This window comes from Lyngbya sp. PCC 8106, assembly GCF_000169095.1.
Taxonomy (GTDB): domain Bacteria; phylum Cyanobacteriota; class Cyanobacteriia; order Cyanobacteriales; family Microcoleaceae; genus Capilliphycus.
The window spans coordinates 1-57671 of record NZ_AAVU01000004.1; the positions used below are offsets into that span (position 1 = coordinate 1).

45 protein-coding genes and 1 rRNA gene are annotated in these 57671 nt (G+C 38.8%); 31 read left to right on the forward strand and 15 right to left on the reverse strand.

All coding sequences use genetic code 11. The annotated features are described in order from the left end of the window. Positions 1 to 241 precede the first annotated feature (241 nt). The 4 genes from carB (at position 242) to L8106_RS03680 (ending at position 6896) form a co-directional block, all read left to right on the forward strand. Positions 242 to 3481 carry a carbamoyl-phosphate synthase large subunit gene (carB, locus tag L8106_RS03665; protein ID WP_009782849.1) on the forward strand — a complete coding sequence of 1080 codons (3240 nt, stop codon included), beginning with the start codon at positions 242 to 244 and terminating at the stop codon, positions 3479 to 3481. 203 nt (positions 3482 to 3684) lie between these two features. After that, positions 3685 to 5028 carry an AAA family ATPase gene (locus L8106_RS03670; protein WP_009782850.1) on the forward strand — a complete coding sequence of 448 codons (1344 nt, stop codon included), beginning with the start codon at positions 3685 to 3687 and terminating at the stop codon, positions 5026 to 5028. Continuing rightward, positions 5028 to 5951, forward strand: coding sequence for a DUF4435 domain-containing protein (locus L8106_RS03675; RefSeq protein ID WP_009782851.1), 924 nt, complete (start codon positions 5028 to 5030; stop codon positions 5949 to 5951). Before L8106_RS03670 ends, L8106_RS03675 begins: the two co-directional genes overlap by 1 nt. A gap of 225 nt (positions 5952 to 6176) precedes the next feature. Continuing rightward, entirely contained in the window at positions 6177 to 6896 is a 720-nt protein-coding gene (locus L8106_RS03680) for a 4'-phosphopantetheinyl transferase superfamily protein (protein ID WP_009782852.1), read from the forward strand. A 20-nt stretch (positions 6897 to 6916) separates the two neighbouring features. Here the strand turns inward: L8106_RS03680 and L8106_RS03685 are convergent, their stop codons facing one another. Then, positions 6917 to 9151 carry a polysaccharide biosynthesis tyrosine autokinase gene (locus L8106_RS03685; protein WP_009782853.1) on the reverse strand — a complete coding sequence of 745 codons (2235 nt, stop codon included), beginning with the start codon at positions 9149 to 9151 and terminating at the stop codon, positions 6917 to 6919. 51 nt (positions 9152 to 9202) lie between these two features. Further along, the gene (locus tag L8106_RS03690) at positions 9203 to 10678 is read right to left on the reverse strand and encodes an SLBB domain-containing protein (protein WP_009782854.1); all 1476 of its coding nucleotides are present in this window, start codon (positions 10676 to 10678) and stop codon (positions 9203 to 9205) included. A gap of 269 nt (positions 10679 to 10947) precedes the next feature. Here L8106_RS03690 and L8106_RS03695 point away from each other — a divergent pair, with 269 nt between their 5' ends. Beyond that, a complete protein-coding gene (locus tag L8106_RS03695) occupies positions 10948 to 12330 on the forward strand; it encodes an O-antigen ligase (RefSeq protein ID WP_009782855.1) in 1383 nt (460 codons plus the stop codon). On the opposite strand, the gene L8106_RS03700 is transcribed toward L8106_RS03695, so the two are convergent. After that, positions 12300 to 12734 carry an alpha-1,2-fucosyltransferase gene (locus L8106_RS03700; protein WP_083798366.1) on the reverse strand — a complete coding sequence of 145 codons (435 nt, stop codon included), beginning with the start codon at positions 12732 to 12734 and terminating at the stop codon, positions 12300 to 12302. The genes L8106_RS03695 and L8106_RS03700 overlap by 31 nt on opposite strands. 3 nt (positions 12735 to 12737) lie before the next feature. Continuing rightward, positions 12738 to 13217, reverse strand: a complete 480-nt coding sequence (locus L8106_RS03705; RefSeq protein ID WP_009782857.1) for a hypothetical protein — start codon at positions 13215 to 13217, stop codon at positions 12738 to 12740. Positions 13218 to 13362: 145 nt separating this feature from the next. On the opposite strand from L8106_RS03705, the gene L8106_RS03710 reads away from it, so the two are divergent. The 11 genes from L8106_RS03710 (at position 13363) to L8106_RS03760 (ending at position 25608) form a co-directional block, all read left to right on the forward strand. Continuing rightward, positions 13363 to 14901, forward strand: coding sequence for a lipopolysaccharide biosynthesis protein (locus tag L8106_RS03710; RefSeq protein WP_009782858.1), 1539 nt, complete (start codon positions 13363 to 13365; stop codon positions 14899 to 14901). Between the two features lie 3 nt (positions 14902 to 14904). Beyond that, complete coding sequence (locus L8106_RS03715) at positions 14905 to 15747, forward strand: sulfotransferase (RefSeq protein ID WP_009782859.1); 843 nt, start codon at positions 14905 to 14907, stop codon at positions 15745 to 15747. A 40-nt stretch (positions 15748 to 15787) separates the two neighbouring features. Beyond that, complete coding sequence (locus L8106_RS03720) at positions 15788 to 17032, forward strand: glycosyltransferase (RefSeq protein WP_009782860.1); 1245 nt, start codon at positions 15788 to 15790, stop codon at positions 17030 to 17032. 63 nt (positions 17033 to 17095) lie between these two features. Beyond that, complete coding sequence (locus L8106_RS03725) at positions 17096 to 18013, forward strand: methyltransferase FkbM (protein WP_009782861.1); 918 nt, start codon at positions 17096 to 17098, stop codon at positions 18011 to 18013. A gap of 36 nt (positions 18014 to 18049) precedes the next feature. Next, the gene (locus L8106_RS03730; RefSeq protein ID WP_198012892.1) at positions 18050 to 18775 is read left to right on the forward strand and encodes a CatB-related O-acetyltransferase; all 726 of its coding nucleotides are present in this window, start codon (positions 18050 to 18052) and stop codon (positions 18773 to 18775) included. Beyond that, entirely contained in the window at positions 18772 to 20001 is a 1230-nt protein-coding gene (locus tag L8106_RS03735; RefSeq protein WP_009782863.1) for a glycosyltransferase family 4 protein, read from the forward strand. The genes L8106_RS03730 and L8106_RS03735 overlap by 4 nt, the downstream gene beginning before the upstream one ends. A gap of 74 nt (positions 20002 to 20075) precedes the next feature. Further along, positions 20076 to 20675, forward strand: coding sequence for a methyltransferase domain-containing protein (locus tag L8106_RS03740; RefSeq protein ID WP_039895504.1), 600 nt, complete (start codon positions 20076 to 20078; stop codon positions 20673 to 20675). Between the two features lie 60 nt (positions 20676 to 20735). Further along, on the forward strand, positions 20736 to 21995 hold the full coding sequence (locus tag L8106_RS03745; RefSeq protein ID WP_009782865.1) for a glycosyltransferase: 1260 nt from the start codon (positions 20736 to 20738) through the stop codon (positions 21993 to 21995). Between the two features lie 18 nt (positions 21996 to 22013). After that, positions 22014 to 23141 (forward strand): glycosyltransferase family 4 protein, encoded by a 1128-nt coding sequence (locus L8106_RS03750; RefSeq protein WP_009782866.1) that lies wholly within the window; start codon positions 22014 to 22016, stop codon positions 23139 to 23141. A 104-nt stretch (positions 23142 to 23245) separates the two neighbouring features. Continuing rightward, entirely contained in the window at positions 23246 to 24352 is a 1107-nt protein-coding gene (locus tag L8106_RS03755) for a glycosyltransferase family 4 protein (protein WP_009782867.1), read from the forward strand. Positions 24353 to 24468: 116 nt separating this feature from the next. Next, on the forward strand, positions 24469 to 25608 hold the full coding sequence (locus L8106_RS03760; protein ID WP_009782868.1) for a glycosyltransferase family 1 protein: 1140 nt from the start codon (positions 24469 to 24471) through the stop codon (positions 25606 to 25608). 96 nt (positions 25609 to 25704) lie between these two features. Here L8106_RS03760 and L8106_RS03765 read toward each other — a convergent pair whose 3' ends face one another. Further along, the gene (locus L8106_RS03765; protein WP_009782869.1) at positions 25705 to 25920 is read right to left on the reverse strand and encodes a hypothetical protein; all 216 of its coding nucleotides are present in this window, start codon (positions 25918 to 25920) and stop codon (positions 25705 to 25707) included. Positions 25921 to 25923: 3 nt separating this feature from the next. Beyond that, positions 25924 to 27789, reverse strand: a complete 1866-nt coding sequence (locus tag L8106_RS03770) for a S8 family peptidase (protein WP_009782870.1) — start codon at positions 27787 to 27789, stop codon at positions 25924 to 25926. A gap of 128 nt (positions 27790 to 27917) precedes the next feature. Here L8106_RS03770 and L8106_RS03775 point away from each other — a divergent pair, with 128 nt between their 5' ends. Continuing rightward, positions 27918 to 28352, forward strand: coding sequence for a hypothetical protein (locus L8106_RS03775; protein WP_009782871.1), 435 nt, complete (start codon positions 27918 to 27920; stop codon positions 28350 to 28352). Between the two features lie 63 nt (positions 28353 to 28415). On the opposite strand, the gene rrf is transcribed toward L8106_RS03775, so the two are convergent. Further along, a 5S ribosomal RNA gene (rrf, locus tag L8106_RS03780) occupies positions 28416 to 28532 on the reverse strand. 428 nt (positions 28533 to 28960) lie between these two features. Continuing rightward, positions 28961 to 29698 carry a winged helix-turn-helix domain-containing protein gene (locus L8106_RS29325; RefSeq protein WP_009782872.1) on the reverse strand — a complete coding sequence of 246 codons (738 nt, stop codon included), beginning with the start codon at positions 29696 to 29698 and terminating at the stop codon, positions 28961 to 28963. Between the two features lie 429 nt (positions 29699 to 30127). On the opposite strand from L8106_RS29325, the gene L8106_RS03790 reads away from it, so the two are divergent. Beyond that, the gene (locus L8106_RS03790; RefSeq protein ID WP_009782873.1) at positions 30128 to 30892 is read left to right on the forward strand and encodes a class II aldolase/adducin family protein; all 765 of its coding nucleotides are present in this window, start codon (positions 30128 to 30130) and stop codon (positions 30890 to 30892) included. Here the strand turns inward: L8106_RS03790 and L8106_RS03795 are convergent. The 5 genes from L8106_RS03795 to L8106_RS03815 form a co-directional block, all read right to left on the reverse strand. Further along, the gene (locus L8106_RS03795) at positions 30834 to 32168 is read right to left on the reverse strand and encodes an O-antigen ligase (RefSeq protein ID WP_009782874.1); all 1335 of its coding nucleotides are present in this window, start codon (positions 32166 to 32168) and stop codon (positions 30834 to 30836) included. The genes L8106_RS03790 and L8106_RS03795 overlap by 59 nt on opposite strands. 220 nt (positions 32169 to 32388) lie before the next feature. After that, the gene (locus L8106_RS03800; protein ID WP_009782876.1) at positions 32389 to 33237 is read right to left on the reverse strand and encodes a YaaW family protein; all 849 of its coding nucleotides are present in this window, start codon (positions 33235 to 33237) and stop codon (positions 32389 to 32391) included. 90 nt (positions 33238 to 33327) lie between these two features. Then, entirely contained in the window at positions 33328 to 34287 is a 960-nt protein-coding gene (locus L8106_RS03805) for a GDP-mannose 4,6-dehydratase (protein ID WP_009782877.1), read from the reverse strand. A gap of 76 nt (positions 34288 to 34363) precedes the next feature. Continuing rightward, positions 34364 to 35086, reverse strand: coding sequence for a Uma2 family endonuclease (locus tag L8106_RS03810; RefSeq protein WP_009782878.1), 723 nt, complete (start codon positions 35084 to 35086; stop codon positions 34364 to 34366). 40 nt (positions 35087 to 35126) lie between these two features. Then, positions 35127 to 38612: a glycosyltransferase gene (locus L8106_RS03815; RefSeq protein WP_009782879.1), complete on the reverse strand. Its 3486-nt coding sequence runs from the start codon at positions 38610 to 38612 to the stop codon at positions 35127 to 35129. Positions 38613 to 38733: 121 nt separating this feature from the next. Here L8106_RS03815 and L8106_RS03820 point away from each other — a divergent pair, with 121 nt between their 5' ends. From L8106_RS03820 to L8106_RS03845, 6 genes are all read left to right on the forward strand, one after another. Further along, positions 38734 to 38976, forward strand: a complete 243-nt coding sequence (locus L8106_RS03820) for a hypothetical protein (protein ID WP_009782880.1) — start codon at positions 38734 to 38736, stop codon at positions 38974 to 38976. A gap of 6 nt (positions 38977 to 38982) precedes the next feature. Further along, on the forward strand, positions 38983 to 40782 hold the full coding sequence (locus L8106_RS03825; RefSeq protein WP_009782881.1) for a tetratricopeptide repeat protein: 1800 nt from the start codon (positions 38983 to 38985) through the stop codon (positions 40780 to 40782). A 40-nt stretch (positions 40783 to 40822) separates the two neighbouring features. Then, entirely contained in the window at positions 40823 to 42658 is a 1836-nt protein-coding gene (locus tag L8106_RS03830) for a tetratricopeptide repeat protein (RefSeq protein WP_009782882.1), read from the forward strand. A 69-nt stretch (positions 42659 to 42727) separates the two neighbouring features. Next, positions 42728 to 44566: a tetratricopeptide repeat-containing sulfotransferase family protein gene (locus tag L8106_RS03835; RefSeq protein ID WP_009782883.1), complete on the forward strand. Its 1839-nt coding sequence runs from the start codon at positions 42728 to 42730 to the stop codon at positions 44564 to 44566. A 456-nt stretch (positions 44567 to 45022) separates the two neighbouring features. After that, positions 45023 to 45367, forward strand: a complete 345-nt coding sequence (locus tag L8106_RS03840; protein WP_009782884.1) for a hypothetical protein — start codon at positions 45023 to 45025, stop codon at positions 45365 to 45367. A 75-nt stretch (positions 45368 to 45442) separates the two neighbouring features. Continuing rightward, the gene (locus L8106_RS03845) at positions 45443 to 47890 is read left to right on the forward strand and encodes a tetratricopeptide repeat protein (RefSeq protein ID WP_009782885.1); all 2448 of its coding nucleotides are present in this window, start codon (positions 45443 to 45445) and stop codon (positions 47888 to 47890) included. Positions 47891 to 47894: 4 nt separating this feature from the next. Here L8106_RS03845 and L8106_RS03850 read toward each other — a convergent pair whose 3' ends face one another. Continuing rightward, a complete protein-coding gene (locus L8106_RS03850) occupies positions 47895 to 48920 on the reverse strand; it encodes a glycosyltransferase family 2 protein (RefSeq protein ID WP_009782886.1) in 1026 nt (341 codons plus the stop codon). Between the two features lie 102 nt (positions 48921 to 49022). On the opposite strand from L8106_RS03850, the gene L8106_RS03855 reads away from it, so the two are divergent. The 5 genes from L8106_RS03855 to infB all read left to right on the forward strand — a co-directional run bounded on the left by L8106_RS03855 (position 49023) and on the right by infB (position 56433). After that, positions 49023 to 50462 carry a hypothetical protein gene (locus L8106_RS03855; RefSeq protein WP_232228427.1) on the forward strand — a complete coding sequence of 480 codons (1440 nt, stop codon included), beginning with the start codon at positions 49023 to 49025 and terminating at the stop codon, positions 50460 to 50462. 303 nt (positions 50463 to 50765) lie between these two features. Beyond that, complete coding sequence (rimP, locus tag L8106_RS03860) at positions 50766 to 51227, forward strand: ribosome maturation factor RimP (RefSeq protein ID WP_039895511.1); 462 nt, start codon at positions 50766 to 50768, stop codon at positions 51225 to 51227. Between the two features lie 201 nt (positions 51228 to 51428). Continuing rightward, positions 51429 to 52658: a transcription termination factor NusA gene (gene nusA, locus L8106_RS03865; protein WP_009782889.1), complete on the forward strand. Its 1230-nt coding sequence runs from the start codon at positions 51429 to 51431 to the stop codon at positions 52656 to 52658. Positions 52659 to 52886: 228 nt separating this feature from the next. After that, positions 52887 to 53138, forward strand: coding sequence for a YlxR family protein (locus tag L8106_RS03870; protein ID WP_009782890.1), 252 nt, complete (start codon positions 52887 to 52889; stop codon positions 53136 to 53138). Between the two features lie 142 nt (positions 53139 to 53280). After that, positions 53281 to 56433 (forward strand): translation initiation factor IF-2, encoded by a 3153-nt coding sequence (gene infB, locus L8106_RS03875; RefSeq protein ID WP_009782891.1) that lies wholly within the window; start codon positions 53281 to 53283, stop codon positions 56431 to 56433. Between the two features lie 9 nt (positions 56434 to 56442). On the opposite strand, the gene L8106_RS31955 is transcribed toward infB, so the two are convergent. Then, entirely contained in the window at positions 56443 to 56589 is a 147-nt protein-coding gene (locus L8106_RS31955) for a hypothetical protein (RefSeq protein WP_156803579.1), read from the reverse strand. A gap of 10 nt (positions 56590 to 56599) precedes the next feature. Here L8106_RS31955 and L8106_RS03880 point away from each other — a divergent pair, with 10 nt between their 5' ends. Further along, on the forward strand, positions 56600 to 57250 hold the full coding sequence (locus L8106_RS03880; RefSeq protein ID WP_009782892.1) for a low-complexity tail membrane protein: 651 nt from the start codon (positions 56600 to 56602) through the stop codon (positions 57248 to 57250). A 104-nt stretch (positions 57251 to 57354) separates the two neighbouring features. Further along, entirely contained in the window at positions 57355 to 57582 is a 228-nt protein-coding gene (locus L8106_RS03885) for a hypothetical protein (protein ID WP_009782893.1), read from the forward strand. Positions 57583 to 57671: the final 89 nt, after the last annotated feature.

Genomic DNA, 57671 nt, shown 5'->3' on the forward strand with positions numbered 1-57671 from the left:
ATTAATAAAAAGTTATTTTTCATCTCCAAAAAGACCTCTCCCCACCACCCCCAACGGAATAGCCACTCCCCATCTGCACCCCCTCCCCATCTCCCCCACCTCCCCATCACCCATTGCCTTCTTCCATTACGCTGCAAAAGCTACAGTAAGTGTTAAGCCAAACCATTACCCTGACAATCGGGAGTTATCATTGACAACCAAACAAACAACCCAACTATAGAGAATCGATCACCGAATAACTATGCCCCGACGCGAAGATCTGCATAAAATTCTGCTGTTAGGTTCAGGCCCAATTGTCATCGGACAAGCCTGCGAGTTTGACTACTCTGGAACCCAAGCCTGTAAAGCCTTGCGAGAGGAAGGATATGAAGTGGTGTTGGTGAACTCCAACCCCGCGACGATTATGACTGACCCCGAAACGGCGGAACGAACCTATATCGAACCTCTCGTTCCTGAAATTGTCGAAAAGGTGATCGAAAAAGAACGCCCCGACGCCTTACTCCCGACGATGGGGGGTCAAACCGCCCTTAACCTGGCTGTCGCGTTAGCAAAAAATGGCGTTTTAGAAAAATACGGAGTAGAGTTAATCGGCGCCAAATTAGAGGCGATTGAAATGGCTGAAGATAGACAGCTATTCAAACAAGCGATGGAACGCATTGGTGTGGCTTGTTGTCCCTCTGGAATCGTCAGTAACATGGACGAAGCGAGGACTGTCGCGCAACAAATTGGTTCCTACCCTCTGATTATTCGTCCGGCGTTTACTATGGGCGGAACAGGGGGCGGTATTGCTTACAACCAAGAAGAATACGAAGAACTCGCCAGTGGCGGTTTAGATGCGTCTCCGGTTTCTCAAATTCTCGTTGAACAGTCACTGATTGGTTGGAAAGAGTTTGAACTCGAAGTCATGCGAGATCTTGCAGATAACGTGGTGATTATCTGTTCGATTGAAAATATTGACCCAATGGGCGTACATACGGGAGATTCGATTACGGTCGCACCCGCACAAACTCTCACCGATAAAGAATATCAACGATTGCGAGATGCGTCAATTAAGATTATTCGCGAAATTGGTGTGGAAACGGGTGGTTCTAATATTCAGTTTGCCATTAATCCGGTTAACGGGGATATGATTGTAATTGAGATGAACCCTCGTGTTTCTCGGTCTTCGGCGTTAGCTTCCAAAGCAACAGGGTTTCCCATTGCCAAATTTGCGGCTAAATTATCGGTGGGTTATACGCTAGATGAAATTAAAAACGACATCACCAAGAAAACCCCCGCTTCCTTTGAACCAACCATTGATTATGTCGTTACAAAAATCCCCCGTTTTGCCTTTGAAAAGTTTCCCGGTTCTAAACCCACGCTAACGACTCAGATGAAGTCTGTGGGCGAAGCAATGGCAATTGGAGGAACGTTTTGTGAGTCCTTCCAAAAGGCGTTACGAAGTTTGGAAACTGGTTTATCAGGTTGGGGATGCGATCGCTCCGAAAAATTACCCAGTTTGGATAATATCGCTGGATCGTTACGCACGCCTCACCCGGAACGAATTTTAGTCGTTCGACACGCTTTGATGTTGGGAATGTCGGTGGAGGAAATCTACGAACTGACGGGAATTGATCCTTGGTTTTTAGATAAGTTCCAAGAAATTTTAGACACCGAAAAGTTGCTGAAACGGACGCCTTTAAAACAGTTAGATGCGGATCAACTTTTAGCCATTAAACGTCTGGGATTTAGCGATCGCCAAATTGCTTATGCCACCAAAACCAACGAAGATGAAGTGCGGGCTTACCGTTTACAACTAGCGGTGAAACCGATTTACAAAATGGTGGATACTTGTGCGGCAGAATTTGAATCTAGGACTCCTTATTACTATTCGACTTATTGGGAAGAAGACGAGATTTTACCGTCAGACAAACCCAAAGTGATGATTCTCGGTGGTGGGCCAAATCGTATCGGACAGGGGATTGAATTTGACTATTGCTGTTGTCATGCGTCCTATGCGTTACGGGCGAATGGCTATGAAACGATTATGGTCAATTCTAACCCCGAAACGGTTTCGACTGACTATGATACCAGTGATCGCCTTTACTTTGAACCGTTGACCAAAGAAGATGTGATCAATATTATTGAGGCAGAAAAACCTGTCGGAATTATCATTCAGTTTGGTGGACAAACGCCTCTGAAATTAGCCATTCCCCTGCAAAAATATCTCGAAGCCAACGCCGAAAAAAATCCCGATCTGAAAATTTGGGGAACCTCTCCAGATTCAATTGATGCGGCTGAAGATAGAGAACGGTTTGAAAAGATTTTGCGTCAATTAAATATCCAACAAGCCGAAAATGGGATGGCTCGCAATTTTGAACAGTCTTTACAAATTGCGCGTCGGATTGGTTATCCTGTTGTTGTACGTCCTTCTTATGTTTTGGGAGGACGGGCGATGGAAATTGTCTACTCCGATGAAGACTTAGAACGTTATATGATGTTTGCGGTTCAGATTGAACCCGATCACCCTATTTTAGTCGATAAGTTCCTCGAAAATGCGATCGAAGTTGATGTTGATGCGATCGCTGATCAGACAGGAGAAGTGGTGATCGGGGGAATTATGGAACATATCGAACAAGCGGGGGTTCACTCCGGAGATTCGGCTTGTTCTATTCCTTATCAAACTTTACCCAAAACCGCAGTTGAAACGATTCGTCGTCAAACTATAGAGTTAGCTAAAGCCCTAAAAGTTGTCGGTTTGATGAATATTCAGTTTGCAGTTCAAGGGGAACAAGTTTATATTTTAGAGGCGAATCCTCGCGCTTCTCGAACGGTTCCTTTTGTGTCTAAAGCGATTGGAATTCCGTTAGCAAAAATGGCATCTTTGGTGATGTCTGGTAAAACTTTAAAAGAGTTAGGGTTTACTGAGGAGAAAGTTCCTTCTTATGTGGCGGTGAAAGAAGCGGTTCTTCCCTTTGCCAAATTCCCCGGAACTGATGTGTTGTTAGGCCCAGAAATGCGTTCGACTGGGGAAGTGATGGGAATTGATACTGAGTTTGGGAAAGCGTTTGCTAAAGCTGAACTCGGCGCAGGTCAAGTTTTACCGCTTTCGGGAACCGTATTTGTTTCGATGAATGACCGCGATAAAACGGCTGTTGTCCCAATTGTGCGAGATTTTCTAGAGTTAGGCTTCAAGATTACAGCAACAATGGGAACTCGTCGAGTGTTGTGGGAACATGGCGTTAAAGTGGATTTAGAGTTGAAACTCCACGAAGGTCGTCCTCATGTGTTGGATGCGATGAAGAATCAAAACGTTCAACTCGCAATTATTACTCCGTCTGGGGAAGAAGCAAGGGCGGATGGGATTTTAATTCGTCGGACAGCGTTAGCGTACAAAATCCCGATTATTACCACGTTAGCGGGGGCGAGGGCTACCGTTGCGGGAATTCGGGCGCTGAAGTCGGAGTCTATCGGGGTTAAAGCCATTCAAGACTACTATTAAACGCCTAAAATTGGGTGCGTCAGAGTGTTATTAATAACGATTTAATTCTGGCGCATCCGAAGACATTTGAAGGACAAAATAAAACACATAAATAGCTAAGATTAAAACTAAAAAGCAATGTGCTACATTATCATTAATGATCTTTAAGAGAGTACAGTGATTACTCCCCCTGGAGAAGTCCCTATTCATACAAAGAAATCAAAATGCCATCTAGCAACATAAAATCTTTTTCTGTGTATGGGCTTTTTGGAACACATAATGTACATATTCCCTTTGATGAAAATATAAAAATTCTGATTGGTGAAAATGGGCTTGGAAAAACCCAGATTTTGAATATGTTTTATTATACTCTTGATGGAAAATTTGAAAAACTTCTGGATTATTCTTTTGATAAACTCGAATTAGAGTTTTTTGATTGTGAACCAATTTCAATTAGTAGAGGTAAAATCGAAGAAATTTTTTTAAAAAATTCTCTTGCAGCAAGCTTAATTAATAAAATTGGAATGCAAAAGTTTCTGAAGCTAAAAGAGGAATTTGCTGACAAAACTATTTCAAGTTACCAACTTAGAAACGATCAAAGATTTAGACAACTTTCAGCCGATTTACCATATTCAACGGCAAGAATTGTAGAGATTGTCCGAAGGTTATCTGATGAAAATGAAGATGATTTTTATGGGGATTTACAAGAAGGTAGAAAAATAATAGAAGACCAACTGAATAGCATTAAAATCATGTATTTTCCGACTTATAGACGAGTCGAGGAAGATTTAATAAATTTGGGTTATGATGACGAGCAATTTGATAAGGAAGATAATAGACTTATTAATTTTGGCATGACAGATGTCAGGAAACGTTTTGATGAAATTGAGAATGAGATTGATAAACTTTTAAAAGAAGGATTTTCTAAAATATCCGGTGAAATATTAAGCCAATTGGTCAAAGGGTTTACAGGGATAGATACAGAAATTTTAAATAGAATTGACGAAAATGATATTGAAATTATTTTAGCGAGAGTGGGAGAGCAATTGTCCGAAGAAGATAAAAATAAAATCAGAAACATTGTAGTCAACAAAGAAATTGAAAATGATTCACTTTTATACTTTCTACAAAAATTAATAGAAATTTATGAAAAGCAGAAACCCTTAGATAACTTTATTAAAGTGTATAGAGATATTTGTAACAAGTATCTGATCAACAAAAAAGTATTTTATGATGAAAGTAATATTAGAATTTTTGTCAAGTCTGACTTATCTGGTGAAGACATCGAACTCAGTAAACTCTCATCAGGTGAAAAGCAAATAATATCTATTCTTTCTAAAATTTACTTAGCTAAAGATGAACAGAGATTTATCATACTTTTTGATGAACCCGAATTATCATTAAGTATGCTATGGCAAAGACAACTACTTCCTGACATTCTTAACTCAAATAAATGTGATTTTTTACTCGCTGTAACTCATTCACCTTTCATTTTTGAAAATGAGTTAGATCAATACGCAGTTGGCTTGAATGAATATGTTCAACCTTTAACAACAGTTACAGCCTAATGTCATATATAGAAGAACTGAGAAAAAGCCGTAATAAACCTCAAGTGGCTTATCAAGAGTTTGCTCTTCATACTAGACGAGGTAAAGACGGGTTATTTTGTTTTTTTGAAGGTAAGGATAATGCTTATTATGTTCCCAAAATTAAGCAGTTTACAAACAATTATCATACCATTAGATGTGGTGGTCGAGAAAACGTCTTGAAAGTCTACGAGTTGATTAAAAATCATCGAGAGTATGATAAATACAAAAAAGCATTTTTCATTGATCGGGACTTTAATAGTCCTTTACCTCCTCATAACCCGCCTATTTTTGAAACACCTTGTTATTCTATTGAAAATTTTTATGTTTCAGTAGAAGTATTTCAGGAAATTATTAAAAATGAATTTCAACTATCAGAAGTTAGTGATCAGTCTTACAATATTTGTTTAAACCTGTTTATTCAAAGACAAAAAGAGTTTCATACGTCAGTTCTATTATTCAATGCTTGGTATGCTTGTTTAATAGAGATCAAAAATATAACAGGCGAACAAACAGGAGTAAATTTGGAGAATAAATTACCCAAAGGCTTTATAAATTTTACTTTAGAATCAGTTGCATCAAATTATGATGTTGAAAAAATTCAACAGACTTTTCCTAATGCTATAGAAGCAACAGAGGAACGGTTAAATCAAAAATTGGCGGAATTCTCAATTTGTGAATATCATAAAGTTTTTCGAGGGAAGTACGAAATGCAATTTTTACTAACGTTTATTGAATTAATCTTACAGGATTCAATAAAATCACAAAGATACTTAAAAAACAAAATAAAATTTACTTTTGGAGAAAAAATTAATAACGAGCAAGCCATCAAAATATTTTCAGCATATGCAGAAACGCCTGAAACTCTGCTTAAATATTTAAAGGAAGTCACTATAACAATATAAAAAGATTAGGTGAATATTCAAACTAGGTGTATGAAAAGTAATCTATCAGACAAGGTAAGAAAATGCGATACGGCTCAACCACGCTACGCGATCGCACTGTTGAAGGTAAAATAAATGTGACTACTAACCCCAATCTATAATTCAATTCAATAGAGACTTTTAAGTTAAAGACTTATACTCGATTTAAGATAGGTTTTGTGTTTATTCTTATGTAATCTTTATAAGATGAATTTAATTTGGAATTTCCCTTCAACAGAATATAATTTAGTTCCTGATGAAGTTCAAGTTTGGTTAGCTGAGTTTGGAGAACTGAGTGAAAAACTGCATGAATTTAAACAGATACTTTCACCCGATGAACGAGAACGCGCTAACCGATATCGTCAACAACGAGATCACGTTCGTTTTATTGTGGCGAGGGGAGTTCTGAGAATAATTTTGGCGAGTTATTTGGGTTTATCGCCGCCTGAGTTGGAGTTTAATTATAGTGAACGGGGAAAGCCAAAGTTAAAGAAAAATGTGACCGAAATTGAGTTTAACGTGTCTCATTCTGAGGATAAAGCATTGTTTGCGATCGCTCTCAACCGTCAAGTGGGAATTGATATTGAGTTGATTCGACCGATGGAGGTTTTGCAACTGGCGAAGCGGTTTTTTAGGGAGTCAGAATATTTGTTTTTAAGTGCTTTAGAGGGTCGGGAAAAAGTTCGGGCATTTTTTCAGTTGTGGACGGCAAAAGAGGCGTATTTGAAGGCGACGGGAGAGGGGTTAGCAGGGTTAGAAACGGTGGAAATTTCGTTATCGGAGTTGGAATCTATGCAAAAATTAGTAGTTCAGGGTAAGGGTTGTAGTTGGATGTTGCAATCTCTAGATTTGGGTAACAACTATTGTGCTGCGATCGCAGTGGAGGGGGAGGAGTATAAAATTAAGTGTTGGCAATTTCTAAGTTAATTAGGTTCATAATCAACCTCTTAGCCTCTCATACGATTAGCAACTAACCCCAAAACAGAATTGCTAAGGTTAAGTTCTTCGAGAGATTTGAGGACGGTAGAACGGTTGGTTTTTTTGATGCCAACAACTAAAATAATACCATCAGTTTGAGCGGCGATTAAACTGGTATCAGCTAGACCTGTAACCGCAGGAGTATCATAAATAACGAGATCGAAAAAGGCGCGAAATTGTTCCATCAAGTATTGTCTTTTTTTCGCCGAGAGAACTTGGACAGGATCGGGGGGAATTTGTCCGGCAGTAAGTACAAATAAGTTATCATCTTGAGGCGATCGCTGGATAGCATCATTTAAACTGAGATCACTGGTAATGGCATCTCGAAAGCCTCTGAGGTTAGGTAAACCGAGTTTTTGATGAATTTGAGGATTGCGTAAATCGGCATCCACCAGAAGGACACGCTGACCCATGAAAGCGGCTGTTTGAGCCAGATGAATAGCAATGGTTGATTTGCCATCTCCGAGAGTGGCAGAACTAATTGTTAAAGTGTTTAAGGATTTGTGAGAACTCAGTAAACAGATATTTGCATATAGAGAGCGAAAGGCTTCAGAAACAGGAGAACCTGTATGAAATTGATGAACTTGCCTGTTTTTAATTACTGAATGAGAATCACTAACCGCAGTTAAACTGGTGACTGAACCGATGGGGATAAAGGTTTTAGTTTGTTGTTTGGCGACTTTTTTGAGTTTTTTGGAGAGGGGAATTACACCCAATATCGGTAATTTTGTTGTCGATTTAATTTCATCGGGGTGATGAAATACTTCAATTAAAATATCGATAATAAAGCCAATACCTACCCCTAATAAAAAACTAAGAATTACAATAATCGCTAAATTTTTCTTGGTTTGTACAACTGTAGTGGGTAGAATATTACCTTTGCTATCAAGAGGCAGATTAGGAGGGGCGATTAGTTGCCACGGAGTTTGCTGTTGAGCTGCATTAACTCTGAGGGCTTCTCGTTTTTTCAAGAACTCGTTGAGTGTTTCTTGAATAATTTGTAGTTCTTGATCTAAGGAATCATACTGTTGTCTTAAGCGGGGAATTTCTCTCAGTTGTTGTTCAAAATTTTCGATAGTTTGTTCATAGGATTTTTCTTTTTCTGTTAAAACTTCAACTTGATTAGCAATACTTTTAACGACTCGTTCTGCTTCTCGGCTTAAAATCTGCAATACGTTATCGTGCTTTTCCCGTAGAGCCTGCATCGGAAAACTATCTTCTCGCAGTCTTCCAGCTTCAACTGCCATTTGACTTTCGAGTTCTTGATATTGCCGAATGAGTGAATTATAAGACTGAGAATGATTTCCTAAAATTCCCACATAATCTTGTTCAAGCCATTGTTGTTGTAAGAGCAAATAGATTTCTCTAGCTTCAGAAAGTTCGGCTTTGGTATTGGCGAGTTCAAGCTGAATGGGTCGAACTTCAGCAGAGATTTTGGAAACCGCTGTCTCAGGATCTACAAAATTATACTTTTGTTGAAATTGTTGTTTTTCATTTTGTAAAATTTTAAATCTATATCGTAAGCCGGGAAGTTGTTCATTAATAAAGTCAATACCTTGATTAAGACTTTGAAGTCGTTCCTGACGACTATAATTCAGGTAAGTCTTAGAAACAGCATTGAGGACAGACATGATTTTTGTAGGTTCTAAATCTTGATAGCTAACTTTAATAATTCTTGTCCCTTGCTCTTTACCATCTAAATCGTATTTAATTCGTTCAATTTCCAGTTTACTTAAAATTGCAGATTTATTGAGATCTGGATATTGCTGAGTGAGTTCTTCAAAGACGGGTTCCATAAGCTGTGGACTGCGAAGAACCCGAATTAAACTTTCGTAATCAACCAAACTATTTTCAACTTTGATTCTTTGAATGTCTGTATTTTCAGATTGAGCCAGTAAATATTGTCTAGCGAATTGACCTTCTACAGTAACAGGTTCAATTAAAATCTGAAATCCTCCCCGATACTCCGGCTCAATTTTTCGAGATTTAAAGACCACAAGACTCCCAAAAAGTCCGCTTAAAATTATCCCCACAATAATCATAATCGGCGCTCGACGTAAAATGACCGTAAATAGCCAACTTAGATTTAATTTTTCTTCTTCTGCTTCTTCCGTTTGAGGTCTAGAATTGTCCGATAAGGGTTGAAATTGTTGGGAGTAGCGATGGGTAGAAAATCGCTGTTGAAAATCTCGTTCGGTATCCATATATATTTCCCTAGATTTTTGGGCGAGCTACAATTGATGGAGAGATCAATGCTAATCATCATCATCATCAATAATATTGAGACTGTCTAAGATGAGAAAAATTCGAGTGGGGACGACCAGTCCATTACCGATAGCATTAATCGGATGACTAATCGCAAGTCCCCAATCCGAAAAACGAGTGAAACCGGATCGATGAACTACAATGATGTCGTTTTCGCGGAGTAAGGGATTGGTCTGTTCATTTAAGGTTTGAGAATAGTCAACTTCTATTTTACGTTGAGAAACACTACCATCGGAGTTAAGGCGGATCAACTCAACAACTTTTTGATTGGCTCTACGGTTAATCCCTCCGGCTGCTAGCAGGGCTTGATTTAAGGTGGTATCGATAGGAACTTCAAGCGCGACAGAATTTTGATTTCCAACTTCTCCAACAACGGTGACTTGGATTGAGGGGTTTGAAAAGCTGGCTTTTGCTAGAAAGGAGAGTTCACCCGGATTGACAGCAGTGACAGTGGGGATGATGATGCTATCTCCATCTTGCAAGAGTGGATCTTTATTGACATCTCCGGTTTGCAAAAGTTCCCAAAGATTAACCGGGATGATTTGTTGGGTGTTATTTCGGGTAATTCGATGAATCTCGACTTGATGAACATTGGCTTGGGCGGTAATTCCTCCGGCTTCTCCCAGGGCAGAGGTAACGGTCGGACGTCCACCGATTCGCAGTTCTGTCCGGGTTGAACCGCCAATTAAGACGTAAGTTCCTGGACTTTGAACAGCACCGACAATGGTAACGTTGACAGGATTATCAAGCTCTGTTGCTAAGTTTGTATTGCTGAGTTGGCGAATTTCGGCGGGATTAACATCGGTTGTACTCGGAATATAAATCGTGTCTCCGTCTCGCAGAGAAATATTTTCGCTAAAGTTACCGTTTTCAAAAAAATCCCATAGGTTTAAATTGATCATCTGCTCTGAACCCGAGGGTTGAGGTCTGCGAAGTACAATTTGACGTACATCGGCTGCTATGGTTACTCCTCCGGCTTTCTTGATAGCATCTATGATTGTGGGGTATTGGAGTTCTGGTCTGCGAGATTCGGGATCGTATAAGGACAGAGAATAAAATCCAGGACGAAAAACCTCTCCTGCAATTTCAATCCGCATTGGGCGAGCATCTAGCAGGTTGAGGGTGACGACAGGACGTTTAAGAATAGAATTATATTGAGCAGAAATTGCGGCACGGGCTTGTTCGATCGTTAAACCTTGAACGACAATAGAACCCACGACGGGTAAGTTGATGGTTCCATTAATGAGAACTTGAGTTTCTTTAACGCTGTATTCAGGGGCATCAAAAATATCTACAGAAAGCCGATCGCCAGGGCCGAGTATATAGGGAATGACTTGGTTTTCGGATCTAGTGGATTGAGTCGCTGTCGGTTGGGATTGAACAGAAGGCTGTTGAGCTAAACTATAAGGTGTATTGGCAACCGAGAGGATACTGTACAAGCTTAGATTGGCAATCCCGAGCGTCACTGGGATGAAATGGTGTTTCAAGAAACCAAATGACATACTTTGTGGGAAATTTTAGGGTTCAGACTATTTTTTTATTATGATTAAAATTATAACATTTTGCTAGAATTCAGTATTAATTCTAAATGTTTTGAACATTCGGTAAGACGTTCAAGTCTTAACAAAAATTTAGAATTAACTTGAAAAATTTATAGCATTTTGAAGTCTAGGCTTGAGTTGATTGTAGATCCAAGGAGTTCAATCATTATTTTTGTTAGTCAACAATTAAGTTTATGAAGGATACAATTAAAAGCTTATTGTCAATGGTTCCATTATTTGCACTGGTGCCTCTAGCTTTCGGAATCATTGTTATTTTGATTGTTTTTCATTTGGCGGGTGAAAACCCAAAATTTGCTTTAACTTTAGAGAGAATCATTGTTTTTTATTTCTTTGTAATGATTCCTAATTTGACACCTTATCCTTTATACAATCTTCATCCTAGCTATTTTACAACTCCTGACGTTCCTCCGCCTTGGAAAGTTATTCAAATTCTTCTATATGGAATTATATCTTTTATTTTAATTTCAAGATTTAGATACATTTTTAGAGCAATAATTCCTATTTTTAAGGATATTGGCTTAGGATTATTACTATTTTTGATTGCTTGTTCTTTTCTGTGGTCTGCGACTCCTGATTTTACATTAACTGCGAGCTTGAGTTTACTCGGACCTAGTTTATTTGCTGCTTATATTGCTAAACAGTATAACTGGCAAGAACTCTCTTGGTTTATTCGATGGAGTACATCCACTTTAGCTTTGTTGAGCTTCTATTATGCCCGATTTAAACCGGACATTGGTGTACATTCTAAAGGATGGATGGGAGTGACTGCTCACCCGAATATTCTTGCACCCATTTTAGCGATTAATATTGTTCTCTGGACTGCTCATGCGATCGCCAATCCTAAAGACATAAAAATTGCGATTGTGACTATTTTGTTTTCTCTTTATGTCCGCCAACAGACCAATTCATCGACCAGTATTGTTGTTTTATTTCTGTTGATGTGTTTATTAATGATTCTACAATTTTTTAAAAGTTTAAACTATCAGCAAGCTTTAACAGGGTTTATTTTGTTTTTAGTTGTTGCGATGGGTTTAACTATTGTTGTCAGCAGTAACTTTGAGTATATTATTGTTGATGTTCTCGGAAAAGATATAACTTTAACCGGACGAGTTCCTGTCTGGAATCTTGTCTTAGAAAAAGCAGTGTCTCAGCGTCCATTACTTGGTTTTGGATATTATGGATTTTGGCAAAAATCGAGAGGAGAGGATGATCCTTCTCGTTATATTATTACAGACAATGGCTTTCGTCCTCGTCATGCTCATCAAGGTTTTTTAGATTTAGCCGTGGACTTGGGTTTAATTGGATTAAGTTTCTTTTTTCTGTCAATCTGTCGGTATATTGCCTTTGGGGTGAAATATTTAATTACTGATTCTAAGATTGAGTCTACTTTTCCTTTGTTATTTTTGACGTTTTTAATAATTTTAAATCTCTCAGAATCTTTTTTACTCAAGCCCTCTCATGTTTGGGTTTACTATGTGATTAGTTCAGTTAGATTAAGTCTAGATACTGAAAAAAGAAAGAGAACTCACCCCTTAGTCTCTAATGTTAAACCTTGAGGATATTTGTAGTCCATTCCGGGAACATAAATTTTAAACTGTTCCAAACTTAAGTTTTCGTCTGGATGATAAATTCTATACAGGGGAACTTTCCCATGAAAAGAAGCCCATGTTGAATAGGTACTCATCGGCCCGATTAAGGAGTCACAAGCGGCTAAAGCATAAAGATCTTCTAATAAATGATTCGTTCCAAAGAAGACATTTAGAGAAGCAAACTGTTCGAGGTTATGTTGAGAATCTGAACACACTAAAAATCCGACTTTGTGTTGAGGAAATAACTGTGTAACTTTCTGCATGACTTGTAGATACTGTTCAACTGTAAAAAAGAATTCACCGCCTCGATGCTGTTGATAGTCGCCATGACGAATATGCACCCCAACTAATATTTGACACTGAGATCGAATCTCTTAAATTAATGTTTTAATCTTATTCTGATGATGCTCAACCGGTGTAAAATAGTCTCTAACCTGATCAGCATATTTGATTAAGTTAGATTCATCTCGAAAGCGAAATCCTTGAATGCAGTAGGTTTTCTGGTGATCAAACTGACTGAGAAAGTCATCACTATCGAGTAAACAATCTTGTTGGGAATCAATTCTCAGAATCTTTAAACCCCGATTAAACACTTTGATTTTACTGAGCATTGTGACTAAAAAATTAGCCCAACGACCCATTAATTGGCGTAGTATTTTGCTCGGTTTCCCCTGATAAGGATGAGGCGGATAACGGCAAAATAAGTCGCGACTGGTGGGTTGAAATAAGTCCGCGTATTCATCAAACGCCAGATTAGCTAAGGTGATTTTATGGGCGTGAGCAAATGCGATTAAATGTGAAAATAAAATCAATCGATTGCCAAGCTGTCCATATTTCTGAGTGATGATCATCATTGTTTAATTGTGTAAAGGAGTTTAATATAAAACTTAACATAGAAGTCTGACTCTATATTATTCTATCTCAGTTTAAAATACAAGCAAATTCAAGGCATCGTGATATAGTATTGACAGCAAAAGTAGTGGGATAAGAGGTATAACTTTGCCGGACTCCAAACCCAAAACTCCTGCTAGCACCAATCCAGAACGGTTCTTTCACACCGATCATCTCAAAGCCGATCTCAGAGGGCATTCGATTCGCGGAGGTGCGATTACAATTTTGGCTCAAGTTAGCAAATTAATCATGCAATTTGGGTCGATAGTTGTCATTGCTCGTCTTCTTGAACCCGAAGACTATGGCTTAATCGGAATGGTGACTGTCATTACAGGTTTTATTTCTATTTTTAAGGACTTAGGCTTGTCAATGGCCACTGTACAACGAGAACAAATTACTCACGCTCAAGTTAGTACCTTATTTTGGATTAATGTAGCAATTAGCGGTGTAATTATGGTGCTGACTATAGCTTTAGCACCGGGTATTGCTTGGTTTTATGGCGATCCCCGTTTAATTGGAATTACATTAGCGTTGGCGAGTGGTTTTATTTTTGGAGGACTAACCGTTCAACATCAAGCGTTGCTGAAGCGACAAATGCGCTTGAGTGCGTTGGCAATTATTGATATTATCTCAATGATTACAAGCATTAGCATCGCCCTGACGTTGGCAATTTTGGGTAGGGGTTATTGGGCATTAGTCGCCATGCAACTCGTAATGGTGATTATCAATTGTATTGGAGTCTGGGTAAGTTGCGGTTGGCGTCCAGGATGGCCGAAGTTTGACTCAGAGGTTGCTCCAATGCTCGCTTTTGGAGGATGGAACACGGGTTTCACCGTGGTTAATTATTTTACTCGTAACCTCGATAATTTACTGATTGGGAAGTTTTGGGGTGCAGATCAATTGGGACTTTATGCCCAAGCTTACAAATTGTTGGTTTTACCTTTACAACAGATTAACTTTCCACTTTCAACAGTGGCTTTACCGGGTTTGTGCAGTGTACAGTCTGATCCCGAACGATATCGATCTTACTATGGCAAAGCGATTGAATTAATGGTTATGCTGGGAATGCCTGTTTCAGTTTATATGGCTGTAGATGCTGATCGATTAATCATTAATTTGCTGGGTTCTCAATGGAGTGAGGCAGTCATTTTATTTCGAGTGCTTTCACCTGTTGCTTTTATTAGCACATTTAACGTCGCCACAGGATGGGTATTTATTTCTATGGGACGAGCAGATCGCCAATTTCGCTGGAATATATTGGCTTCTGCAATCACAGTGATTGGATTTTTAATTGGGGTGCGTTGGGGTGCGTTGGGAGTGGCAATTGCAGGTAGTATTACCTTCTGTGGTTTGCGTTATCCGGGTATTATTTATTGCTTTCAATCTTCTCCACTGACTCCAGAATTTTTGATGAAGATTTTATGGAAACCCGCAGTTGCTTCTTGCGTGGCAGGAGGACTGCTGTGGCTTGCTGATCAAGCGATATCTTGGAGTATTAATCCTTTTGTTGAAATTGCCCTTAATTGTGTATTTTATGCCTTCTGCTATCTGGTGTGCTGGTGTATTCTACCGAATGGCAAACAGACTTTAAAACAAGTATTGCAACTGCTCAAAGAGTTGCGAAATAAACCTAAAAATGTGAGATAAAAAATGTCTAAAATTCATTCTTTTGTGCCGAACTTTATTCAACCTATATATCAAAAAATACGGGGTTTTCGTTATCAAGTTGAGGAGGAGTTTAAAAAACGAGTAACTTCGGTTCATCCCCATCCTATTCTGGTATTAGGAAACCAAAAGTCCGGAACTTCAGCCATTGCTGCTTTATTAGCAGAAAACACAGGGTTATCAGTAACTATTGATATCACTCAAGAAGTTGAGCATCCTATTTATCATCATGTAATTTTAGGGAAGTTATCGTTTGATGAATATATTCAACGTCACAAACTTTATTTTTCTAACGCCATTATCAAAGAACCTAATCTGACATTATTCTACAATCAATTGATTGACTATTTCCCTCAATCTCAATTTGTTTTTATTATTCGTGATCCTAGAGATAATATTAGAAGTATTTTAAATCGTTTACAGTTGCCTGGAAATCTCACTGAAATCCAACTTGAACAGAGGCAAATGCTCACTCAAGCTTGGCAGTTAATTATCGATAATTTTGGTTTAAATCTTCCAGGTTCAAATTATATTGAAAAGATGGCTTATCGATGGGACTATATGGCTAATCTTTATTCAAACAACTCCGAAAAAATGATTTTAATTCGTTATGAAGATTTTCTTCAAGATAAAGTTAGTCAAATAGAAATACTTGCTCAAAAGTTAGGACTCAAGCCAATCAATGATATCTCTGATAAAGTTAATATTCAGTTTCAAGGACGAGGAGATAGAAATGTAAAATGGCAAGATTTCTTTGAAAAAGATAACCTCAGTAGAATTGAATCAATTTGTAATGAAAATATGAAAAAGTTTGATTACTTGATTTAAAAAAAGATTAAATAGACACTTTTTAACAGGAGAAAAAAATATGAGAATTGCCTTTATCATTGGAAGATTTCCTTCATTTTCTGAAACCTTTATTCTCAATCAAATTACAGGTTTAATTGATCGTGGACATCAAGTAGATATTTATGCAGATTATCCAAAGGAGCAAAATAAGTTTCACGCTGATATTGAAAAGTATCACTTATTTGAACACACTTACTATCGACCCCAGTGGAGCCATCCTCGAACAAAAGCTCTATTCAAAGGCTTAGGATTATTTCTGCAAAATTTTCCTAAAGCTCCACTTACTTTGTTGCGTTCCTTAAATCTTTTTCAATATCGAAAAGAAGCTTTTTCCTTACGACTACTGTATGGAGCGATTCCAATCTTGAGCAAAAAACCTTATGATATTATTCACTGTCACTTTGGTCAATTTGGTAAAAGAGGAGTCGCTCTACGACAAATCGGAGCCATTCAGGGGAAGTTAATTACTTCATTTCATGGGGGTGATATTAACTCATCAGCTTGGTATTCTAGTGAAGGAACTTATCAACAACTATTTCACCTTGGCGATCAATTTACTGTGAATTCAAATTTTACGGCTGATCGAGTGATTGCTTTAGGGTGTCCACCCGAAAAAATAGTTAAACTTCCGATGGGATTGAATTTATCTCTTTATCAGTTTAAAGCTCGTTATCTACAAGCCAATGAACCTGTTGAAATTCTGACGGTGGCTCGATTAGTTGAGAAAAAAGGAATCGAATATTCAATCAGAGCTGTTGCTCAAGTTTTAAAACAATATCCTAACTTAATTTATCGCATTGTTGGCGATGGAGTTTTACGAGAATCTCTTGAACAACTCATTCAAGAACTGGATGTTTCTAAAAACGTTAAAATCTTAGGATGGATGACTCAAGAAGAAGTTCGTCAGCTCTATACAGACTCTCACATTTTTATTCTTTCGAGTGTAACAGCTAGGGATGGAGACAAAGAAGGTCAAGGTTTAGTTTTACAAGAAGCTCAAGCAATGGGTTTACCTGTTTTATCAACCATTCACAACGGAATTCCTGATGGAGTTTTAGATGGAAAATCAGGTTTTTTAGTTCCTGAAAAAGATGTTGATGCTTTAGCCGAAAAATTAACCGATTTAATCATAAATCCAGAACAATGGTTAGAAATGGGTCGAGTAGGTCGAGCTTTTATAGAAGAAAATTATGATATTAATAAATTGAACGATCAACTGGTTAATATTTATTCAAAATTAATCGTTAAAAATATCAAAACATAAATCCATCAATAAAGTTGACTCCAACTGAAAACTAACTATAAAAAAGATTGATATAAAATTGACATGAATAAGCCAGTTGTTTTTTTAATTTTTAACCGACCCGAATTAACAGCAAAAGTATTTGAAGTCATTCGTCAAGCCCAGCCCTCAATATTGCTTGTTATTGCAGATGGCCCTCGTTCTGACCGACCCGAAGAAGCTGAAAAATGTCAACAAACTCGCACTATTATTAATCAAGTTGACTGGAATTGTGAGGTGTTAACAAACTACTCTGATATAAATTTAGGTTGTGCAAAGCGAGTTTCTAGTGGTTTAAACTGGGTGTTTGACAAAGTTGATTCAGCTATTATTTTAGAAGATGACTGTCTACCGCATCCTAGTTTTTTTGATTACTGTGAAGAACTCCTAGACTATTATCAGCAAGATCAACGAGTCATGTCAATAGCAGGAACAAACTTTCAATTCGGACATCAACGCAGTGAATACAGCTATTATTATTCAGGTTTTCACGACTGTTGGGGGTGGGCGACTTGGCGGCGAGCTTGGCAATATTTCGACTTTGAGATGAAGCTTTGGCCGACTTTTCGAGAGAGTAATTTTCTTCATCATAAACTTTTAAAGAATAGCCGAGCCGTTAATTATTGGCGACGACTTTTTCAAGCAACTTATGAAGGAAAAAAAGATAGTTGGTTTTATCGATGGTTATTTTCTTGTTGGATACAGAATGGTTTAGGAATTATGCCCAGTATAAATTTAGTGTCCAATCAAGGCTTTAGTTTATCAGCTTCTTCAAATACGACAGCCGAAGCTCAAAAGATTTCTTATGCCAATATGTCGATAGAAACGATAAATTTTCCCTTAAATCATCCTCCATTTATGGTACAAAATTGGGAAGCCGACTTTTATACTCAAGAAACCCGTTTCTCACCCAGCCTTTTGAAACGATTTCAGCGAAAGTTAAATAATATTTTGATAAAATAGATTGAGGTTATTGTCAAACTTAAAGTTAGGAGTTTTATGATGCTATTAATATGGATTCAAACTCTAAAGTCTGTAACTAAAAACCCTTTCACTGATTATTTATTTTATCTCGTAAATTGGTGGAAAAACAAACTAAAATATAAAAATTTAGATCAGGGATATTACTCAAAACTCTATAATACTACAGTTGGAAATTATGTTAAATTGTATGAAAATGTTATGATTTTAAATTCTGAAATTGGCTCTTACACTTATATTTTATCAAATACTCGTATTTCTAGAGTAAATATTGGTAATTTTTGTTGTATAGGAGCCAACTGTATTATCGGTTTTGGGATTCATCCCACAACAGAGTTTGTTTCAACTCATCCTATTTTTTACTCAACTTTAAAACAAAATGGAATTACCTTTTCTGATCAAGACTATTTTGAAGAACGAAAAGAAATTAAAATAGGAAATGATGTTTGGATTGGAGCAAATGTGACGATTTTAGATGGAGTAAAAATTGCAGATGGAGCGGTAATTGCAGCTGGTGCTGTTGTCAATAAGGACGTTCCCGCTTATGCAATTGTTGGAGGAGTTCCGGCGAAACTGATTCGATACCGATTTGATGAAGAAACAATAGAGTTTTTATTAAAGTTTCAGTGGTGGAGTAAAGATGAAGAATGGTTAAGACATAATTTTAAAGATTTTCACAAAATTAATACCTTAAAACAAAAGTATGCTACAACAGAGTCAGTGCATCCAAATAGCACAACATGAAAAATATTTTACTTTCAGCTTATGCCTGTGAACCCAATAAAGGTTCAGAACTTGGTTTTGGTTGGAATTGGGCTTGGCATTTAGCACAATTAGGTCACGAAGTTTGGGTTTTAACTCGTTCTCATCTAGAAAGTCAAGCTGCACGGGAACAAGTTTTAGCAACTCAACCCCAGCCCAATTTACACTTTATTTCCGTTGATATTCCTAACCGTTTAAAACCTTATCTCAAAGGAAAAATAGGAGTCTATCTTCACTATTTTATTTGGCAAAGACAGGCTTATACTGTTGCTTTAGAACTCGATAAAAAACACAACTTTGATCTCATTCATCATGTAACTTGGGGGAGTTTAACGGCAGGTTCTTGGCTTTGGCGTCTCAATAAACCCTTTGTATTTGGACCCGTTGGAGGAGGACAAGTTGCACCACCCGCTTTCAAAAGTTACTTTTTAGATCAATGGCGCAGTGAAGCGTTTCGTTCTTTTGCGAATACTCAATTACTCCCTTTGAATTTAATCGCTCGTCAAACGGTTAGTCATGCAGATCTTGTTTTAGCAACCAATCAAGATACAGCAGATTTAGCTCAACGTTTAGGTGCTTCTAAAATAGAATTATTTTTAGATACGGGATTAGAAAAAGATTTTTTTCCAGAAAGTCCTCCCACTCGAATTCCTTCTTCTCCCTTAAAATTACTTTGGGTAGGTCGTTTATTTCCCAGAAAAGGTTTATTATTAGCCTTAGAAGCCATCTCTCAAGTCAACTCTGACATTCCGGTGAAGCTAACAGTAGTGGGAGGAGGTTCTCAGAGTCAATATATCCCCCAGTGGCTCCAAACCTTAAAAATTCAGGAAAAAGTTGAGGTCAAAGGTCAAATTTCTTGGGCAGAAGTCAAGCAAGAATATTTTAAGAATGAAGTATTTTTATTTACTAGCCTTAGAGATTCCTTTGGTTCGCAATTAGTTGAAGCTATGGCTTATGCTTTACCTTTAATTGTTCTCGATCATCAAGGTGCTAAAGATTTTGTCCCCGCTAGCGCAGGTATAAAAGTTCCTGTTACCTCTCCCAAAGAAACGGTAAAAGGACTTGCTCAAGCCATTGAATTTATGTATATTAATCATCAACAGCGTCAGCCTATGGGTGAATCTGGCTATCAATTTGCAAAACAACAAATTTGGAAAGAAAAAGCTAAAACCATGAGTGTATGGTATGAAAAAAGTGTTCCGACTTAAAGCAAATTTCGCTTCTTTTATGATATGATAATTTGATTGATTTTCCATCTAAAATGATTAACCAGGAGCAAGCAATGAATTACAAAAATTTACATATAGGATGTCTTGATCAAGTTTTTCCAGGTTGGATTAATACGGATATTACTCCCCATATTTATGTCTCTAAAGTTCCAGGTCTTCCTTGGTTTTTATATAAACTAAAAAAGATTTCTCCTGAACGATATCAACAGTATGAAAAAGGGATATTTCGTCAAATTAAGTATTTAAACGTCAGTCAAAAATTTCCTTGGAGTGATGATACCTTTGATAATGTATATACTTCTCATATGCTAGAGCATCTTTATCCAGAAGAAGGACTTAATTGTATATCAGAAGTGTTTAGGGTTCTAAAAAAAGGTGGAGTATTTCGGATTGTTGTTCCCGATTTAGATCTGATGATCGATAATTATAATTCTAATGAACCGGAACCGTTTCTCGCAGAATTTTTTGAAGCCACCCAACGCCGTGACTCCAATCAACATCACTGGCATTATAATGAGAAACTCTTTCATAAAATTCTTTCAGAAGTAGGCTTTAGTAAAGTTCATAGATGTGAATACAAAAAAGGTCAAATTTTAGATGTAGAAAAAATTGACCAGCGTCCCGAATCACTCTTTATAGAAGCAATTAAATAATCAACTTGATTGATTAGAACATGAATTACCCTGAAAGATTTTTAGCCTTTTAACCATCCAATGATTAAGTTATCACCTCGACCAGACTCTGCCAAAAGTCCTCACAATATTTTACTGCTTAGTTTAGTGACAACAGGTCATTATCCTAACTATCTTCAATACTTAATTCGATATTGGCGTGAGTATAAACTTCAGGATAATCTCTACATTTTAGTGGTTCAGGAGTTTCTCGATAAACATACTGAGGTTGTTAATCTGGCTAAAACAGAGAGGAAAAACAATATACACTTTGTTAGTCTTAAACCTGAAGAAGAAGCACGACTGAAACTAAAAAATTTAAAAATAAATCAGTTCATTCGAGATTTTCAGGAATGGAACTTAATGTGTCAGTATATTAAATCTCTAGCTATTACAAACTGTTTAATGATGATTGTAGATCGATATCTTTTTTCAATGATATTTGGAGTCAAGCCGACTTGTCCGGTATCCGGGATTTATTATCGATTTTCACTTCATTATCATCAGTTTGAAAACTATCAGCCTTCTCGAAAAGAAAAAATTCAACACTGGCGAGAAAAGTTGTTGTTATCTACTCTCCTCAAACAATCACATCTCAACAAACTTTTCCTACTTGATCCTTTGGGGGTGAAATACATTAATCAAAACTATTCACTCCAGAAAGCTATTTATTTACCCGATCCTGTTCGCTTTTTTACTCCATCAAAAACGAAAATTGAACAGTTAAGAACAGCTTTAAAAATCAATTCAAACAGAAAAATTTTTTTACTACAAGGAACTTTAGATGATCGACGACGAGGGCTTGATGAACTCTTAGATGCTATTCATTTACTCCCTTCAGAGTTGTGTTTAAAAACTTGTATAATTTTGGCGGGAAAAGCTAATCCGATAAAACAAGCGGAGTTGGAATCGAGGATTACAGAAATTTGTCAATCAAAACCTATACAAATTATTAGACGCTATGAATTTATATCCGAGGAAGAAGTGCATCTATATTATCATTTAGCAGATGTTGTACTTTCAACCCATCATCGTCCGATTGGAATGAGTGGAACTTTGGTTTTAGCAGCGTCGGCTGAGAAGCCAGTTCTTAGCTCAAATTATGGCTTAATGGGAAAAATGGTTCAACAATACCATTTAGGTGTAACCATCGATTCAACACAGCCTAATGAAATTGCAAAGGGTTTGACTCAATTTTTAGTACAACCAGAAATAACTTTATGTGATCGTGCCTTAATGAAAAATTTTGCTCAACAAAATTCAATTGATGAATTTGCTAACGTTATTTTTAATCACATTTAAAAGCTATCCTAATTTTTTATGAAAAAAGTTTTAATAATTCAAACTTTAGTGAAGCAATATCGAGTTTCTTTTTTTGAGCAACTTGATCAAGCTCTTAAATCAGAAGGAATTCAACTGCGGGTTGCTTATGGAGATCCCACTGAAGCCGAACGGCAAAAGCTAGATAATGTTGAATTGAGTTCAGAAATAGGACTGAAAGTACAAAATTATTGGTTTTTGAATGATAAACTCTTATATCAATCTTTATGGACAGAAATTTTTAAGTCAGATTTGGTTATTGTTGAACAGGCTAGCCGCCATATTCTTAACTATTTTTTATTACTTTTTTCAACTTTAAAACTCAAAAAAGTCGCTTTTTGGGGTCACGGTTGGGATCGCCAAGCTGAGACTCCCAAATTTTCAGAATGGATCAAGTTAAAAACTATTAATAAAGTCGATTGGTGGTTTGCATATACTGAAGGTACAGCCAAATATCTCAAACAATGTGGAGTTCCAAAGAATATTATTACTGTTGTTCAAAACTCCATAGATACAGAAGAATTTAAACAATATTTACTCAATGTTACCTCTGAAGATCTTGAAAGAGTTCGAGAAAAACTAAAACTAAAAAATACTGATAAAATTGGATTATTTTGTGGTGGACTATATGCGAATAAACATTGGAAATTTTTACTAGAATCTAATCATCTAATTCGGCAATCTATACCTGAGTTTAAGTTACTCGTTCTTGGAGATGGGCCAGATAGACAGCAGGTTATACAAACCGTAAATCAGCATCCAGAGGTTTTATATTTAGGCTCTAAATTTGGGTATGAAAAAGCACTTTATTTTCGTCTTTCTGATGTTTTTTTAATTCCTGGTTTAGTAGGTTTAGCAATATTAGATGCTTTCGTCGCCGGAGTTCCTGTTGTTACCACTGATATTCCCATACATAGTCCTGAAATTGAGTATTTAATACCTGAAATTAATGGGTTCGTGACCGAACATAATCAACAAGAATATGCCCATAAAGTTATTAATTTACTCCTCGACGAACAGGGACTAACTCAATTAAAATCTGGGGCTTTAGATTCATCAAAACATTATAATGTTGAAACGATGGTTAATAACTTTAAAGAAGGAATTCTAAAAGCTTTATTAAAATAATTAAAGAATAATTTAGTTCAGTTTAAAATTTAATATGGAGATAATGTATCAATCTAAATCAATGCTAAAATTAGATTATAGAACATTAAAATTTACCTTAAACCATGAAAGTATGGCACGTTGGCGTAGCAGCTTCATTTGAGAAAGTCTGTGGTATCACAAACACAGTTTGGTTAATTGCTAAAGAGCAAGTTGAATTGGGACATGAAATTACTCTCCTCATGGATAAACCACCTGATGCAGAAGTTCAAGCCTTTGCAAAAAAAAGAAAAATTAGATTAAATTACGTTCATGCGAATCAATGGTATTATCATAGTGAATGTCTTAAAAAAAGTCTATTCAATCCACCTCAAATAGTTCATTTACACTCTGTTTATGTTCCTCGCCAAGCCACTTTAGCTAACTATCTTAGAACTGAAAAAATTCCATATCTTGTGACTCCTCATGGAGGTTTACAATCTCAACGAGGAGGTTTAAAAAAATGGCTTTACACCAGCTTAATAGAAAAGCAAAGATTTTCTAATGCCGAGGCAATAACCGTTCTTTCTAATCCCGAGAAAAAAATTGTAGAATCTCTTTTGTCTGATTCTCATAAACATCTTGAATGGATATATAATCCCCTAGATACTGATACTTTAGGTGACGCAAAATGGCAAAAAAATATTAAGAAAAACAAAATTATTTTTATGGGAAGATTTGATGTTTTTCATAAAGGCATAGATATTTTAGTAAAACTTGCCAAAAAGCTTCCAAATTTAGAATTTCATCTTTATGGAACTGAAGATCATCGAACTAAAAAATGGTTGAAAAAAATCAAAGAAAATCTCCCCAAAAATGTATTTTTTCACAATCCTATTTATGGCGAAGAAAAAAAACAAGTGCTTGTTAATGCCAGTGTCTATATTCATTTATCTAGATGGGAAGTTTTTGGAGTATCAATTGCTGAAGCAATGTATTTAGGAGTCCCTTGTGTAATTGCTAATACTATTGATTTTGCTGATATTTTCAAGCGATATAATCTTGGCTTAGTTTTACCCTCTAATATTAGTGAAGCCGCCACCAGTTTACAAGAAATTTTCAACCAACCTGAGCAACTTCAAGAATGGTCAGTTCAAGGAAAAGCTTTTGCTGAAAAATACTTTCAACCCCGTACAGTAGCTCAAAGCTACCTACAACTTTATGAAAAAATTTTAGCTGAATATAACTACTAATGCTAGCTTAAAAATCAAATTAGAAATTGTTAACAATTTCTCCTAAGTAAGATTCCTAAAATTAAACTTAAATAACTGGAAACACGTCAAGGTTAATCTATCACAAGAGTAGAAATATGCACATCCTGATTTCTGCATTAAGTCGGTTTACTCAACCCACAGGTTTATGTCGAGGGGCTGCAAATTTAGCCAAATGTCTAGCCGCTTCTGAACAAGTTGAGCAAGTAACATTAGTTTTGGGGAGTTGGCAAAGAGGTTATTTTGAAGAAGATTTTCAGCTAAATTCTCCGAAAATAAACATCCTGCCAATACAGATCAAAAATAGCTCACTGAAGCGTAACTTTTGGTTTATGTTTAACCTGCCAAAACTGATCAAAAAACTTCAGCCGGATATTGCTCATTTTTCCTTTCCTATTCCCTTTTTAAACTTTTTATTTTCTGTTCCTGTTGTTTCAACAATCCATGATTTTTATCCCTATGAAAAACCCGAAAACTTTGGATTTCCAAATTATTTATTTAATCAACTATTTACCCGTATGGCGATTCAAAATAGTGATGGAATTGTCTGTGTTTCTCAAGACACTTTAGACCGACTCAAGTATTATTTTCCGAAAGTCTATGCTAAAGGCAATAGTCGTGTTGTTTATAACTATGTTGACTTTGAACAGACTCAATCTAAACTTCCGCATCAGCTTAATCTAGGAACAACTCCCTTTATCTTAAGTGTGGCTCAACATCGTAAAAATAAAAATTTATATTTATTGATTGCAGCTTACGCTAAACTCATAGAACAACATGAAATTGAGCCATTAACTCAACTTATTTTTGTGGGGAGTACAGGCCCAGAAACTGGAAACTTAATTGAACTGATTCATAAAAAATCGCTCGCAGATCGGGTTTTTCTGACTTCATCAATTGATGATGAACAGTTATGCTGGCTTTATCAACATTGTGATCTGATGGTTTGTCCTTCCTCAACAGAAGGGTTCTGCTTACCCCTGGCAGAGGCTCTCTATTTTTCGGCTCGTGTAGTCTGTTCTGATATCCCTATTTTTCGAGAAGTTGGGGCTTCTGACTGCTTTTATTTTGACTTAAAAAATAATCCGGTTCAAAACCTTTCTCAAGCAATTGTAGACGCTTTAAAGCAACCTAATTCTCCTCTGCGAACTGAGCCATTTCGGTTCTCAAAATCTAAAGCCATGAATCAATACTTAGAATTTTATTCGACTTTAAAATCAAAAAACAACAATAAATAAATGGGGAAAATAATTGTATTTTCTGTCAAAAAAAGAGAGGCTGTAGCAGTATTTAAACTCAACTACAAACCTCTCAAATAAAGACATAGCTGGAAATTATTCCATCACTTCAAAAGATTGAACTTCCAAAACTGGGCCAATCATTGCCGTCGTCATCACATCCTCTCGAACTTCACCATTAACCTCAACTTTTAAGCCTTTCTTTTTGAGATCAGAAGGTGCATCTTTGAGTTCATAGGTTTTGTTATCCGTCACTAACGCCCAAGTGCCAGTCCCAAAACCTTTGTGTTCAATTTTGCCTTGAACTTTCATTGTTTATACCGTCCTTGTTTCAGCTTTCAGGGCGAGAGTTGCCAATCCTAAACACAGCAAAGCGTTAACTCCGAGGAAACCTTGGGCGAGTATTCCTGAACCCAGTCCCCAAACCGCAGGAGAAATAACTGCTGAAACCGTTAAACAACTTGCTACCCCGATAGTAGTACCAATGGCGATCCATTTCCAAGTCGAATGTCCGAGGAACAAAACAACTAGAATAGCCGGAATTAACACACTGGCAAAAATCGGGTTTAATAAACTATTACCCGCGATCGCATTTCCGAGTTCTGGAACCGAACTTCCCATCATTCGCATCGGCCATTGAGGAAGGTCAAAAATATAGAACCCTCGCAGGAAAAATAAACCGCTAGACCCTGCAACCAACCCACTCATCATGGAAAAACTCCATTGGAAGGGGAAATAATTTCGCAGGAACCAAGCCAAAAGATAGGAACCCAACACCATACCAAGTTTGGGTAACAACGCCACAGCGCCGCCATCAATCCAAAAACGGGGATTGAGATAACCACTATCGCGCAACCACCGGAAAAAGTCCCGGAAAGTAATCTGTCCTTTCAAAGCCAGTTGTACCGCATTTCCCGCATCCACATGACCAGCCCCAAAATGGTTAAGCGGATCTTCAGTCACTTTGCGGGCGGATTCTTTGAGAATATGGGCGACATCTTCAGGTTCAGTGATCCCCGAAGCTTTCACTAACGCCGCAATTGCAGCAACGTGGGGAGATGCCATACTCGTTCCCTGGAAGGCTGCAAACGTCGATCCCCCGGTTTCGGGATCAATCGTTTCTTGGAGAATACCCCCTGCTGTATTTTCACCTTCCGTTAACCCACCAGGGGCAGCAATATCAACCCCGGCACCAAAGTTAGAATAGGGCGTTTTGTTGCCTGTGGGGTCTAAAGCAGCTACTCCAATCACTTTGGGATAACGGGCTGGATATCCTGCCGCATTTTGTCCAGAGTTACCCGCTGCGGCGACAATCACAACCCCTTTGTTGTAAGCATAATTAATCGCCTCTTGCATTAACTGGCTTTCACCGCCACCGCCAAGACTCATGTTAATCACGTCAGCGCCGTTATCGGCGGCAAATTTAATCGCTTCAGCAATATCAGCAATCGTACCGCCACCGCCTGCACTCAGGACTTTTAACGGCATGATTTTTGCGTTGTAGGCGACTCCCGCCACACCATAACCGTTATTGGTCGATTGGGCAACCGTTCCGGCAACGTGGGTGCCATGACCATTATCGTCGGATGCTTCAGCGCGATCATTAACAAAATCGTAGCCGCCCACGAATTCTGTATCTTTGAGATCCGGAACTTGACTGACTCCGGTATCAATCACAGCAACGGTTACGCCTTCACCGTGCGTTTCATTCCAAGCCGTTTCCACATTAATGCTGCGGAGATTCCACTGTTGACCATAAAATGGATCGTTGGGAACGCTGTTACTGAAAAAAGAATCCTGAGAAATATTCTTTTTGGAGGGAACAGCATCATACAGAACACCGTTGTCAAACTTCGCGCTATAGTTAGCGGAGTAGATATAGTTGGGTTCAATGTATTCTGTCTTTTTACCTAGAGATTTTCTCAAGGATTTGAGCAGTTGTTTGTCACCCCGAACAATATAAATATTGTCTTCGGGCGAAAATTCGCTATTGAGATAGGGAATCACTTGATATTTTTGAGCGATCGCCTGAATTTGATTGGTAATTGATTGTTGCCCAATCTCTTCGCGAAAGTCTAGTACAATCGAATCATATGTGCCTTGGGCAGCCAGACCGGAAAAACCAGATACGGCCCAGCCTAGCCCAATTAAGAATAAGCACAGCAGAAAAAATCTTTTCATCATTATTCGTCGGTGCGTTGTGGGTTATTCGTCGAAGGAGTCCCAGACAAATAACGTAGTTCTCCCATTGTATCTACCTGATGTGAGAAGCGAATCATGATTGAGTGCCAATTTACTCAGGGTCAGCTATGGAACGAGGTTTATTGTGGCTTCCGCTACTGATTGTTTTCTTTTGGTTAGCCTGGTCAGGCTGGAACGAATACAACAAGGTTGAAGCCTATCGGGAATGGGAGAAAGGGTTTGAAAAGGCTAAATATGATATCTATGCCGTATTGGGTTTAAAAGGGACTGAACTCACTTGGGGAAAACCTACCCGCAAAGGGCCGACTAATCTACAAACCCTGTCGTTGGAAGATGTACGATCTATTTGGCTGGTGGTTGATAATCATTCGGTTGATTTAGACTCTCCGCCTGAAAGTGGTAAGGAGATCGAGTTAGAATTTCAGTTGAAACAAGAAGCCACTCCGGTTCGAGTTCCGTTTACAGAAGTTCCTCTCGCTGCACAATGGGGGAAATTTCTCCACCAACAACTCAAAAAAGTTGAAACCTCTGAAAGCAGGTAAAAATCACACCAAATTCAAAAGCCTCCTTCCGATTTATCACTGGAAGAAGGCTTTCGTATATTATCCTGGCATCGAGCTATTTTCCCAGGCAGCTACCCACCAAGTATCTTCGCCGTGTCAACGTTTCACATCCGAGTTCGGGATGGATCGGTGTGGTTCCATCGAGCCATAGACACCAGAAAAGCTTTAAAATGCTTTCTTAGGTCTTTTGTGTTCGGGGTGTTTTTGTTTCCCTCGCACAATTAACCAATATAGAGCCTTTTTCTAAACTTGTCAACCCTTTTTAGAAAAATTTTTCCGGTTCGTTGGTGCGCCTCAGCGCAGTGCGGGTGTTGGGTGTTGGATGATAACGCAGACTGTAGGGTGTATCAGGGCGAAGATAGAGTAGTTAGATCTTAATGTTAACAACCTGATGCACCAAACTCAACGGATTGAACCTTTTAATCGAATAGCGCACCCGGAAACTTCTCAAGACAATGATATCTAGTACCATCAGCGCGATACAGTGTGTGTTGAGCGTTAACTCCCCCCACTTCTTATTGAGTTCTCGACCAATATTTCTACGAAGTTTGTCAGGCATAAAGTTATTTTTATTGCATTCTTATTTACTAATAAATGAGATAGGTTTCTACTCCATTAATTATAACAGAGCGTTTTTCCCGAGCTAATTTACCAATGCTGACCACAGCATAATGAAACATTCTATGATGATTTGGACATAAAATAACCACGTTGGAGGCATCTTGAGAACCTCCTTCAGAAAGAGGAACTAAATGATGTGCTTCAGCATAGTTATCTCCATTCTTTTGAATAAACGTAAAACCACAATCTTTGATTTGACAACATCCTTTATATTTGGTCTTGAGTTGATCTGTGATCTTCTGATACCGCTTAACTCTTTTAATCTGAATTTCTTCAGTTTCACTTGTACTCAAAACACCATCTTCTCTCAGTTGATCGAGATAATATTCAAACTGTTTTTGGTTTGGAAAGATAATCTCTTTTGCTCTTTCTATCGCTGCATTGGTTATTTGCGTAGACTTAACCTGTAAAATTTCTTGGCAAAGGTCTTTTAAATATTGTTCACCTTGCTCGGTTATTCGCCATTGATTTCTGATGGCATTATCTATGTAACCTTCGCAGACTAAACCGTATCTAGCCCAGGCAAAATTATTCCTCCATCGTAGCTCGTTACGATTATCGCAAATTTCCAGGTCTTCTTGAGAAAAATTGATATACTGTCGAGATTCAATATTATCTAATACAACTTGCTTACTTGCGCTTCCACCAACATCAACGATGGAAAGTAGAATCACAAATCTGTTTGTCTTTTCCTTATTGTTCATAAAAACAAAAGATGCTAATTTTAAATCAATCTGAACTTTTAATCTCTAGTTTAAACCAGCAAAGCAAGAAAAACAATTAGACACTAATTTCTAGTATAATCAAAGTAAACCCAATCATTAACTTTGACAAACACCGATGAACCCAGAGTTATCACAACAATCTCATTTATTCACAAATCTAAAAGTGACACTTCTGTTAGAAATATTGACATCAAGCCAAGTTTCGGCATTTGTAAAAGAGTTTCCTGACTGTCGAGTGAAAGCAGAAAAATGAGAAGCAGCGATCGCAAAAATTCAAGCAACCTTTTTAGAGTCGATCCTTCCTATTGTTTGTAGAGGGTGTTAAGCGTGTATCAATATATTTTAGATATTGAATATTTTAGATACTGATTCCGTCTTACTAATTCTCTAAAATCCTCAAGGAGCATTATGTTTGAAAAGTTTGATTTGCCCCAACCCCCGACGTTTGAGACGATTGAAGCTGAACGTCAACACCGTAAACAACGGTTAGCCGCAGCGTTACGTTTATTTGCTCATTATGGCTTTGATGAAGGCGTAGCGGGACACATTACCGCTCGTGACCCCGAATGGCCGGATTTATTTTGGGTGAACCCGTTTGGGATGTATTTTGGTCAGATTCGGGTTTCAGATTTACTCTTGGTGAATCAAAAAGGGGAAGTGGTTCAAGGCGATAAACCCGTTAACGCGGCGGCGTTTGCGATACATTCCCAAATCCATCAAGCTAGACCCGATGTGGTGGCAGCAGCCCACGCTCATTCAATATATGGGAAGGCTTGGTCTTGTTTGGGGCGACGACTTGACCCTTTAACTCAAGATGCCTGTGCTTTTTATCAAGATCATGCTTTATTTGATGATTATACCGGAGTTGTGCTTGATCTCTCGGAAGGGAAACGGATTGCTGAAACGCTTGGTGAACGCAAAGCGGTTATTCTCCGCAATCATGGTTTACTTACCGTTGGTCATACTGTTGATGAAGCGGCGTGGTGGTTTATTACCATGGAACGGTCAGCCCAGGCGCAATTGATGGCAGAAGCCGCAGGGAAACCAATATTAATTGAACCGGATGTTGCCAGTTTAACTTACAGTCAGATTGGCAGTCATTTTATGGGTTGGTTTAGTTTTCAGTCTTTGTATGACAAGATTGTGCGTCAGCAACCGGATTTGTTAGAGTAAATTGTTGAGTATTGCCATAAATGGCGGCGAGTAATATCCATCCCAAGGTATTTACTCGGAAATCATACAACGTTACATCTAACAAATTAAACAACACACAAGCCCCAAATGCCAGTCCATAACTGAAGAAAATTAATCGGTCTTGAGGGGGAATTTTTTGTTTAATTCCGAGTTGAACAGCTTGGGCTAAAATCCAACCGATAATACTTAAAAAGAGTAAAGTTGCAGGAATTCCCACTTCAGCCGTCATCATTAAAAACAAGTTGTGAGGATGACCCATCCAAACGTTCATCTTGCTTTCGTAGAGGGCGGTAAAGTTTCGCAAACCCCAACCGGTTAAAGGTTTTTGTTGGGTGAGGTTCCAGGCGAATTTCCATTGAGTGATGCGAAGTGTTTCAACGGGACGTTCAAAGTTTTGGTCGGTCAGACGTTCCCAAAAATAAGCTGGAACAATGACTCTTAAACCTTTTTGAATCGGAGAAGGAGCAAATGCAGCCCCAAAAATAGCTGTGACTCCAGCAATCACTAATCCTAACACAATCCACCATCCCAAATAAACCGCATAAGCGACACTGGAAAATACCATCAGTCCCCAAGCGTTGCGGGAGTTGGTGAAAATTAGGGCAATTGTTACGCCGAACAAAGCGATGATTAAAACCGTTAAAAAGGAGGGTTTAGGATAGAGTTTTTCGTCGGGTTTAAACTTCCAAAACGGTAGCCGTTCGATGAATAATCCCAGTCCCAAAATTAAGACAATTAAAAGATAAACGGCTAAAATATTAGCGTACATAAAGACGGAAGACATTCTATCAGGAGGGCTACCATTGAGAACGATAACCCAACCGAAAAAGCCTCTTAATTGTTCAATTCCTGACCATCCGAGAAATTGTTGACCTAAACCTAAAATTACAACGGGAATAGAGGGAATAATTAAAATCCAAGCAATTTGGCGGAGTTGAGTCGGGGTTTGAATTAAGGTGTTAAATCCCGCAAAAACAAAAAAATAGGGTAAAAAGTTAGATAATCCAATGAAGGCTTCGGAAGTATTTTCTGCCAAAGTTGCCATTAAAATCAGTAACAGACTTAAAACGATTAAAGCCTGATGAACGGGTTGATTAATAATGGGTTTAAATTTCTTTGTCCAGGTGATAATAGCCGCCAAAACTATCATAATTCCGCCCCAAGTTGGCAGGAGTGGAAATAGAAATAATCCGACTTGAAATAAATTCCAAAGCCCTTGTAGTTTGGGTTCAGGATGTCGAGTGAGAACAGACACAGTAGTTTGTTGTTAGGGAGGTGGGGTGCAGGGGGAGATGGGTAACGGATGGGTTGTTGGTGGGTTTTTTGGGTTAATGCTTTTGGGAACGGATGGGTTATCGGTGGGGTTACGGGGGAGGTGGGGAGGTGGGGAGTTGCTGTGTTCAGGAGGAAAGAAGCCATCGAAAAAACTCTTGCCCCGTAACCCTTTCCCCTTGCCTTTTGCATGATTGCCTTTTTTAAACAACAGGTTCCCAAGCCCAGTCTGAACGTGTTAGGCGAATTTGTGCCAAAGTAAAAATTGTGGGAATAATTCGGGCATAATTGGTTGAGATAGTTTTCCAACCGACATCGGCGACAAACCAAGTCCACAATACCGGGCCAAGAAACGCAAATACACTGCGAGTTGTACCATAACGGGCTGCACTCACGGCCATTCCTCGTTTTGCCATCTGCACGGTAACATAACCTTGGAACTGGGTGGCGGCAGTCGTACTCCCTTGAACGATAGCTTGTTTTGCCATCTGGTATTTGGCAAAATGTAGGGCAAACTGACGGGCGAGTTGTTGCAACACCATTGGTTGTACAATCGTACTCACTGCAATTGCACTTCCCGCTTTCAAAAGAAAACCTAATGGGTCTTTTTGAGCAGATAAAGGCAGGGGTTGAGCGGAGTCGGACTGAGCCAGAGCATGACTAATGCGTTGAGTTAAAGCTTGTTGTTCGGAAGCGGGTAAACGTTTCCAAGCCCGTCCTAATAAGAATAAAAAGATTTCAGCTTCTAAGTCAGTCGTTGAGAGATTTTTGGAATAGGATATTTTCAGATACCGACAGACTTGAACTAAAGCTTGACGATAACTGATTTGGTGAGTGCGTCCTCTCAACACGGTGAGTCCGTCTGCGGCTAAATAGCGAAATCGTTGTTCGAGTGCATCTAGACAGGCTTCATGGTCACGACTTTGAACATCAATGGGTTGAGGGGTGTTGAAGTAGTCTAAGGGATTAAACCGACGGCTAAACAGCAGTTCAGTTAGTTGTTGCAACTCCTCTTCGGTTGCGAGTTCCAATGCTCCTCTGAGTTCATCCAAGATTGTTCCCCTCCTAGCCAGCAAATTACCTATAGTGTATATTTTACTGGGATTTTGGGCAGAAAAGGAAAACTGAAGCTTGTGAGTAAGCTAAAATCCCTTTTGTCGAGCCTCAACCATCATTCGGACAATATCGGGTAGTTTATACTGGGCTTGCCATCCTAATTTTTCTTGGGCTTTGGCAGGGTTCGCCCGACCGACTGCAATATCTGTTGGTCGATACAAACTTTGGTCTGTTTCTAGATAATCTTCCCAGTTTAGACCGACACAAGTAAAGGCTTCGACAACAAAATCTTGTAATGCGGAGGTTTTCCCGGTGGCAATTACATAATCATCGGGTTCGTCATGCTGTAGCATTTTGTACATGGCTTCCACATATTCCGGCGCCCAACCCCAATCTCGTCGGACGGAAATTTCGCCCAAATAGAGTTTTTCTGTACTGCCTTGGGCGATTCTACAGGCCGTTGTAATGATTTTTTGGGTCACAAATCGTTCGGGTCGCAGGGGAGATTCATGGTTAAATAAGATACCTGAACAGGCAAATAAACCGTAGGCTTCTCGATAATTAGCGACTTCCCAAAAGGCGGCGGACTTAGCAACAGCGTAGGGACTGCGAGGACGAAAGGGGGTATTTTCATCGGCGGCTAATTCGCCTGTATTCCCGAAACATTCACTTGAACCTGCGTTGTAAAGTTTGATGTCTGCCCCAGTAAACCGAATGGCTTCTAACAGGTTTAAAGTTCCAGTTGCAATGCTTTCGAGGGTTTCTACGGGTTGGTTGAAGGAAAGACCGACTGAACTTTGGGCAGCTAGGTTGTAGACTTCATTGGGTTTAACTTTTGTCAGGACTTGCAATACACTCCGAAAGTCCGTCAAGCTCATAGATTCGAGTTTAACTTGTTCTCGGATGCCTAAGCGAGATAAGTTTTGAAAGGATGACATTTGAGCATCCCGTGAGGTGCCACAAACCGAGTAGCCATTTTTTAATAAAAAATCAGCGAGATAAGCACCATCTTGTCCTGATATTCCACAAATTAAAGCAGTTTTCATACTATTTCCTCAAAGTCAGCCGACTTGGATATGTTCCTAACTTCATTCACTCCTATTTGTTATCCCTAGATTACTTTTATAATTGTGACATATCAATTCCCCTTTCTCTCAACTGTTGTTTCAATTGTTCGAGTTGTTGTTCTGCGAGTTCTGCCCGTTGGCGTTCAACTTCTGCTATTTCTTCCGTTGTTGGCAGGAGAACTCCTTCCAATGTTGCCCACCTCAACCAAACGGTATTAATCTCTCGATAACTGCCCGACCATTTGATTAATGCTAAGTTTAATTCTTGACTAATTAAACGGCCATCTTCGTCTGGTTCAAGGGGTTGATAAACGCTACCTTGTAAGCGAAATCCCTGAAAATCTTCGGGGTTAAAGGGATCATACCAAAAATATTCTGGGACTCGCATTCGAGATTGATAAATCTGTTTTTTTTCGGTTTTATCACGGTTAAGGGTACTTTCAGATAACAGTTCAATCACAATATCTGGCCCTTTTCCTTCTTCCCAAATCACCCAACTTTTCCGTTCAGTGCGGGGAACATCTAAAACAACAAATACATCTGGCCCCCGAAAGTCTTGGTTGCGAACTTGCTCCAGGCTAAAGTAAACAAACATATTACCTGCAACATAGGCATTTTGCTGTTTTAGTCTTTCCCAAAGGGGATTAATCAACAAATCAGATTGATGTTTATGACGTTCAGTTTCCATGGGTATCCCATCATCACAGGGAAGTTCGTCTTGAGTGGGAGGTAGAGCAATTACCGGATATTTTTCTTCTATAAGTTGAGGGTCTGACATTATAGTAACTTCCGTTTATATCCCACTTTATTGTAACACTTTACCCCGGCATTCCCAAGTCATTTTCTAAAATAAATTTCCAAGCAGAATATTTACTCAAGTCTTCGATATTTAAGGGTTCTCCTTTTTGTTGAGACAAGCGAGAAAAATCATCAATCCAATCTAATATGATTTCTGTTGCAAATAACTGGGGAGCAGTTTTTAAGGCTTGCTGAAGATAGAATTTCATTTGTTCTTCATTTCCTTGATGATAGCAATTCCAAGCATTCCAAACTTGACAGGCGTAGTTCAGGCGTTGATTGATTTTTTGAACCCCTTTTTTGACGTGGTGTAAATCTGCAAAATCGTTTTTATTTTCGTCTAATAATACGTGCTGAATCACTTCTAAGGTTTGTTTGAGCATTCGTTCTTCTTTAAAGAGTTGTTCGGCTCTTTGTTTAGCAGATTGACCTTTTTGTTGTCTCAATTCAGGATTAATTGCCCAATCTTTTAAGGTTTGAACTAAGACGGTTACTGTGTCTTCTGGATTAATATTTGGGTCAGGTAAAAGTTGACCTGTATCTCCTAAACCTTCGGGAATTCCGCCCGCAGCCGAGGCGATAATTGGTAAACCTTTAGCCATCGCTTCCATAATCGCAAAAGAGGGTGCGGCTTCAGCTAAAGAGGTTAAAATAAAAATATCACAAGCGTCTAACCAGTCGGGAATATCCCAACGTTGTCCTAAGAATTTGACTTGATTACTAACCCCAAGTTCTTGTACTTTTTCTTTGAGTTCAGGTTCGAGATTATGATCACTTCCTTGACCTGTTCCTGCCCAAACAAAGTATAATTTATCCCAGATAGAAGTGTGTTTTAATTGAGCAATCGCTTCGAGTTGATAACGATGTCCTTTAATCGGAGCAAGTCTCGCCGAAGTAAAACAGATAATTCCGTCTTCTGGAATGCCTATTTCTTGACGCAAACGTTGGCGAGTTGAGGAGTTTGGCGGTGAAAAATATTTCTCTGAACGCCCATAATAAATCACATTTCCTTTGTTTTTCGGGAGTTTAAACTGTTCATGGAGGATGTTTAAATGTTCTTTAGCTGCGACATTAACGGCTTTGGCTAAACCGTATTGATATAAGACACCTTCGACGTAAGGAATATTATCTCCCATTGAAAAATCTTTGTGTTCAGGAGTGGCTAAACCCAAAGCAATCATATAGGGAATATTCTGTTGAATGGCGACTTGTTTTGCAGCAAAATGGGAGAACGGCCAACCATCACTAAAAATAATTAAATCTGGCTGTAATTTGGCATAAATTTCGTCCGCATCTTTCGTATTTCTCAGAATTCTTGATAAGTCTTGACTGGTACTATAGTCTAGCCAATGTTGTTGAATGCCTAATTGTTTTTCTTGTTCAACTAACGGGCTGGAATGTTGAGGACGAATAGCGGTTACTTGATGTCCCATTTTCGCTAAATTACACAGAATGAAATGATCATATTGAGCTAAACCCCCAATTCCTGGATCATCTGTATTCATTAAGATAATACGTTTTTTTGAAGATGATTTTTGATGGGTATAAAAAGAAGTTTTACTCATCAAGTGAGTAACGGCTTGTTGCCATTCTGGAGATTTCATTAATTTTTGATCATTAAAGGATTCGCCATATTCAGCCGAAATGTTTCTAAAAGCATCTATCCAATGGGTGAGAATATTAGCTTTAAAATCAGAGGTATAGTCTAAGGATTTTTTTAAACAATAAGTTACAAATTTAAGATGACTATCTCGATACATTCGCCATGCAAACCATACCCAACGTTGATAATGTTCTTTCTGTTTTAACTGTTGAATATTTTTGGGAAGATCTCGTCTATTAAAAAACTGATTCATCAAAAGTTCGGTGTTTTTAATCACTCTTTCCCCTCCAGACATTAAGTTACAATCATGTTGACGATATCCTGCATGAAGTTGTTTAACCCAAACGGCTTTACACCCCATTAAAGCCAAACGAAGAACAAAATCTAAATCTTCTGTTGGGGGATAAGAATGATCAAATCCTCCTACTTTTTTCCAACAAATTTTTCGTATCATTAAAGCACTTGGACGAACACATTTATGCAAAACCCAAGTTTCTAGGTTAAGTTCGGGTGCATTTTTCCACGGAAGGACATCAACTAAGTTTTCACCTGTTTTATTCACAACCATCCAACCACTTTGTACTAAATCAATTGTTGCATCTTGTTCAAAAACTTTAACCTGTTCTGCTAACTTATTCGGGGTAAAAAAGTCATCTCCATCCAGAAAGGCTAATAATTCTCCTTGAGCGATTTGACAACCCTTGTTTCTCGCTTTTGCAGCACCTTGATTAGATTGATAAACATATTGAATTATATCTAAGTATGGACTTAAAATGTTTTTAGTATTATCAGTAGAACCATCATCGATTACAATCACTTCATAATCAGTATAGGTTTGTTCTAATACACTTTTAACCGCTTGTTCAATATAATTTTCACAGTTGTAAGCAGGAATTATTACACTAACTTTGGGAAGATTAGAAGGAAGAAGACTAGAAATCAGTTGTTGCCATTGGGGTAATTTTCTAAAGGATTCTAGGTGCAGTTGATAACCGTAGGCTTGACAATTTCCACTAAACCGTTTAATCCAATCAGAAATTACAATCGGTATTGTGTCGGAAGTATAGGCTAAAGATTTATGGAGAAATTCAGCCATAGATTGATAATGATTGGTATGATAAAGATGCCAAGCTAACCAAGTTAATTCTTCATAACGAGCAGGCTTTTCCAGTTGAATCACCGCATCAGATAACCCTTTTTGACTAAAAAAGTTATTTTGAGCGACAATTACAGTTTCAGCACGTTCAACTGCTTTTTGATGAGAAACAGTTTGATGATGTTGTCGATATTCAACAGTTATTTTTGGCAACCAAATAGCCTGACATCCTCTAGCAGCTAATTGCCACACAAATTCAGCATCATCAACTCCATTAAACCGAGAATTAAACCCGCCAATTTTTTCCCACCAAGTTCGCCGAAACATGATTGCACTGGGTAAAATAGGAGAGTGTATAATTAAGGTTTGTAAGTCTAAATCAGGTAAATTATGCCAGGGTTCAATCTCAGAAATATTGTATCCTTCTCTATTAATTAAACGCCAACCACTGTTAACAAGTCCAACTTCTGGAAACTTCTGAAAACAAGCCGTTTGTTCTGCGAGTTTGTGGGGAAGAAAAATATCATCTTGATCCAATAAAGCAATAATCTCAGCTTTTGCTTCCTGAATTCCCCGATTTCTCGCTGCTGCAACTCCTTGATTTTTTTGAGAAAAATAACGAATGCGATCGCTATAATGTTGTAAAATCGTATTCGTATTATCCGTGGAACCATCATCAACGACAATGACTTCAAAATGACAATCCGTTTGACTCAAAACGCTCTCGACGGCTTGGCTAATGTAGCGGCTACCGTTATATGCTGGAATAATTACGCTAACTTGAGGAGTTCCCATCACCGTTGACATCTATTCGCTTTTGCTCAACTTTTTGCTATCCTATATATCATGTACCACAAAGAGTTAGAAGTGTAAAACTTCTGATCTATTCTGGTAATTTTCCGGTATTTTTATTTTCAAGGAGTAGGCAATGTCTGGAAAACCTCCAATTCTCCGTAATCTAGAAGGTCAGTCCTATAAACACTTAAAGCGGGAAATTAAGTGGACTCCCTTGAAAATTGTGATTACTACTGTTTTGATTGGGGTTCCCTATATTGTGTTTTTGATTTTTGTTAGTTCAATTTCAAAGGTTTTATTAGGACTTTTGATTGGTATCCCGCTCGTTGTATTCTCTATTTTATACTTAATGCACATTCTCACAAAAGATTTGTAAAGCTGAATGTCTGAATCTATACCCTCTGAAGCATTTCAATTTTATCAACAAGCTGAACTGCTTTTTTCTCAAGGAAATATTGAAGCTGCAATTTCTCTTTATCAAAGTTCAATTGAACTGAATCCTAATTTTTCTTGGTCTTACCATCAGTTAGGTGAAGCCTTTTTTCGGTTAGAAAAATGGCAGGAAGCGGTTTCTGCTTACGATCATGCAGTTCAACTAAATCCTAATTTTTCTTGGTCTTATTATAACTTGGGTAATGCTTTATCAGAACTTCAACAATTTTCCGCAGCAATATCTGCTTATTCTCAGGCTATTGTTCTTGATTCAAGTTTTGCCTGGTCTTATTATAAATTAGGAGTTGCACTCAGTCAAGAGATTCGATGGAGTGAAGCGATTAAAGCTTATTTTCAAGCGATTAAAAAACAACTGAATTTGCCTGAAGTTTATACAAAACTACAAGCAGCAATTCAATTTGAATCTAATCCTAAATCTTGGAATTTAAGTCTGATGTCTGACGATGCTGAGGTTTGTTTAGATATTGCTCGTAATTTAGCTCAAATCAATGATTTAAAATCAGCTATTATTTTTTATGATTTAGCTTTAACAATCCAGCCAAACAATCTAGAGATAATCACAGAATCAGAACAGATAAGGCAAACACAAACACAGTTAAAAGAAAGACTGAAATACTGTTTTAATGATGTTAAAATCAATCACAACTCTTATGAGAGTTACTATAATTTAGGAGTCGTTCTCTCTCAACAACAACAATGGGATGAGGCAATTGTAGCCTATCTCAAATCGATTGAACTCAAACCTGAAATGCCAACTTGGGTGTATCAAGGATTATGGGAAATTCTAGATCAACAGGGAAAACTAGAAGCGGCGGAAGATTTATATCGACACGCTCTTAAACAGAATAAAAATACAATTTGGTGTTATGTTAACTTAGGAGAAATTCTAGCCCAAAAGGGAGAAATCGATGAAGCGTTACACTGTTATCAATTGGCTTGTTATCAGAAAATTCAACAATTTCATCCAGACTGGATACAAAATATCGAAAAATTAAAGCCAGTGAGTCAACCTAACTTTATCGTGATTGGAACTCAAAAAGGAGGAACCACGTCTTTATACTACTATCTGGCTAAACATCCTCAAATTATGCCCTCTTTAATTAAGGAAATTGATTTTTGGTCAACAAAATATAATCGAGGAATAAACTGGTATTTAGCACATTTTCCTCCGATATTAGCGGAACAAAAAATATTAACCGGAGAAGCAACACCGAGTTATCTTGATCATTGGGAAGCGCCAGAACGTCTGTTTCAGACTTTTCCGAATACTAAACTGATTGTTGTCTTGAGAAATCCAATTGATCGAGCGATTTCTCACTATTATCAGTGGGTAAATATGAATTGGGAATTTCGTTCATTAGAAGAAGCGATGATTTCTGAAATTGAACGACTGAATGTTACAAATGTTAGTTACTGGAATCAACCCAATAGTTATATTGCTAGAGGGGTTTATGTAGAATTTTTAAAAAAATGGTTAGAGATTTTTCCCCGAGAGAAAATTTTAATTATTTCTAGTGAAAAATTTTATTCAAATCCGGCGATAACTTTAAAGCATATTTTTAACTTTCTAGATTTACCTAATCATTCTTTATCTAACTATAAAAAATATAATGCTCGCTCTTATCCAATTTTAGATGAATCAATGCGAAATCTATTAGGAAGTTATTTTAAGGCTTATAATCAAGAGTTAGAAGATGTATTAGAAATGAAATTCAACTGGAATAATTGATTGAACAATGAAATAAAATTAACAACTAATTATAGAACCTATGTTAAGTCTAGAAATGTCTCTAACCAAACTTCATCAACAAGCAGAATATTACATTAATCAGGAAAAATGGCAAGAAGCAATTACGATTTGTCAACACGCTTTAAACATCAAGCCAAATCTTAAGAGTTATAAAACTTTAGGGGTTGTTTTTCAAATGCAAGGTCAACTTGAAAATGCTTTACAGTGTTATCTAAACGCATTAGAAATCAAGCCAGATGATGCAGAAATTTATAAAAATATTGCGAGTTTATATGCTCAAAAACACCAGTGGAAAGATGCAATTATTAGTTATCAAGTTGCATTGCGCCTCGATCAAAAATCAGAACAAACTTACTTAGAGTTAGGAAATATATTAATAAAACTCAGTCGGTTATACGAAGCAATAACTTCCTACCATCAAGTGATTAATCTCAATCATAATTCGGGAATAGCTTATCAAAAATTAGGAGATGTTTACTTTAAGCTTCAACGGTGGGATGATGCAATTTTTGCTTATCGTCGTGTCCTTGAACTCCACCCAAACGCTTTATGGTCATGTCTGTATCTCGGAAAAAGTTACATCTATAAACAACAGTGGGATGATGCAATCAAAACTTGTTATCAAGCGATAAAAATTAATTCTCAAGCTGCTTGGTCATATAAGAATATAGGAGATGCTTTTTTTCATAAAAATCAATACAATGATGCAGTTATTGCTTATATTTATGCTCTAAAAGTCAGAGAAAATCCGTTTAATCCAAGTTTTTTAAAGACTATTTATCAACAGTTAGGAGAGGCTATTCGTCAGCAAATTAAACAATCAAATTTTGAGAGTGTTCTCAGTTGGTATTACCACGTTTTTCAGAATCAACTGGTCATCAATTATCCTCTCAATATAACTGAACTTGGTTTTATCCCTAATACTCCCGAACCTTATTTAAAGCTTGGGGAAGCATTAGTTCAATGTCAACAGTTTGAAGCGGCAACTATTTTTTATCAACTTGCTGATAAAATTCAACCGAATACCCCAGAAATTATCATAAAACTTAAACAAGTTTTCAATCAACACCAAAACTTTCAGCAAATTTTAACTGAATGCTATCAGAATATTGAGCAAAATCCTAATTCTCCTGATGCTTATACCAAATTAGGTAATCTTTTAACTCAACAAGGTCAAAAACAAGAAGCAGTTCACTATCATCAAAAAGCTCTTATTCTAAAAGGATGGTATCTCTGTCAACAGAGAAATTATCAATTCACTCAAGACTGGTTTAGCAATAATATTCCAATTTGGAAAAAACATCTAACACCTTTTAGCAATACTCCTGAATTAAATATTTTAGAAATTGGCAGTTATCAAGGAATGTCTACTTGCTGGTTTATTGATCATATTTTAACTCATCCCACTGCAAAAATAACTTGTATTGATCCTTATTTTAAACCAGAATTTGATGATAACATTTTTAAAACTAATGCTGTTCAAAAAGTCACAAAAATGATTGCCTACTCTCAGGATATTTTAGATTCGCTTCCAGCCAATTTCTATGATATTGTTTATATTGATGGATGTCATTTGGCGATGACGGCATTACAAGATGCCTTGCAATCTTGGCGGTTAACTAAAGTCGGAGGTGTCATTATTTTTGATGATTATGCAGTAAAAGAACAGGATAATCCCGAACAACAGGCAAAAGTAGGTATTGATTATTTTTTAAATAGGGTATCGGATGCAATTGAAATTATTGATCAAGGCTATCAACTCATGATTAGAAAACAAGCGACTGGATTAAGTGATGAAGAAATTGCTAACACTTTAAAAAAGATTTTGATTTCTAAGTCTATTGAATTAAAATGACCTCAATGAACTAAGATTTGAAAATAAAGTATAATTATATCATCCTAATTTATTATACCAATATTCGTTATGAACAACTCTGAGCAATCTATTATAACTGCAAGGAACTTGTATCAACAGGCAATTGTTTATTTGCATCAACAGCAATTTCAGCAGGCGATTGTTTCTTGTCAGCAAGCTTTAGAACATCAACCTCAGTTTGCATTAGCTTATCAAACCTTAGGCATTGCTTTACAACTTCAAGGCCAGGAAGAAGAAGCAAAACAATACTATCTCAAGGCTGTTGAAATTCAGCCAGATTTAGCTGAATCTTATGCAAATTTAGGAAGTATTTATACTAAACAAAAAAACTGGCAAAAGGCTATAGAAACTTACAAAAAAGTTGTTAAAATACAACCCAATGCAGCAACCTATTATCGAAATATAGCTCAAATCTTGACTCAACTCAACCAGCAAGAAGAAGCGACTCAATATTGGTATCAAGCCTTAAAATTAGAACCCGATTGGGCAACCCCCGAGGAACATTTAACATTAGGAAATATGCTCCTTAAGTTTGAAAAACCCTTACCCGCAATTACCTGTTATCAAAGGACAATTAAACTGAAACCTGCTTCTTTTGAAGCTGCTCACAACTTAGGTGAAGCATTCAGTCAATTAGAACGCTGGCAAGAAGCGATTGAGAATTACAAAAAAGCCTTAGAACTCAATCCAAGTTCAGCAGTAACTTATCAAAGATTAGCCGATACTTTTATGAGACTCAAATCTTGGGATGTTGCTCTTGAAAACTATAAGAAATCTTTGGAACTTGATCCCAACTCCTTTCAAGTTTATCAAAAAATCGCTCAACTTTTGTTGCAACAAGAACAATATGAACCCGCTATCCAAGCTTATCTGCGAGCAATAGAGCTGCAACCTTTTTATCAATGGTCGTACTGGAATCTCTGGAATATTTTAGCACAACACAATAAACTTAATGATGCCTTAACGCTTTATCAAGATGCAGTTGAACGTTATCCAAATGCTCCTTTAGTTGAACTCAATTTAGGTGAAGTGTTAACTCGTTTAGGTCGAATAAAACCTGCTATTTCAGCTTATCAACGAGCAATTTATAAAAAAATTCAACGTTCTCATCCTGAAGTTGCTGAAACCGACTGGGATAGTGAAACCCCGCTTAATCCAGGTTTTATCATTATCGGAACTCAGAAAGGTGGAACCACTTCTCTATACCGTTATTTAGAAAAACATCCTCAAGTTTTACCTGCAATCAAAAAAGAAATATATTTTTGGAATCATCACTATAAACGAGGACTAGATTGGTATCTATCTCATTTTCCGAGTTTAAAAAAATCAACTCATTTTTTGACAGGAGAAGCAACACCTAGCTATATTGAAGATGAACAAGTAGCTAGCCGCATTGCTGAAATATTTCCCCAAATGAAATTTATTATTTTATTAAGAAACCCGATAGAAAGAACTATTTCTCAATACTATCACTGGGTACGGTTGGGATTAGAAGAAAACTCACTTTCTGACGCAATTTCAGCAGAATTAGAACTCTTAGGAACAAATCCAGAAATCTCTATTGATTCTAGGTATTGGGAACAAACACATAAATACCTTTGGCGAGGAATTTATGTAGAGTTTATCCGCAAATGGATGATTTATTTTCCTCCTGAAAATTTCTTAATTTTAAAAAGTGAGGACTTTTATGAACAACCCGAAGTGATGATAAAAAAGGTATTTGAGTTTTTGAATTTGCCTGATTTTGTTTTAACTGAATTTAAAACCTATAACCAAGGTTTCTATCAACCAATACCCACAGAAGTTCGCACACAACTACATAACTTCTTTGACTCTCAAAATCAAAGACTAGAGGATTTTTTAGGAAGAAAATTTAACTGGAATTAAGAGGGGATTGACATTAAAGCTCATTTTTAGTAGAATTCAGAAACATTGATATTGTGGGCATTCTGTAGCTACTTGACTTCTGCCCCTTCAGTTTAGCCAGAGAAGTCTGAGTATCACGGTTAGCAATACATACTCTCATCGGCGCCAATCGTTTTTTTAAACCGCCTGACTCTTAAAAGCGATCCTTCCAGAGTCTAAAGACAATCAAGCGGAGATTGAACCTTAGCTGTGTTCTACTTCTACAAATAAATTAGGCTCTAACTCCTGAACTTTTCTATCCTTTTTTGATCCCGAATCCTGACTCGTGAGATTGTATTAATACTCAATTATAGAATAATCCTGAACTTATCCCTATCGACAATCTTACTGATGATGATGATTCTATAGAAACAGGATCAAATTTAAGTAATTGTCCTCTTGAGTTCAACAAAGTTCAAATGCGAGTTTAGAATACCGATGAAAATCAGAAAAATCAATCCTGAAAAGCCTGTCGTCAGTCCTAATAATCATCCCAATCTCACCAATCCACTTTTTAAAAGTCGTTTAAAAGCAGCTCGATTGTTTCATAACGCTATTCTAACAAAAACAATTAATGAACGTCAACAGGGTCTTGAAGAATTATTTTTAGCCGATCTTTATCGACGGGCTGGAGATTTTATTACCGCCGAAAAGATCCTTGAAAATGCTGAAAGTAAATCATTAGAACCCAGTCTTTTAAGTATAATTGAGTACGAAAAACATCTAATTCAGGCTAAAGATACAACTTACTATCAGATCGATCAAGCGTTAGTCGAACTTTAAAATTAAACTTCAGAGCATTAAAGGTAACTTTTAATGATATAAATAAAGAAGTCCCTTTTTTTAAAATTGTCTAATATGAACCGGGCGGCTAACTCCAAAACATCAGCGAGTCAGCTTTGTCAACAAGCAAACTTGTCTGTCGCTGAACAAAAATTAGAACAGGCTGTTACCTTATGTCACCAGGCTTTACAACTTCAGCCTAATTTTGCTCCCGCTTATAAAATTATGGGCGTTATTATGCAAATGCAAGATCAACTCGAAGAAGCCAAATATTGGTATAATCAAGCTTTAGAACATCAACCCAATTTTGCAGAAGTTCATGCAAACTTAGGGAGTTTATACGCAACTCAGCAACAGTGGGAACAGGCGATAAAATCTTATGAAACCGCCCTAAAATCACAACCTAATCTCGCTGGAGTTTATCGAAATTTAGCCCGCATTTGGCAAAAAAATGATCAACAAGAAAAAGCAGCGCACTGTCAATATAAAGCCTTTCAGTTAGAACCCGATAAACTTCAACTCGAAGATTATTTTAACCTGGGTAAAACCTTATTAGAACAAAATCAAATTGAACAGGTTATTTCTCTATATTCTCAAGCAATCAAGCTTTATCCAAACACGGCTAAAATTTATTATCTATTAGGTCAAGCTTTCAGTCAAAATGAACAATGGACTGCTGCTATTTCAAACTATAAACAAGCGATTAAAATAAATCAAACTGCTAACCATTATTATAACAGTTTAGGGGATGCGTTTAGTCAATTACAACAGTGGAATGAGGCTATTGATTGTTATTTACACAGTATTCAAATAAAGCCCGATGTTTGTTGGTCTTACTTGAAATTAGCAGATGCTTATCTAGAATGCCAACACTGGGAAAACGCTATCAAAACTTATTATCAGGGACTTGAACTTAATCCCGATAACTATTGGCCTTATATTAAAATTGGAGATGCTTACATTGAACAAGGTCATAAAAAAGAAGCGATTGCTATCTATCGTCAAGCTCAACAAATTAATCCCAATCTGTCAACCTCTTACTATAAATTAGCAGATTTGTTACAGGAATTTTATCAAGAAGACGAAGCGATTGATCTGTACAAAAAAGCTTTAGAAATAGATCCCAATCTACCTTTCCTTTATGAAAAATTAGGAGATTTACTCCAAACCAAACAGCGATGGCAAGAATCCATAACTCTATATAAAAAAGCCGTTCAAGTCAATCCCGATCTATACGAACTTTGTCTCAAACTCGCATTAGTATTGAAACAACAGAAAAATTGGTATGATGCGATTGACACTTTAATTAAAACCCTAGAATTACAAACAGACTGCTTTGAAGCTTATCGTGAACTTGCTAATATATTTGAAGAGCAAGGTTATCTTGAAACTGCTATTTTTTGTCGCCATCATCTTATTCTACCATCTACCGTCATTGAAACCTTTTGTCAATATTCTCCAGAACAAATTGTTAGCTTAGACTCCGCTTCTGATGTTACCACATTTGATCTCTATTCCGAAAGTCAAATTAAATGTACACCTCCAATTACCTTAGATGACAATCTTGATGATCACTTTAAGCCTGATTACTTTCAATCCTCTGCTGCTTTCGTGAGTATTATTCCTGAAGGTAAAGCGTTGGCTGATCCGATTTTAACCAGTGCTGTTTTAAATGCAAAATCACAATTAATTTCTGAGCTTTCGAGTGGACATCCTGAATTTTTAATTTCCCACAATCATCGTTATTCGGTTTATGAACTTGATGAAACTATCGCTTTTTTATCGGTTCGTTGGGGAAATGGAGGATATTTTCATTGGATGTTTGATGTTCTTGCTCGTCTAGATCTAGTCCAAAAAATATCTGAGATTAAAAACTTAAAAATTGATAAATTTGTCTTTAGTCACTGTCCTCATCAATATCAAATAGATAGTTTAAATATTTTGGGAGTTACTGAGGATAAAATTTTTGAAAGTTTTCATTATCCCTATCTTAAAGCCAAACAAGTAATCGTTCCTAATCTTACTGAAGAATTTGGAATTTCAGAATGGAAATGTCACTATCTCAAACAAGCCTTTCTCCATCCAAAACTTCGCCCAAAAATTCCCTGTTACAAACGAATTTATATTGATAGAAATAAAGCTGGCTACCGCAAAACAATCAATAATCAAGCCGTTGTTCAACTTTTAGAAAAATATGGCTTTCAACGAATTTACTTAGAAACATTATCCATTGTCGAACAAGCCCATTATCTCAACGCAGCTGAAGTTGTCGTAGCACCTCATGGCGCAGGATTAACGAACCTTACCTTTTGCAACCCTGGAACAAAAGTAATTGAGATTTTTTCACCGGGATATGTCACCCCACTCTATTGGCTTCTCAGTAATATTTGTCGCTTAGAACATTACTACCTTTTTGGGGAAAGATTACCTGATGATGATAACCCCAAAGTTAGCCCAATTACTCGTAATATTTACGTTAATCTTTCTCAATTAGAGAAACTTCTCAAAAAAGCTCAACTTTAACGTCTCAATTTCCAGAGATTTGAGAGTCTAACTGCTGGCGTTCAATTTCTTCAACAACCCACTGAAGCAATAATCGCCATTCCGGAAGCTTACCCAATTCATCTGCATAGAATTCATCCCCTAAATTCAGTGAATATTGAGTAAAGCTTTCCATCCAATTGATCACAGTTTCTATCCCGTAAAACGGAGTATAAGACCAAGATTTTTGTAAATACTGCACCATTTCTTGAGGAAAACCTGTATAATATAAATACCAAGAACTCCAAACTAACGTGCTGTAACGCACCCAATTTTCAATCAAGCGAATTTCAACCGGAATATCTGATCGACTGAAAAATCGATCTAACACCCAATTAATCGATTTGGCTTGAGAAATTCCATCTCGCATTGTGTTGTGATCATGTTGTCGATAACAAACCGTAGATTGACGTAACCACTCCGCCTCACAGCCTTTTAACGCCAACCGTAAGATCAAATCAACATCCTCCGCGTGAGTCAACCCCGGTTCAAAGCCCCCAACTTCTTCTAACCAACGGCGACGAAACATTAAAGTTCCCATCGTTCCCAGAGGTTTCCAGCGTAACCAAGTCTCCAAATTCAACTCAGGAACCCTCTCCCACGGCTGAACATCCATCAACGTTTCGCCCGCTTGGTTGATGCGTCGCCAGCCACTATGAACAATTCCCAGGTTTGGGTTAGCTGCAAACACCGCCAACTGCGCCGCGAGTGTATCGGGGAGAAACAAATCATCCGCATCTAAAAACGCAATAAATTCCCCTTTTGCAAGCTGAATTCCCTGATTTCGCGCCACAGAAACCCCTTGATTGTTTTGATAAACATAGCGAATTTGGGTTTCATAAGGCTCTAAGACTTGGCGAGTATTGTCTTGAGAACCATCATCTATCACAATAATTTCATAGTCAGAATAAGTTTGATGAAGAATACTCTCAACAGCTTGTCCAACATAGCGATCGCAGTTGTAAACTGGAATAATAATACTAATCCGAGATGATTTAGAAGGAATTGACATCGTTAAATTCTAGTGAGAATCTGTCAAAATGTTGATGGAGAGTTAGCCGAGTTCCGCTAAAGTAGTCTTAGAGATTTTAATTGTTCTCATTCTTACTGATTTATGCCCAGCTCAAAATCCATATTCCGCAAGAAAAAGAAAAAAGTCTCCTGGTTTGAACAATTGATGGCATTACTCGCCCTAATCAATTTTATTTTAGTCTTGTTTAATCTGACTTATATCCCTCTGCGTAATTTTTATTTTCGCTACACCCCTAAACTAACCCAATTGTATGATCCGATCAAAGGAATTGAACCCCAACGCCAAACCGAAGACTATATAAAAACCGTTGAAAAACTCCAACAGCAAGCCCTAGAATTTGGCTTAAATTCCTCTGAAGTCAATCAAACTCTCAACAGCTTACGAACTCAAAGTGTTAATTTGATTAACGAAGATCCCTTTGCTGTCGCGAATAAAAGCGGAACCTTAGAGAAAATCAAAAACGAGATGCGGGAAAAAGTTCCGGGTTCCCAAGACTCAGCCAAAGAAGCATTTCGGATTTTTTGGAGTCGAACCTATTTAACTCAACAAGGTTTTCAAGAAGAATTAGAATGGTTTGATGAAGAAATCAGTCCCCAGATGGAAGTCAATTATTATCGCCAGATTGACGACAATGGACAATTTCTTGATGAGTTTTGGCAAATAGATTTACCCTTTGTCCTCGTTTTTCTGGTTGAGTTTTTACTGCGAACCTATCTGATTGATCGCCGTTTTGCAAGTTTTACTTGGTTCGATGCCATGCTGTGGCGTTGGTATGATATCTTTCTGTTTATTCCCCAGTGGCGATGGCTGAGAATTATTCCCGTCACCATTCGTTTAGAGCAAGTTGGATGGATCGATATTGAACGAGTTAGGATGCAAGCGATTCGCGGAGTTCTCACCAGCTTTGCTCACGAATTGACTGAAATTGTCGTGATTCAAGCGATCAACCAAACTCAAAATAATATTGAAAGTGGAGACTTTTTAAAACAATTTTTTGAATCTCAAAACCGTCGTTACATTGATCTCAATGACATTAATGAAATCGAAGTTTTGGCAACTCGCTTAGTTCAAATTACCGTTTATAAAGCCATTCCCCAAGTTCAACCCGAAATTGAAGCGATTCTCCGCCATAGTATTCAAAGTGCAATTCAACAATCTCCCCTTTCAACCCGATTAAAACAAATTCCCGGCTTACAAGATCTTCCCACCCAAATCACAGAACGTTTAATTAATGAGTTATCAAAAATCGCCGTAGAAGGCCCCCAAAACACCTACGAAGCCGTTAAAACCGCAATGGAAGATCCAGTCGGAACTCGGTTATCAAATGAACTGGTGCGTCATTTTGGGACTGCACTTGGTCAAGAGATTCAAAAAGAACAAAGTATCCATGAAATCGAAACCTTACTGGTTGCTTTCCTAGAAGAATTTAAAATTAACTACGTTCAACGAGTTGATGAAGAAAACTTTGAACAAGTGATTAGCGAAGCCCGACAACTCCGTCAACTCACGAAAGGAAAATAGTAATCAAGACATCCCACCTGACAAAAAGAACTAATTTAAGGTAAACTTGAGGTCAGAGATCAACCCCAAACGGGATTTGTCTGTCTGACTTCTTGTGGAAAACACGGTGAAGTGGGTGTCGCCCACTTTTTTTAGTGTCAGGGTTCAGTTCAACCTGTAAGCTTGTACGAGGTGCGACAAGCCACAGTCTAGAAGCCTTCGATATCGTGTTTTCATCCGTAGGAGTCACAGATGTCTGCCTGAGAAATGGCACAAACCGTTGGTCAGTTTAAAGTCTTAAGTCTAATTTTCTGCTATCGAAGTATGGCTCACCCCCTTGTCCCAAAAATCATCGATCTAGCCACCCCTGTTGCTGAAGCGCTGGGATTAGAAGTGGTGGGAGCAGTATTTTATACCAACCACAGCCCCCCTGTTTTGCGCGTCGATATCCGCAACCCTAACCAAGATACGGGTTTAGATGATTGCGAACAAATGAGTCGAGCGTTGGAAGAACAATTAGATACCATCGATTTTATTCCCGATGCTTATGTGTTAGAGATCTCTAGCCCCGGGATTTCTCAAATACTGACTAGCGATCGCGATTTTATCTCCTTTAAAGGATTTCCCATCCTGATCAGAACCTCAGAAGCCTATAAAGGGTATAAAGAGTGGAGCGGTAAGTTAATTCGTCGCGATGAAACCGCCGTTTATCTCAATCAAAAAGGACGACAAATGGCTATTCCTCGTCCAGTCATTGCAGAAGTTCTGCTGCAAGAAGGAGAGTAAAATCTGGAAATTTTCACATTGACGTCGGAGGAGTGGGTCGGGGTTAGCATCTACATCAACAAAGACAAAAAACGCGATCGCCATTTGCGGGAAACTTGAGAATTGAGAATCCTTCAGTTGTGAATTCTTGACTTTTCAATCTTTTTTCGCTTCTTGATTTTGCATTAATTTTAGATTTTATTTACACAGGAGAAGCAGCCTATGTCAATGGTCAGTTTGCCTGGACTCAAAGACATGATCCAGAATATTTCTCAGGAACGGAACTTACCTAAACAAGCCGTTGAGGAAGCCTTGCGGGAAGCCTTGTTAAAAGGATACGAACGCTACCGTCGCACCGTTCAGATCAACACTCAATTTACCGAAGACTATTTCGACAATTTTGACGTCGAACTCGATGTCGAAGAAGAAGGATTTCGTGTCCTGGCTAAAAACTTAACAATTGTTGAAGAAGTTACCAACCAAGATCATCAGATTTCCTTGCAAGATGTCCGCGAAGTCGCACCCGAAGCTCAGTTAGGGGATACGGTAACTCTCGATGTCACCCCCGAACAAAGTGATTTTGGTCGGATGGCCGCCATCCAAACCAAACAAGTTCTAGCTCAAAAGCTGCGAGATCAGCAGCGGAAAATGATTCAAGATGAGTTCAAAGACTTAGAAAGCTCCGTATTGCAAGCGCGAGTGTTACGCTTTGAACGACAGTCAGTGATTATGTCCGTTAACAGTGGATTTGGTCATCAAGAAGTTGAGGCGGAATTACCCAAACGAGAACAACTTCCCAACGATAACTACAGAGCCAATGCTACCTTTAGAGTCTATCTCAAGCGAGTCTCTCAGGGATCACAGCGAGGGCCACAACTGATCGTTTCCAGAGCCGATGCGGGTTTGGTGGTGTATCTGTTTGCCAACGAAGTCCCCGAAATCGAAGATGAAGTCGTTCGGATCGTCGCCGTTGCTCGCGAAGCCAACCCCCCCTCGACTCATGTTGGCCCTCGAACCAAAATTGCCGTTGATACCCTCGATCGCGATGTTGATCCGGTTGGAGCCTGTATTGGTGCCAGGGGATCGCGTATTCAAGTCGTAGTCAACGAGTTGCGAGGTGAGAAAATCGACGTCATTCGTTGGTCTCCTGATCCGTCCACCTATATTGCCAATGCCTTGAGTCCGGCGCGAGTTGATGAAGTCCGTTTGGTCAATCCCGAAGAACGTCGCGCTCACATTTTAGTTCCCGAAGATCAACTCAGTTTAGCCATTGGTAAAGAAGGTCAAAACGTGCGTTTAGCTGCTCGTCTGACGGGATGGAAAATTGACATAAAAGATACGGCAAAATATGATGCAGTCGCAGAAGATCAAAAAATAGCCGAACAGTATAATTATCAGGAGGCATTTGAAGACGAAGAGGAAGAAGACTTAGAAGCCGAAGAATTGGCTTAAACCCCGTTTAGAGTCGGACACCAAGCTCTAGTTCATCTAGAATTTGGGAAATGCACGGCGTTCGGAACCTCAAAAGTCAGCTTTCCTTAATAGATAGATCACGAAACACTCTATACAATAGGAAAGGGTAGTGATCGTTAAGTTTGAGTTAGACTCACACCCAGAAACCCGAGTCAATAGACTCTGATCTCCTTAAAGATCTAGAGTTGCTCCAACTAAATCAGTCCAATGCAGCCTAATTACCGTCGCTGTATCGCCTGTCGCCAAGTCGCTCCCAAAGAGACGTTTTGGCGAGTGGTTCGAGTCTACTCGTCCCATCAGGTACAATTAGATCGAGGCATGGGTCGTTCCGCCTATTTGTGTCGGAATGCTGAATGTCTCAAAATTGCTCAAAAGAAGAATCGTCTGGGGCGATCACTCAAAGCTGCTATACCTGAAGAAATTTATCACATTCTCAAGCAGCGTCTCCCCTCACAATAGAAATATTCTTTGAGCAAAGTCATTCTTCACGAGTTTAGCTACTGTTGTCATCTCCGACAACAGAACACAATTGTTAATTTGGGAAGAAAAATGTCAATATAAACCAAGTAGATAACGGGTTGGTACGAAGAGGGCAAAGTGGATGAACAACAACGTCAAAGTCAGAATTTACGAGTTGTCAAAAGAATTGAATTTAGACAACAAAGATATACTAGCCGTATGCGAACGGCTCAACATTGCAGTCAAAAGCCATAGTAGTACAATTACTGAATCTGATGCTCAACGGATTGAGAAATATGTGGCAACTCACCCCGTCACCAATCATCATGATTCCCAGTCCGAACGGGGAGGCCACCAATCGAAACTTTCCGATTCTCAAGCCGAACAAAAGAAAAAACAACAAATCCTTGAAGTTCGTAAACCCAAACTTCAAGCCAACTCAAACTCACAACGATTTTCAACTCAAGAGAGAAACTCAGCATCCGTGCCAACAGCTACTCAACCCCAACCTTCAGTTCCATCCTCCTTGTCTTCTGAGAAACCAACACTACTAGAACGGCCTGTGCTATCGAAGCCCAATTCTGCCTCTCAATCTCCTTCAGAATCCATCAGCCAACCGGAAGCTGAAGCCTCCTGGGATGACAATAATCCCCCGATCCAACAACCCACAGAGATCTCAGTGAGCGAGCCATCGGAGCCTGACTCTGCGGAACTAGACTCACCAGAGGAAGCCCCTCAACTGGTGTCTCCCCCCGTGCGGCCTTCCGCACAGTCATCTCAGCCTGCCGTCGTCAAAAATAAGCCTGTTTTAAAATCCAATAAGCCGGCTTCCAAGTCAGCAGAGGTACAACAACAGCCAGCAGCAAAAACAACGACGACGGACAAACCGGCACCGAAACCTACCAAGAATCCGCGTCCAGGTAGTTCGGAGTCCAGATCCGCAGACTCCAAAGAAACGAAAGAAAGAGAGGTCAGAAAACCTCGCAAAGAAATTACCTCCCTCAAACCAAAGGCGACCGTTCCGGAGCTTCAGCCACCTCCTGCCCGCAGGGGTAATGACCCTGTGCCGGATACCACCGACGGTGAAGAAGGAGAGGAGGAATTAATCCCGTCTACAGACGATGTTGATCTCGAGATCAAACGACCCAAGAAAACCCTGACTGCACCCAAGAAGCAGCAGACCACTCGCCCAAGTAGCAAGCGAGCTGGCTGGGAAGAAGAAGAAGAAGACCCCAATAAAGCCGCTAAAGCCAAAGCCAAGCGCCCTCGGGTTAAACCTCTGATCGACGATGAAGATGATGACGATTTTGATGGCTCACTCAATGACTCATCAGACTCGAACCCGACTCTAACTCTGTCACTGGCTCGTCCCCCCAAACCCAGAAGTACATCTTCGCCCAAACCAGCAACCACTTCAAGCCCGTCGAGAGCCAAAAAGCCAGGCCCGAGTCGCGGCGGAAGTTCATCGTCAGACGAAAGATCGAGCAACTCTCGCCGTCAAGCAGAAGCCGTTAAACCTTTACGTCCAGAACGATTGGTGATTTCTGGCTCCATGACGGTTCAAGAACTAGCCAACGCTCTGGGATTACAGGAAACCGAGATTATTAAGCGTTTGTTCGAGCGGGGAATTGCGGTCAATATTACCGAAACCCTTGACTTCAATATTATCGAGATGGTCTGTCAAGACTTTGAAGTCATTCTTGAAACCGAACAGCAAAAATCCGGTGCCGAAAAACCCGACAATATCTTCAACGAACACGATCTCGAACACCTAAAACGGCGTCCTCCTGTCGTCACCATCATGGGTCACGTCGATCACGGGAAAACCACTCTACTCGACTCGATCCGAACAACCAAAGTGGCTCAAGGAGAAGCCGGAGGAATTACCCAGCATATCGGTGCTTATCATGTTGATGTCGAACATGAAGGCAAAATGCAACAGGTCGTCTTCCTCGACACTCCGGGTCACGAAGCCTTTACCGCCATGCGAGCGCGAGGAACAAGAGTTACAGATATCGCCATCCTCGTTGTTGCGGCCGATGACGGGGTTCGACCTCAAACCATTGAGGCAATCAGCCATGCTAAAGCGGCCGGAGTCCCGATTATTGTTGCCATTAACAAAATCGATAAAGAAGCAGCACAACCCGATCGGGTGAAGCAGGAATTGATGGAACATAATCTCGTTCCCGAAGAATGGGGCGGTGAGACGATTATGGTTCCCGTGAGTGCTATCAACAAAGAAAACCTCGACCTGCTGCTCGAAATGATTATCCTGGTTTCAGAAGTCGAAGACTTAGAAGCCAACCCAGACCGAGCCGCCCGAGGAACAGTCATTGAAGCTCACCTCGACAAAGCTCGCGGTCCAATTGCCACGCTATTAGTTCAAAATGGAACATTGCGTGTCGGTGATATCGTCGTCGCGGGATCAGCCTTAGGTAAGGTTCGAGCGATGGTCGATGACCGAGGAGAAAAGGTCGATGCTGCTAGCCCTTCCTTTGCCGTGGAAATCCTCGGACTGCGAGAAGTTCCCGCTGCCGGAGATGAATTTGAGGTCTTCGAGAGCGAAAGAGAAGCCTCTGCCCTCGCGGACGTTCGCGCCCAGGCTCAACGTCAGTCTCGTCTCCTCCAAGGCCGGATCAGTCTCAGCACTCTCTCTGCTCGCGCCCAAGAAGGAGAACTCAAAGAACTCAATATCATCCTCAAAGGAGATATGCAAGGGTCTGTCGAAGCGATTGTTAACGCCCTCAAGAAGCTTCCTCAAAAAGAAGTGCAATTGCGCCTACTCTTAGCAGCACCGGGAGAAGTCACAGAAACAGACATTGATTTGGCAACCGCCAGTGATGCTGTGTTAATTGGCTTCAACACCACCTTAGCCAATGGTGCCCGACAGGCCGCTGACCAACTCGGCGTTGATATTCGGGAGTACAACATCATTTACAACCTCCTTGATGATGTACAAGCCGCCATGGAAGGTCTCCTCGAACCGGAATTGGTTGAAGAAGCTCTGGGTCAAGCAGAAGTCCGAGCTGTCTTCCCCGTCGGACGGAGTAAAGTGGCAGGATGTTATATCCAGTCCGGAAAAGTGGTTCGTAACTGTAAGGTACGAGTCTTGCGGAAAGGGAATGTGATCCACGAAGGCATACTCGACTCCCTCAAACGGATGCGAGAGGATGCCAAAGAAGTCAATGCGGGCTATGAATGTGGCATGGGTCTCGATACCTTCAATGATTGGGAAGAAGGAGATATCCTGGAAGCCTACCGCATGGCGACCAAGCGACGAACTCTGTCCGTCTAAAATTAACCCTTAATCGCAGAAAGAGTCTGTTGATTTTTCCTCGGCGATCGCCTCAATCTTCAAGTGAGGGGCGATCGCTAAATTTTGGGGGACAATCTCGGGGAAGCGATCGCTCCGGACATCGGCAATTCGTAGTATGATCAAGCGATAGCCCACAACAGAACTAATGTCGAATTTTCGAGTCGATCCCTATCTCTGGATTCATCTTTCCGGTTTAGCGGTACTTCCCCTGTGGCTGGCACTTTGTCTGTTCGGATTAGCCATTGGTTATCCCATCTGGCCGATTGGGGTAGAAATCGCGATCATTGCGATGATTGGCATCCTACCGATTTTGGGGATGCAATGGTTTCAGCCCTTTTATATTTTCAGCATTTTAATTGTCACGATCAAACCGGAACAACTGACTCCGATACAACGCAGGATTCTCACCCGGTTCAAAACTTCACTGAATCAAAAACTTGCTTTAATTGCACCCCTGCTTTTAATTCCTATACTTTGGCAACTTTATCGTCTCGCCCCCCTCGCTGCTGATGTCGTCTCATTACCCGGACTCGGACGTTTAATCGGATTATTGATTGCCAGTATCGCCTTTTTAGGTTGTAACTTATTTCTTCAAGTTCCGATCAGTGTGATTGGAGTTTTACTCACCCGAAAACCAGAATGGGCGGGGGCAGAACCTTTAACCTCTGAACAAATTCGTCAAGGTTTCACCCACATTGGACTCCGAGTTAACCGCATCTTACCCGAATCACTTCTACCGGAAACCCCAGAGAATTCTCCATCCTCACTAGACTCTCAAGACCCCTCCGAAACTTAACTCACAGATGGTGTTTACAGCTACAGGCATTTGCAGTGAGAATTTGTAAAAATAGAGTAAGGTTTAAAAAAATTTCAACTTGATCATTTATTTGGTGAAAGATTATGGCAAACTCAAGTTCTATCCTTCCGGAAAATGAATCAGTTGCTGCGACTCCCTTACTCGAAGAAGATTCTCAAATTTGGCAAAGTCTCAAACAAGCAATCGCTTCTAGCTCTGGATTTCAAAGTTGGCAGCTTGAACATCTTGACTCCGACGGGCGCCCTCCCATGAACCTAGATCGCCAAGTTCGTACCTATTTGCGAGAAACTTTAGAAACTTTAGCCTATTAAAGTCTAAACATAGAATTGACCCCAGATCAAGCAGGTGTTCACTCCGGGTGACTGGCAAAAACCTTTTAAAAACACAATCAAAAAAAGCA

What these genes read in the sequence shown, in the direction of transcription:
- carB (WP_009782849.1), top strand. Translation starts at nt 242, where the DNA reads ATGCCCCGACGCGAAGATCTGCATAAAATTCTGCTGTTAGGTTCAGGC.
- L8106_RS03670 (WP_009782850.1), top strand. Translation starts at nt 3,685, where the DNA reads ATGCCATCTAGCAACATAAAATCTTTTTCTGTGTATGGGCTTTTTGGA.
- L8106_RS03675 (WP_009782851.1), top strand. Translation starts at nt 5,028, where the DNA reads ATGTCATATATAGAAGAACTGAGAAAAAGCCGTAATAAACCTCAAGTG.
- L8106_RS03680 (WP_009782852.1), top strand. Translation starts at nt 6,177, where the DNA reads ATGAATTTAATTTGGAATTTCCCTTCAACAGAATATAATTTAGTTCCT.
- L8106_RS03685 (WP_009782853.1), bottom strand. Translation starts at nt 9,151, where the DNA reads ATGGATACCGAACGAGATTTTCAACAGCGATTTTCTACCCATCGCTAC.
- L8106_RS03695 (WP_009782855.1), top strand. Translation starts at nt 10,948, where the DNA reads ATGAAGGATACAATTAAAAGCTTATTGTCAATGGTTCCATTATTTGCA.
- L8106_RS03705 (WP_009782857.1), bottom strand. Translation starts at nt 13,217, where the DNA reads ATGATGATCATCACTCAGAAATATGGACAGCTTGGCAATCGATTGATT.
- L8106_RS03715 (WP_009782859.1), top strand. Translation starts at nt 14,905, where the DNA reads ATGTCTAAAATTCATTCTTTTGTGCCGAACTTTATTCAACCTATATAT.
- L8106_RS03720 (WP_009782860.1), top strand. Translation starts at nt 15,788, where the DNA reads ATGAGAATTGCCTTTATCATTGGAAGATTTCCTTCATTTTCTGAAACC.
- L8106_RS03725 (WP_009782861.1), top strand. Translation starts at nt 17,096, where the DNA reads ATGAATAAGCCAGTTGTTTTTTTAATTTTTAACCGACCCGAATTAACA.
- L8106_RS03730 (WP_198012892.1), top strand. Translation starts at nt 18,050, where the DNA reads ATGATGCTATTAATATGGATTCAAACTCTAAAGTCTGTAACTAAAAAC.
- L8106_RS03735 (WP_009782863.1), top strand. Translation starts at nt 18,772, where the DNA reads ATGAAAAATATTTTACTTTCAGCTTATGCCTGTGAACCCAATAAAGGT.
- L8106_RS03740 (WP_039895504.1), top strand. Translation starts at nt 20,076, where the DNA reads ATGAATTACAAAAATTTACATATAGGATGTCTTGATCAAGTTTTTCCA.
- L8106_RS03745 (WP_009782865.1), top strand. Translation starts at nt 20,736, where the DNA reads ATGATTAAGTTATCACCTCGACCAGACTCTGCCAAAAGTCCTCACAAT.
- L8106_RS03750 (WP_009782866.1), top strand. Translation starts at nt 22,014, where the DNA reads ATGAAAAAAGTTTTAATAATTCAAACTTTAGTGAAGCAATATCGAGTT.
- L8106_RS03755 (WP_009782867.1), top strand. Translation starts at nt 23,246, where the DNA reads ATGAAAGTATGGCACGTTGGCGTAGCAGCTTCATTTGAGAAAGTCTGT.
- L8106_RS03760 (WP_009782868.1), top strand. Translation starts at nt 24,469, where the DNA reads ATGCACATCCTGATTTCTGCATTAAGTCGGTTTACTCAACCCACAGGT.
- L8106_RS03765 (WP_009782869.1), bottom strand. Translation starts at nt 25,920, where the DNA reads ATGAAAGTTCAAGGCAAAATTGAACACAAAGGTTTTGGGACTGGCACT.
- L8106_RS03770 (WP_009782870.1), bottom strand. Translation starts at nt 27,789, where the DNA reads ATGAAAAGATTTTTTCTGCTGTGCTTATTCTTAATTGGGCTAGGCTGG.
- L8106_RS03775 (WP_009782871.1), top strand. Translation starts at nt 27,918, where the DNA reads ATGGAACGAGGTTTATTGTGGCTTCCGCTACTGATTGTTTTCTTTTGG.
- L8106_RS29325 (WP_009782872.1), bottom strand. Translation starts at nt 29,698, where the DNA reads ATGAACAATAAGGAAAAGACAAACAGATTTGTGATTCTACTTTCCATC.
- L8106_RS03790 (WP_009782873.1), top strand. Translation starts at nt 30,128, where the DNA reads ATGTTTGAAAAGTTTGATTTGCCCCAACCCCCGACGTTTGAGACGATT.
- L8106_RS03805 (WP_009782877.1), bottom strand. Translation starts at nt 34,287, where the DNA reads ATGAAAACTGCTTTAATTTGTGGAATATCAGGACAAGATGGTGCTTAT.
- L8106_RS03810 (WP_009782878.1), bottom strand. Translation starts at nt 35,086, where the DNA reads ATGTCAGACCCTCAACTTATAGAAGAAAAATATCCGGTAATTGCTCTA.
- L8106_RS03815 (WP_009782879.1), bottom strand. Translation starts at nt 38,612, where the DNA reads ATGTCAACGGTGATGGGAACTCCTCAAGTTAGCGTAATTATTCCAGCA.
- L8106_RS03820 (WP_009782880.1), top strand. Translation starts at nt 38,734, where the DNA reads ATGTCTGGAAAACCTCCAATTCTCCGTAATCTAGAAGGTCAGTCCTAT.
- L8106_RS03825 (WP_009782881.1), top strand. Translation starts at nt 38,983, where the DNA reads ATGTCTGAATCTATACCCTCTGAAGCATTTCAATTTTATCAACAAGCT.
- L8106_RS03830 (WP_009782882.1), top strand. Translation starts at nt 40,823, where the DNA reads ATGTTAAGTCTAGAAATGTCTCTAACCAAACTTCATCAACAAGCAGAA.
- L8106_RS03835 (WP_009782883.1), top strand. Translation starts at nt 42,728, where the DNA reads ATGAACAACTCTGAGCAATCTATTATAACTGCAAGGAACTTGTATCAA.
- L8106_RS03840 (WP_009782884.1), top strand. Translation starts at nt 45,023, where the DNA reads ATGAAAATCAGAAAAATCAATCCTGAAAAGCCTGTCGTCAGTCCTAAT.
- L8106_RS03845 (WP_009782885.1), top strand. Translation starts at nt 45,443, where the DNA reads ATGAACCGGGCGGCTAACTCCAAAACATCAGCGAGTCAGCTTTGTCAA.
- L8106_RS03850 (WP_009782886.1), bottom strand. Translation starts at nt 48,920, where the DNA reads ATGTCAATTCCTTCTAAATCATCTCGGATTAGTATTATTATTCCAGTT.
- L8106_RS03855 (WP_232228427.1), top strand. Translation starts at nt 49,023, where the DNA reads ATGCCCAGCTCAAAATCCATATTCCGCAAGAAAAAGAAAAAAGTCTCC.
- rimP (WP_039895511.1), top strand. Translation starts at nt 50,766, where the DNA reads ATGGCTCACCCCCTTGTCCCAAAAATCATCGATCTAGCCACCCCTGTT.
- nusA (WP_009782889.1), top strand. Translation starts at nt 51,429, where the DNA reads ATGTCAATGGTCAGTTTGCCTGGACTCAAAGACATGATCCAGAATATT.
- L8106_RS03870 (WP_009782890.1), top strand. Translation starts at nt 52,887, where the DNA reads ATGCAGCCTAATTACCGTCGCTGTATCGCCTGTCGCCAAGTCGCTCCC.
- infB (WP_009782891.1), top strand. Translation starts at nt 53,281, where the DNA reads ATGAACAACAACGTCAAAGTCAGAATTTACGAGTTGTCAAAAGAATTG.
- L8106_RS03880 (WP_009782892.1), top strand. Translation starts at nt 56,600, where the DNA reads ATGTCGAATTTTCGAGTCGATCCCTATCTCTGGATTCATCTTTCCGGT.
- L8106_RS03885 (WP_009782893.1), top strand. Translation starts at nt 57,355, where the DNA reads ATGGCAAACTCAAGTTCTATCCTTCCGGAAAATGAATCAGTTGCTGCG.